A 56,009-nucleotide genomic window follows, 5' to 3' on the forward strand; every position below is an offset into this window, starting at 1 on the left:
TTCAACGGTATCACCTCATTAGCTGACTTCAGCTTCACAAGAACCATTTCATGGTTTTCCGTCACGGCATCATTATGGACTTTGAAAATCACCTCACCGGCAGTAACGCTTGTCTTGTCAAGCTTGAGAGCCATTGGGCTTCCGCCTTCTCCCGTCTCCGTCACCATAACTGTGCTGGCCGCAAATGCGGGTACTGCGAGGCCCGCGGCCAAGATAACAGCCGCGGCGAATGAAAGCTTCTTCGGCATTGGGTAATCCTTTCCCATTCGTTGCCCGATCTCGCTAGAAGTCAACCCTGACAGCCAACTGAAGGCCGCCGGAACTTAAAGAACGGCAAAACGTTGAGTCGACGAAAAACAACAACGTTAAGTCTAGGTGAGCGAGATGAAAAAGATCATGATCACGATGCTGTCTTTAGCGACGGCATTCTCGGGTTTTCCTGCATTTGCTGGGCCTATTTCAGCACCAAAAGCAGCAATTACATCCAGCGCTGAAACAAGCGGTGAAGCATTGGTGCAGAACATCGGTTGCAACAACTTGACCAACTGTCCGCAATTGAACCGCAGTTGGGGAAATCGTGGTGGATGGGAACGTCATGGCCGCTGGGAAGGTGATCGTCGCTATCACCGGGGTTGGGATCGTGATCGCCGCTATTATCGCGATGGTTACTACCACCGCCGCCATAACAATGCGGGTGCAGTGATCGGTGGCCTTGCTGCAGGAGCCATTATTGGCGGAGCGTTGGCGTCACAGTCAAACGCCCGTTCCTATGGCTCGCATGAAGATTACTGCCGTGCCAAGTATCGCTCTTACCGCGCCTATGACAACACCTACCAGCCTAACAATGGTCCTCGTCGCCAGTGCCGTTAATATGTAATGAGTGAATAAAAGCCCCCGTAGTGTTTTCTGCGGGGGCTTTTACGTTTAGTCCGTCAGCTTATTCTGCTGCTTCTGCGTAATCCTCCATAGGAGGGCAGGTGCAGACAAGATTTCTATCGCCATAAACGTTGTCGATGCGGTTCACCGGTGACCAATATTTGTCCACGCGGAAGGAACCGGGCGGGAAGCAGGCCTGCTCACGGCTGTAGGGCCGTGTCCACTCACCAACCAGATCTTCAACCGTGTGAGGCGCATTCTTGAGCGGGTTATTTTCCCGATCCATCTTGCCCTCTTCGATCTGCCTCGCTTCCTCGCGGATGGTCAGCATCGCGTCGCAGAAGCGGTCAATCTCGGCCTTGGTTTCCGACTCCGTCGGCTCAATCATCAGCGTTCCGGCCACTGGCCAGCTCATGGTCGGGGCATGAAAACCACAATCGATCAAACGCTTGGCGATGTCATCAACACTAACGCCCGCGGATGCGTTGAGTGGGCGGGTGTCGATGATGCACTCATGCGCAACCCGACCGGAGGCCGATTTGTAAAGAACATCGTAGGCACCAGAAAGGCGCGCGGCGATGTAGTTCGCATTGAGAATTGCTACCTTGGTGGCCTGTGTAAGCCCTTCACCCCCCATCATGAGGCAATAGGACCAGCTAATCGGCAGAATAGATGGCGAGCCGAAAGGAGCCGCCGAAACCGCACCTTCTCGGCCATCCCATTCCACATGGCCCGGCAGGTAAGGGGCAAGATGTGCCTTTACGCCAATTGGACCCATGCCTGGGCCACCGCCGCCGTGCGGAATGCAGAATGTCTTGTGAAGGTTGAGGTGGCTGACGTCCGAACCAATATCGCCGGGGCGAGATAGCCCGACCATGGCATTCATATTCGCGCCATCGAGATAAACCTGTCCACCATGCTGGTGCGTGATGTCGCAGATTTCCTTCACCGTCTCTTCAAACACGCCATGTGTCGAAGGATAAGTGATCATGCAAGCCGAGAGGTTTGCAGAATACTGCTCTGCCTTGGCCCGGAAATCATCCAGATCGACGTCGCCGTTATCCTTTGCCTTGACCGGGACAACCTTCATGCCGACCATTTGGGCGGAGGCGGGATTTGTACCATGCGCCGAGGTTGGAATAAGGCAGACATCGCGATGGGTATCGCCACGCGCAATGTGGTAGTTACGGATGGTCAAAAGCCCGGCGTATTCACCTTGCGCACCGGAATTGGGTTGCATTGAGAAGGCATCATAACCGGTGATCTGGCAAAGCTTTGCCGAGAGATCTTCGATCATTTCCTTGTAACCCGCCGCTTGATCCAGAGGCGCGAAGGGATGCATATCCGCAAATTCAGGCCAGGTGATCGGCAGCATTTCCGCGGTGGCATTAAGCTTCATGGTGCACGAACCGAGCGGTATCATTGCACGATCAAGAGCCAGGTCGCGATCCGAAAGGCGACGGATATAGCGGGTCATCTCGCTTTCCGCGCGGTTCATGTGGAAGATCGGATGCGACATATATTCCGATGTGCGCAGAAGATCCGTAGGCAACCTGTAATCGGCGTCAAAATCCGATACCTTGAAATTGCCACCGAAGGCGCGCCAGACAGCCTCAAGCGTCACTGGCCGTGTGCGCTCATCGAGTGACATTCCAATCTTCGTGGAGCCCACCTTACGGAGGTTCACACCCTCTGCCACGGCAGCACGCAGAATAAGACCCTGCATATGGCCGACTTCAACGGTGATCGTGTCAAAGAAGCTTTCCGGCTCAACTGTGTAGCCCAGCTTTTCCAGCCCCTTCGCCATCAACACCGCCTTGCGGTGAACCTGCTGGGCGATAGCCTTTAAACCTTCCGGGCCATGGAAAACGCCGTACATGGACGCCATGACAGCTAACAGAACCTGCGCGGTGCATATGTTGGACGTCGCTTTTTCTCGGCGGATATGCTGCTCACGCGTCTGAAGCGAAAGGCGATAGGCGCGGTTGCCACGCGCATCGACGGAAACCCCGACGAGACGGCCCGGCATTGAGCGCTTATGTGCATCCTTCACCGCCATGAACGCGGCGTGTGGCCCACCGTAGCCCATCGGCACGCCGAAGCGTTGGGATGAACCGATGGCAATATCCGCACCCATCTCCCCGGGAGACTTAAGCAACGTCAACGCCAGCAGATCGGAAGCAACCGCAGCGACTGCGCCGGTTTGGTGAAGGCGTGCAATCAGGCCGGAAAAATCGTGCGTATGGCCATGTGTGCCCGGATATTGGAATATCGCGCCAAATACATCCACCGGATCAAGATCTGTGAATGGATCGCCGACAACAACCGTCCAGCCAAGCGGTTCGGCACGAGTCTGGATCAGAGCAATGGTTTGCGGATGGCAATTCTCATCGACGAAGAAGGCCGTCGCTTTTGACTTGGCCTGCCGCTGGCAAAGCGCCATGGCTTCAGCGGCTGCCGTCGCTTCATCGAGAAGCGAGGCATTTGCCACGTCAAGACCCGTCAGATCGCAAATCATGGTTTGGAAGTTCAGCAGAGCTTCCAACCGGCCCTGAGAGATTTCCGGCTGATACGGTGTGTATGCGGTGTACCAAGCGGGATTTTCGAGAATATTGCGCTGAATGACCGGCGGCGTGACAGTGCCGTAATAGCCTTGGCCGATAAGCGAGGTGAGCGGCTGGTTCTTGTTCGCCGTTTCACGCAAACGGTCCAGTGCCTCCCGCTCCGTCAGTGCGGCACCCCAGGCCAGCGGCTCGCGCTGGCGAATGGAGGAGGGGACCGTCGCATCGATCAGGGCATCAAGCGAAGGATAGCCGATGACTTTCAGCATCTCCTTCATTTCGGAAGGAGATGGGCCGATATGACGCCGGTTAGCGAAGTCATAGGGCTGGTAATCTGTAAAATGGAAATCTTTCGTATCAGACATCAGCCAACTAGCTCCTTATAGGCTGCCTCATCCATGAGATCGTCAGCATCTGAAAGGTTGTTGAGCTTCAGTTTGAAGAACCAACCCTTGCCCTGCGGGTCGGAGTTTACCAGCGACGGATCTGAGGTGATCGCTTCGTTGACTTCCACAATTTCGCCAGCCAGTGGACAATAGACGTCAGAAGCTGCCTTAACGCTTTCAACGGTTGCCGCTTCTCCGTTCTTGTCGAAAGTAGCGCCAACTTCCGGCAGTTCGACGAAGACCAGATCGCCCAGTTGATCGGCTGCATGTTGGGTAATGCCAACAGTTGCGACATCGCCTTCAAGTTTCAGCCATTCGTGTTCAGCGGTGAATTTCAGCATGGTTCTCTCCGGAGGAATTAGCGTTTGTAGGTGGGTGTGATGAAGGGAAGCGAAGAAACGGTAAGTGGCAGATATTTGCCACGCACTTCGGCGAACACGACCTGTCCTGGAACTGCGAGTTCTGACGGCACGTAACCCATGGCGACAGGGCCTTCCACGGAAGGGCCGAATGTGCCGGATGTGACTTCGCCGATCTCCTGTTTCCCCTCGCCATCAACAAATAGCTTGGCGTGTGAACGCACAGGAGCCTTACCTTCCGGCTTTAGGCCAACGCGGCGGCGGCGCGTTCTATTGGCAAGTTCGTCCAGGATACGCTCAGCTCCCGGAAAGCCACCTTCACGCTCTCCGCCCGTGCGGCGAGCTTTCTGAATGGCCCATTCCAATGAGGCTTCGATGGGTGATGTGCTTGTATCGATGTCATTGCCATAGAGGCAAAGTCCCGCCTCAAGTCGGAGGGAATCACGCGCGCCGAGGCCGATGGCTTCACAATCGGGATGGTCAAGAAGCGCTCTGGCCAGTTCCTCGGCTTTGTCTGCAGGAACGGAAATCTCATAGCCATCTTCACCGGAATATCCCGAGCGCGACACGATACAGGCGGCATCCACCAGCATCACGTCTCGCACATCCATGAACTTCATCTCGGCAACCTCTGGGGCAAGAGACCCGAGCACCGCCTCTGCTTTTGGACCCTGCAACGCGATCAGGGCGCGGTCTTCCAGAAGCTCCACCGTGCAACCGTGGAGGTTGGCGCGCAGATGCGCCACATCCTGCGCCTTACATGCGGCGTTGACGACGACGAGAAGGTGATCGCCGCGATTGGTGATCATCAAGTCATCAAGAATGCCGCCGTTCTCGTCCGTAAAGAAGCCATAGCGCTGACGGCCCGACTTCAACCCTAGGATATCGACAGGCACAAGCTTTTCGAGGGCGAGCGCGGCATCGGCAAGCTGGCCAGATGTTGAGCTGACTATGACCTGCCCCATGTGAGAAACATCGAAGAGGCCCGCTTTGGCGCGGGTATGAAGATGTTCCTTCAAAACACCAGCCGGGTATTGCACTGGCATGTCGTAGCCCGCGAAGGGAACCATGCGAGCGCCAAGCGAAACATGTAGCGAATGAAGCGGTGTGGTGTGCAGTTGGCCGGTATCGGTCAAGGACGCCTCCAGGTGTTGCGCGGCATCGCCGCACGAGCTCAGTTCGTGGCACAGAAACGCGCCGTTCAAAGAGCCCCCTCTGTCCTTCGCGCCTGAGATTGTTATCCCTTCGGCGAGCCCTTCGCATAGAAAAGGCTTCTCTCCAGAGTCCTGTTATGCCTCGCTGGTCCTTTTGCCTGAGAGTTTCCGGGGCGGTTGCTCCTTCGGCGCCGCATCGAAGCGGTTTCTCCCAGCGAGATGCGCGTCATTATGAGAGTGAAGGGTGACTTGGCAAGTGGCAAATGTCGCGATCGACACGAAATTTGTCGTAGTTTATTCGACCTAGCAAATGAACGATGGCCAGCCAGAGAGGGTTTCAACTTTCCCCGCTGTTTTCGCGGTAAGCATCTTCGACATCCTTCCGCGCGATGGCAGGGTGTTGGCCCTGGTGAAAATCGAGATCGAGCGAAAGGGAAGAAGCGGGGATGAGGGCTGTTGTCTGATCGGCAGATCCGCCGTTCAATCGCTCTTCATTTCGTTCCGCATCGTTTTTCGCATCCTGAACCTGATCCTTGGTGCTGACGCGTCTGGACGGCTTCAAGGCCTCCATTGCGAAGGCCGCTGTGGTTGCGGACACCGATACTACCTGGCTCATGACACACTCCTGTCTATGACCGGTAAATATAGGTGACGTTTGCTTGGTTCCCCTTTAAGGTTCACTTTCCAATTTTAGTGAAATTAGGTTTGCAAGAGTTTGCCTACATGTTGAACATTTTTTTGGTTGGAGCGGGTGGTGCATTCGGTTCCATCTGCCGCTATCTGACAGGACTTTTGATGACGCGACTTTTCGGCGCGGCATTTCCCTGGGGTACCATAACCGTCAACATTCTTGGCTCATTCGCGATTGGTTTTCTAACCGAGTTGGTAGCGCGCAAATTCAACGCATCAATGGAAATGCGGCTACTACTGGTCGTCGGCATACTCGGTGGTTTCACAACGTTTTCATCGTTTTCACTTGATACGGTTGCGCTACTGGAAAAGGGGCACACAGTGCCAGCCATCATTTACGTCCTCGCCAGTGTTTCTGTGTCGCTGCTAGCAACTTTTGCCGGCTTTGCGCTGGGGAGAGCGCTGCTCTGATTGCGCTTCAGGCAATTTCGCCTTTCCATTTCAGCCTGAAATCATCTAAAGGCTGAGGAAAAGGCCGTTCTGGCGCTTCCAAGATAGAAAGTTTTTCGATGGCAGGCATCGAGCATATCCGCGTTGATGCGGACGAGGCTGGCATGCGTCTCGACCGTTGGTTCAAGATACATTACCCCGGCCTTGGTTTCGGAGCGCTGCAAAAGCTGCTGCGTTCCGGTCAGATCCGGGTAGAAGGCGGGCGCGTAAAATCGGACACTCGGTTGCAGCCGGGGCAGACCGTGCGTGTGCCGCCCATGGATGTGGACCCAAAGAGCCCCAAGGCCGGCCCGATTGGCGGCAAGGATTTGAAGCACGGTGATGATGCGGAATTGCTGGCTCGCATGCTGTTGCACGAGGACGACAAGGTATTCGTGTTGAACAAGCCGGCTGGGCTTGCCGTACAGGGCGGTTCTGGGGTGACCCGCCATATTGACAAGATGCTGGATGCATGGGTGAACCAGAAGGGCGAAAAGCCAAGACTGGTGCACCGGCTGGACCGCGATACATCTGGCGTGCTTGTAATTGCAAGAACCCGGGGGGCTGCACAAAAGCTGACGGCTGCCTTCCGTGAGCGTGACACCAAGAAAACCTACTGGTCTCTCGTCAAAGGCCAACCTCGAAAGCGCGAGGACAAAATTTCCACCTGGCTTGTCAAAGAGCAGACGCCGGATGGCGACCGTATGCGTGTGGCTAAGCATGGGGAAGAGGGGGCCGATCATGCCGTTTCTTTTTACCGCGTCATTGATACGGCTGCACAGCGGTTGAGTTGGCTTGAGATGGAACCTTATACAGGCAGGACACACCAGCTTCGGGTCCACGCGCTGCATATCGGACACCCGATTATCGGCGATCCTAAATACTTTATCGATGATCCCAACTGGGATTTTCCAGGAGGTGTACAGAAGCGCTTGCATCTTCATGCACGCCACATCGACATTCCGCACCCGTCCGGGGGGAGGTTGAAGGTTACGGCCCCCTTGCCGCCGCATATGGTGCAAAGCTGGAACCTGCTAGGCTTCGATCAGGCCGATGGTGCTCGCGACGATGAAGAGTGAGCTTCGTCTCGTCCTGTTTGATTGCGATGGCACATTGGTCGACAGCGCCAACCTCATCCATGAGGTGATGCGAAGAACCTTTGTTTATTTCGGTCATGCAGAACCCTCGCTAACACAGACGAAGGCCATCATTGGGCTTACGCTCGATATTGCGATTGCAAGGATGCAGGGCAAAACGCATGTCGATGACGAAGACCTTCGCATGACGGAACATTACAAGGCAATCTTCCGGCAGACACGCCAGGAAGCAGGGTTTGCGGAACCCCTGTTTGATGGTATTCGCCATGTTATGGACCGCCTTGCGCCACGGGATGATCTGCTTCTCGGGGCTGTCACGGGCAAATCCCGGCGCGGCTTGGCGATGGTCTCCGAGCATCACGGATTCGATAAGCTTTTTACCGTCAGCCGCACAGCGGATGACTGCCCATCCAAACCACATCCCGCAATGGTGACCGAATGTTGTGATGAGATGGGCGTGCGTCCGCAGGATACCCTTGTCATCGGTGACGCCATCTACGATATGCAAATGGCAAAAGCCGCGGGAGCCAAAGCCATCGGTGTTGCTTGGGGCTATGCCTCCGTGACAGAGCTTCGGACCGCCGGAGCAGACATGATCGCCGAACACCCGCATGATCTTTTAAGCCTGATTGGCTGAGGATAATCCATGAGAGAATTGTTCGACCTCCCAGAGGGACTGAGCCACCCCGACCCTACGCGCCGCGCGCAGATTCAAATGCAGAAACCGCTGCCAAAGCGTTTCTACAGTGAAGTGACGGTTGCCCAAGAGGCTTCAGGTTACGCTATTCACCTTGATGGCCGACCCGTTAAGACACCTGCGAAGAAAGCACTGGCCGTTCCGACAGCAAAACTGGCGGAAATCATTCGCGAGGAATGGGCGGCGCAGGTGGAAGTCATCGATCCGGTCACCATGCCTGTCACACGCATGGTGAACACTGCGCTTGATGGTGTGGCCAATGACCCGCAGGCTGTTTTTGACGATATTCTCCGTTACTCCACCAGTGACATGCTGTGCTACCGTGCGGAGGAGCCCGTTGAATTGGTTGCACGGCAGGCAGAGCGCTGGAACCCGGTCTTGGACTGGGCCGCCAACACACTCGGCGCACGCTTCGTCCTGATTGAAGGTGTTATGCCGCAGCAGCAACCGTCGCGGGCTGTTGAGGCCCTATCGGCCTCGCTGCGCCGTTTCGATACGCCGTTGGAATTAGCAGCACTTCACACGATAACGACGTTGACCGGCTCCGCTATTCTGACGATTGCTTTTGCGGAAGGTTTCGTTTCGGCCGATCAAGCTTGGGAATTGGCACATCTCGAAGAAGATTGGACGAATGAGTTATGGGGTGCCGACGCCGAGGCAGAACTGCGCCGCAAGAAACGCAAACAGGAATTACAGGCCGCAGTTGCAGTTTTTGCCTCTGTCCAAGCCGAGGTTTAACCGAAAACTAACGCTGTTTGGTGACTATTGGGGCAAACGCCCCGGTGACCCATGCACGCGTATTTGGCAAGGTTTTGTTGTTTTCTTTTAGCTTGGCTGATCCTCAGCAGCTTTCGCATTGGTCCCCATGCCAACAATGCGCAGGATATGCCGTTGCTTTACGACGTGCGCGGCGCGTTTGTCAGCGCTACGCCCACGATACCGGCTGGGATTGTTAAAGATGTCGACAAGCGCCTCGGCATAGCGATCCGAGCAACGTTTCGAAAGACGCTTCTTCCCCGCGCCATCCTGACGGTCCGTTTGGTCGAAATCCGTCGGGATAAAGTCCTTATTGGAGCAACTGCCTCTGCGCGTGTCGCGGTAGAGGCGACCGCTGTTGGCAATGGCGAAAAGATTGCCGTTGGAGACTTCACGGTTACCGCCTATAGCCTGCAACCACAATCCGCCGAGGCTTTGCTGGCAAAACGCATAGCAGATCGTGTCGCGTCAGAATTTCGGCTAGACGAATCAACGCCATCAACTCTTGCGACCGCTCTCTTCCCGTGAAGAAGAGTATCAGGCTGGTTGCACACTTCTTTGCGACTGTCTTTCCAACCGGAAAAGATATCGCAGCGCGGGGTCCCACGCTGTTGAACATTTAACCTCGACACGACATATCAAAGTCCCTCTTCACCATCATAGGGAAGGCTACATGAAATTTGGGACGAGCGGATTGCGTGGACTGGTTGCTGATCTTCAGGGTCACGCCTCTACTCTCTATGCAACGGCTTTTGCAGAACATCTTTTGCGAAACGGACAGTGCAAACCGGGCGACCCTATTTTCGTTGGTGAAGATTTCAGGCCTTCTAGCCCGGATATAGCCCAAAGCTGCATCGGTGCATTTCAGCGCGCAGGTCTCAGGCCCCTAAGCTGCGGTGCTTTGCCCACGCCCGCGCTCGCACTTTATGCGATGTCGACACGATGCGCTTCGGTCATGATCACTGGGTCGCATATCCCGGCTGACCGAAATGGCATAAAATTTTACCGTCCCGATGGGGAGATCGATAAATCTGACGAACACGCCATTACGCAGTTTGCTAAAGAAATTAACATATTCGATTTGACTCCGGGCTTTGCTCCCAGTGCAGCGCTTGAGGCAAACGCCATGTTTGAAGCGCGCATTCGCTCGATCCTGCCAGCCAATGCCCTTTTCGGTTTAAAAATAGGAGTATACCAGCACAGCACCGTGGCGAGGGATTTGCTCACGGACGCTCTTCGTCATTATGGCGCTCAGGTTTATGAATTGGGGCGATCCGAAACGTTTGTCCCGGTCGATACAGAAGCTGTTTCCGTAGATGACCTCGAACGCCTGAAGCATTGGGCTCGCGAGCATGGGTTCGATGCCATTGTTTCGGCGGATGGAGATGGCGACCGGCCATTAGTCACCGATGAGAGGGGCGAGCCTGTTCGAGGGGATCTTTTAGGATTACTCGTGGCGCAATTCCTCAAGGCTGATTGCGTCGTGACACCCGTCACCTCGAACTCGGGCATTGAGCGAGCGGGTTCGTTGAATACCATTCGAACCCGCATTGGGTCACCCTATGTCATTGCGGGCATGGAAACTGCTGCTTCTCATGGGGCCAAAGCCATCATCGGTTTTGAGGCGAATGGCGGCGTTTTAACAGGTTCTGATTTTTCTGTGGCCGGGGGCCTACTCACATCGCTGCCAACGCGAGATTGCTTTCTTCCGATCCTGGCTGTTCTCTACCGGAGAGCGTCAGAGAAACTTCCCTTATCAACACTCTGCGCCCGCAGTGATCTACCGTTTGCGGCCTCCGACAGAATCCCAGACTTTCCAACTGAGGCCAGTGGCGCGCTCATGGCCCACCTGACAGCGTGCGAGAAAAATCTAGTTGAATGGATGAAGCCTTTTGGGTCGATCCATAATCTAGACCGGATGGATGGCTTGCGGATACACCTCGATGGACATCGCATTCTGCATCTTCGGCCATCCGGGAACGCGCCAGAAATGCGCTGCTATGTGGAGGCGCCCGATAAGCATGTCGCTCATGCTTTGATGAGGCAGGGCTTGGACGCGATTAAAAACTGGGCTGCGGCGAACGGATATTGACACTGGTTAAAAGATTTCGCCGGGAGGGCGTATGACCCAAAAGATTATTCCTGTTATAATGGCAGGTGGCAAGGGCACCCGACTTTGGCCACTTTCACGCGCTGCTGCGCCAAAGCAGTTCATTCAGATTGTGAGTGACACGACCCTTTTTCAAAAAACGCTACATCGCGTTGCCGATCCCGCGGTCTATGAAGCTCCGCTCGTCATCACCAATCAGGATTTCCGTTTCGTTGTTGCCGAGCAGGCACGTGAGGCCGGGATTGATTTATCCGCGATTCTCCTTGAGCCCGTCGCACGTAATACGGCCGCAGCTATCGCCGCAGTGACGGTCTATCTCAAGGAAAGGTTTGGGCCACATGCAATCTTGCAATTGCTCGCATCTGACCATGAAATTGAAGCGGGGGCGGGGTATCGTGAAGCTATTCGTGTAGCCCGAGAAACCGCACGGAGCGGCAGGATCGTTACCTTTGGAATACCCCCCACAGAACCAGCGACCGGCTATGGTTACATCGAATGTGGCGAGCCTTTGGAAACAGGTGCCTTCACCCTAAAACGGTTTGTAGAAAAGCCTCAACTCCAAAAGGCACAGGAGATGATGGCGGCGGGTAATTTTTACTGGAACTCCGGAATTTTCATGGCCGAGGTGACGCTCTTATCTTCCGAACTGGAGACCAACGCGCCGTCAGTCTGGAATGCCGCACGTGCAGCTGTCGAAAAGGCGACCATTGATCTGGATTTTGTTCGCCTTGATCATGACAGTTTTGGCGCGAGCCCCGATATATCCATCGACTACGCGGTGATGGAGAAGACATCTAATGCTGCCGTGGTACCTGCATCATTCTCCTGGTCTGATCTTGGGAGCTGGGATGCCGTCTGGAAATTGGGTGAAAAGGATGACAACGGCAATGTCGTGATCGGGCATGCAAGCGTTATCAACACGGAAAACTCTCTCGTTCTTTCACGTCATAGTCATCTAGCGGTCCAAGGGATGAGGGATGTCGTGGTGGTTGCGGCGGAGGATGCTGTCTATGTGGGGCGGCTGGAAGATTCTCAACTGGTCGGCAAACTTGTGAAGGAGCTCGCCGCTTCGAAGGCGACCTCAAATTTGACGGAAACACATCCAACCGCTTACCGGCCATGGGGCGGTTATACGTCGCTACTTCATGGTGAGCGTTTCCAGGTCAAACGATTGTTTGTGCTGCCGGGAAAGAAGCTTTCGTTGCAGAAGCATTTTCACCGATCTGAGCACTGGGTCTGCGTGAAGGGTACCGCCGAGGTGACTGTGGGCGAGACTGTGACCTTTGTGCGCGAAAATGAATCCGTACACATTCCGCAAGGAGAGCTGCACCGGCTCTATAACCCCGGCAAAATTGTGCTTGAAATGATTGAGGTTCAAACGGGCTCCTACCTCGGAGAGGACGATATTGTGCGCGTGTCTGATGAGTTTGGCAGAGATAGAGCCTGAATTTCAATCTTCAGGATGAGCCAACGACGCTCCGTATCGCTCAAGAATTCGCCATCGGAACTAGCTAGGGCGCAGCCGCTAACAGAAATTTGCACAGCTTTGCAATCTTTCGCTTCTCTCTTCTCCCTCGACGTTCTAATACAGCAAATGAGGGAGAGCAGGGAGAGGCTGATACGCGCCAAGCGGAAGGTTTTCGCTGTCCTCTCTAAAAAATCAAAGGGAGGAAATACATGTCCTATCGTTCCATTCTGGCCGCATCCACCATGCTTCTGGCAGGTGCCACTCAGAGCTTTGCTGCAACAGAGCTGCAGTGGTGGCACGCCATGTCCGGCGCCAATAACGAAGTGGTGGACCAGCTTGCCAAGGAATTCAACGAAAGCCAAAGCGAATATAAAATCGTTCCGGTCTTCAAGGGAACTTATCCTGAAGCTTTGAACGCCGGGATTGCAGCTTTCCGTGCAAAGCAAGCGCCTGCAATCTTGCAGGTATTTGATGCAGGTAGTGGCGTCATGATGGGTGCGCAAGGCGCCGTTGTGCCGGTAGCGGATGTGTTGAAGAAGGGTGGCTTCACATTTGACAAGTCGCAATACCTCCCCGGCATCGTGTCTTATTATTCGAAGTCTGACGGCACCATGCTATCCTTCCCGTATAACTCTTCTTCTCCAATCCTTTATTACAACAAGGATACCTTCAAGAAGGCTGGTTTGAATCCGGACGAAGCGCCGAAGACTTGGCCGGAAATCTTTGAGGCCGCGAAGAAGATCAAAACCAGCGGTGCAAGTGCCTGCGGTATGACTTCCACTTGGCTGACCTGGATTCAGACGGAAAACTTCGCGGCGTGGAACAATGTTTCCTATGGCACGAACGAGAATGGCCTGGCTGGAACGAAGGTAGAGCTGAAGGTAAATTCGCCGCTCTACGTCCAGCACTTCCAGACACTTGCGGATCTCGCCAAGGATGGCACCTTCCGCTATGGCGGCCGTACTTCAGAGGCAAAACAGCTCTTCACGTCCGGTGAATGCGGTATTCTGACTGAATCCTCCGGCGGTCTGGGTGATATCGTCAAATCCGGTATGAATTACGGCATTGGCCAGTTGCCGTATTACCCAGGCGAAGGCCGTCCGCAGAATACGATTCCGGGCGGTGCGAGCCTTTGGGTTTTCGCGGGCAAGAGTGATGCAGAATACAAAGGCATTGCTCAGTTCTTCAACTTCCTGTCTCAGACGCCAATTCAGGCTCGCCTGCATCAGGTCTCCGGCTACCTGCCAGTGACTATGGCTGCTTATGAAGAGACTAAGAAATCTGGCTTCTATGATAAGAACCCTGCGCGCGAGACGCCCATTCTTCAGATGATGGGCAAGGCTCCTACCGAAAATTCCAAGGGTGTACGCCTCGTGAACCTGCCTCAGGTTCGGGATATCATGAACGAGGAATACGAGGCACTTCTGGCTGGCAAGCAGGATGCCAAGACGACGATGGAAAAGATTGTCCAGCGTGGTGATGCTGCTATCAAGCAGGCACAGCGCTAATAGCTCAGGAACCCGCAGCTTTCCGGCTGCGGGTTGCCTTCAATGAGACGGCATAGATTCAAGCTGCCTCTCTCTTGTTGATCCGGCGTATGGTTTTGAGGAGCCTCTGAGCTCCCAAATCACTGACGCAATCAAAGGACAGCCGCCGTGCAACGCGTTGTTTTTCCAAACAAGGTGCTTCCCTATTTCTTGGTCGCGCCGCAAATCATCCTGACTATCGTCTTCTTCTTCTGGCCTGCCAGTCAGGCACTCTATCAATCGACACAAAGAGAAGACCCGTTTGGTCTCGCCAGCGGTTTTGTTGGCCTCGATAATTTTCGCTTTGTTTTGTCGGATGAAAATTACATCCATTCGCTTCAGGTCACAGTGGTCTTCAGTCTCGCCACGGCTCTCCTTGCGATGGTCGCTGCGCTGGCATTGGCCACGGCTGCTGATAAAGTCGTGAAGGGTCAGGGCTTTTATCGCACACTACTGATTTGGCCTTATGCAGTAGCTCCAGCTGTCGCGGGCATGTTGTGGCTGTTCATGTTCAATCCGGCCATGGGCACGTTCGCTTATCTCTTGCGCCGCAATGGCATTGCGTGGGACCCGCTGTTGAATGGAGATCAGGCCATGGTCCTGGTCGTTGTTGCAGCGGCCTGGAAGCAGATCAGTTATAACTTCCTTTTCTTTGTCGCAGGCCTGCAGGCAATTCCGAAATCCTTGATCGAAGCCGCCTCTATCGATGGGGCGCGTGGCGCGCGGCGCTTCTGGACGATCGTATTCCCGCTGCTGGCTCCGACAACATTCTTCCTGCTGGTGGTGAACACGGTATATGCCTTCTTCGATACCTTTGGCATCATTCATGCTGTCACAGGCGGCGGCCCGGCGAAGGCAACGGAAACGCTGGTGTACAAGGTCTATAACGACGGCTTCGTGAACCTCGATCTTGGTTCATCCGCCGCTCAATCCGTCATCCTCATGCTGATCGTCATCGCGTTGACTGCTTTCCAGTTCCGCTTTGTCGAAAAGCGTGTTCATTACTCGTGAGGCGGACATGATCGAAAGACGTCCTATCGCCAATTTGTTCGGCCATCTGATGCTGATTATCGGCATCATTATCGTGGCCTTCCCGATTTACTACACATTCGTCGCCTCAAGCATGACAAGCGCCGAAATCCTGAGACCTCCGATTTCGCTTCTGCCTGGCTCGCATCTGGTGGAAAACTACACGTCCGCCATGACAGGCGGTGTCGAGCGCGTGGCCGGTGTCAGCTTGGAGCGGATGTTGTTTAACACTTTGGTGGTGGCACTTGCTATCGCCATCGGAAAGATCATCATCTCTTTCATCTCGGCCTATGCGATTGTTTTCTTTCGCTTCCCGTTCCGCATGGTCTTCTTCTGGATGATCTTCGTAACGCTGATGCTGCCAGTAGAGGTGCGGATCCTGCCGACTTACAAGGTCATTGTCGATCTGGGATTGATCGACAGCTATATGGGCCTCACACTGCCTTTGATGGCGTCGGCGACAGCCACTTTCCTTTTCCGCCAGTTTTTCCTGACAATCCCAGGCGAACTGGTCGAAGCGGCACGTATTGATAATGCTGGTCCCTTTCGCTTCATGAAGGATATTCTGCTGCCGCTGTCGCGTACGAATATCGCAGCCTTGTTCGTCATCCTCTTCATTTACGGATGGACGCAATATCTGTGGCCGCTTCTGGTGACCAATGATGCTCGTATGTCGACCATCATCATCGGCCTGCGCAAGATGGTCGATTTCGCTGATGCGGCAACCCCTTGGAATTATGTCATGGTCACCGCGATTCTAGCCATCATCCCGCCGATCCTTGTGGTTGTGCTGATGCAGCGCTGGTTCGTCAAAGGCCTTGTGGAGACTGAAAAGTAATGGCTCGTATTACCCTCAACAACGTTCGCAAGACCTATGCTGGTACGCTGGAAACCATCAAGGGCGTTTCGCTCGATATTGCGGATGGCGAATTGCTCGTGCTCGTCGGGCCTTCCGGCTGCGGCAAGTCCACACTCCTGCGCATGATTGCTGGCCTGGAATCCATTTCCGGCGGTGAGATTTCCATTGGGGAGCGGGTGGTCAACAATCTTGAGCCGTCAGAGCGCGACATCGCTATGGTGTTCCAGAACTATGCGCTTTATCCGCATATGACTGTTCGCCAAAACCTGGCCTATGGTTTGAAGAACCGCAACACCCCTGCTGCCGTCATCGATGAGCGTATCAAGAAGGCGGCCGCAACCCTGGAAATTGAGCAGTACCTTGAACGCAAGCCACGCCAGCTTTCAGGCGGTCAGCGTCAGCGCGTTGCCATGGGGCGTGCCATCGTGCGCGAACCGTCTGCATTCCTGTTCGATGAACCACTCTCTAATCTGGATGCCAAGCTCCGTGTCCAGATGCGCGTTGAGATCAAGCGTCTTCAACGGGCGCTTGGCACAACCAGTGTCTATGTCACCCACGATCAGATGGAAGCCATGACGCTAGCAGATAGACTTGTGGTGCTGAATGGCGGAAAGATAGAGCAGGTTGGCACTCCCATTGAGCTATATGAGCGTCCGGCGACGACGTTTGTTGCCACTTTCATTGGCTCGCCCAGCATGAACCTGTTGGATGTTGCGCGTGGCGGCTTCACCCTCAAGGAGGGTGCGCTGACATCGCGTCCCTCCACCATTGGCGTAAGACCGGAAGACCTCAAGATCGTTGAAGAGGGGCAGGGAGATCTCGCCTTCTCAGCCGATGTAAGTGTCGGTGCTGTGGAACTGGTGGGCGCTGAAAGCTATGTTTATGGCAACCTGTCATCAGGCACTGATCTGGTGTTCCGGGTATCTGGGCGCTCGCGCATTTCAACAGGCGACAAATTGACTGTTGGCGCGCAAGCAAAGGATCTCCATTCCTTTGACACAAATGGGGTGCGTATCGACTGACCTAGGGGAGGAGTGAGGATCAAGGCTTCGGCTCTCATTCCAAGGCAAGCCCTAAGTCGCGTGATGCCACGCTAACGTAACCTTCAGTAGTTTGGCCGATCCTGCGGAACAGGATCGGAGTCCACAACAGGTTAAGCCGGAAAGAGATGGAGAAATGGGTTCAACGGCCGTCATGATCGACCTTTTCGGAGCAGTAGCACTGCTCCTGTTCGGACTCGCTCAAGTCAAGGACGGTGTTACCCGCGCGTTTGGAGCCAAGCTTCGAACAGGCTTGGCGACAGGTACCCGTACAGGCCTCCTTTCATTCATTTCCGGCTTTTTCGCAACGATAGGATTGCAAAGCTCGACGGCAACAGCGCTGATGACGGCGTCCTTTGTCGAGAAGGAGCTTATCAAGCCACGCATGGCTCAGATCGTTCTGCTGGGCGCCAATGTCGGCACGGCAATCACGGCCTGGATTGTAGGCTTTGGCATTGGTTGGCTATCACCACTGCTGATCTTTATTGGTATTATTCTCTATCGTAGGCGCGCAACTAACCAACAGGGTCTTGGCGCTGCTTTGATCGGTATCGGCCTTATGCTGCTTTCGCTGCATCTCATGACGGCAGCGACAGAGCCACTCAGGCATTCGGAGGCGTTGATAGCGTTTATCGGTCTGCTGGATGATGCCTGGATCGTGGCCTTTGCCTTTTCGGCCTTCATCGCCTTCGTATCGTCATCCAGCCTGGCAGCGGTCATCCTTATTCTATCAGTCGCTTCCGCGGGCAATATACCACTAGGCTTGATCGTCGTTCTTGTACTGGGCGCGAATTTTGGCGGAGCAATACCACCATTCATCGCGTCGTTAGGGACGACGGCTCCCGCTCGCCGGGTTACGCTTGGTAATCTCGTTGTTCGCGGGGTTGGCTGCGCCGTAGCACTGCCACTGGCAGGCTACATAGGCACATGGGTTTCGATGTTACCAACAGCTAATTCCATGATGCCAGTGGATGTGCACCTGACATTTAACGTCGCTCTTGCCGTGTTGGCTTGGCCATTCTCATCATTGGTATCGTCAACAATGGTGCGCATCATTCCGCAGGAAATTGAAGCCGATACTCAGCCGCGCTTCCTCGATCATGCTGAACTTTCAACACCCGTCGTGGCACTTGCGAGCGCAACGCGTGAGGTGCTGGGTGTAGGTGATTTGATTGAACGTATGCTGTTGAAGACCACGGAAGCATTCCAGAGAGGCGACCTTTCTCAGCTTGCAGAGATTCCACCTTTGGAAAAACGGGTCGATAGCCTGCAGCAGGAGGTGAAGGTTTACCTCTCGAAACTGGGTCGAGTCGGGTTGGACGAAGACAACAGCCGTCGCTCAATTCACATCATAGACTACGCCATCAATCTTGAGCATATCGGGGACATCATCGAGAAAGGACTCGTTCCGCAACTCGGCAAGAAAATCTCGCTGGGGCTGAAATTTTCAGAAGATGGTTATGCCGAACTAAACCACCTGATGAACCTGACGGTGGATAATCTCCGAGTAGCCCAGACGATTTTTGTTACCCGTGATTTCGGTCTCGCGAAGCGAATGATGGAAATCAAGGTTGAGGTTCGTCATATGGAAAAGCAGTCTGCTGAGAAACACCTCAAGCGTCTGCAGGAAGGCAACACCGAAAGCTTGCAAACCAGTTCACTTCATCTGGATCTGCTGCGGGATTTGAAACGAATAAACGCTCACATCGTTTCTGTTGCGCACCCAATTCTCGATGAGAGCGGACTACTGGTTGAGAGCCGCCTGAAGGCAGCTGAATAGGATTTTCATGACTATCTTAAGCTGAGATCTCTGTGCATGATGATGTAATCAACACCGCTTTTCTGAAACACCTCACCCTGCGGACTGAAGCCAAGGCGGGTGTAGAAACCCGATGCACTTAACCGAGCATCGCACCAGATACGCTTTTGATTTGAGTCCCGAGACCAGTTGATGCAATGCTGAAGCAGAGCACTGCCGATGCCTTGCCCTTGAAGCGAAGGTTCTGTAGCAAACTTCCGAAATCGGGCCCCAGAAGGCGTCAGAAACAGCGAGATGACACTGACAAGTCGGTGATCCGCGAAAGCGCCGAAATGTGTTCCATCCATGTCTTCCGCCAGTATAAGCTCTCGCTGAGAAAGGCTAGGCCAAAGAACCGATTGTCTAAGAGAAAGCGTCTCCTCGGCATAGATTTCACGGATTAAAACTGCTCTTTGGTTCAGGATCATCTCAGTTCGCAACTCATCGGAACGCTACGCTGCGTAGCGTGTAACCGCTAGATCTCTGGTCTCGATATCCGCCTTTTTGCCGCCGACGATATCCGCCAACACCTTTGCTGAACCGCAGCTCATGGTCCAGCCAAGGGTTCCATGGCCTGTATTGAGGAAGAGATTCCGGATCTTGGTAGCCCCAATTACCGGTGTTCCATCCGGCGTCATGGGACGAAGGCCAGACCAGAAATTGGCTTTCGAGATATCGCCACCCGGAAACAGATCGGTGACAGAGTGCTCCAGCGTGCGGCGGCGCGCCTGGCCCAGATCGTTGGTATAGCCTGAGATTTCCGCCATCCCGCCAACGCGGATACGATCACCAAGTCGCGTGATGGCGATCTTATAGGTTTCGTCCATCACGGTGGATTCCGGTGCACGGCTTTCATCCACAATCGGGATCGTCAAGGAATAGCCTTTGACGGGGTAGACGGGCAGTTGAATGTCATGCGGCTTCAGCAACAGTGGGGAATAGCTGCCGAGCGCCACGACAACCGCATCCGAATTGATGAGGCCGCGATCCGTAAAGACGCCGCGTATCTCGCCACCTTCGACATCCAGAGCCTTGATGTTGACGCCCCATTCGAAACGGACACCCATTGAAGTGGATTTATCTGCCAGAATGTTGGTGAATTTGAAGCAATCACCCGTTTCGTCTTTCGGCGTCAGCAGGCCGCCGACGATCTTCTCACGCACATGCGCCAAAGCTGGCTCTATGCGAATGCAGCCTGCAGGATCAAGCACTTCGAAAGGAATGCCATCGGCCGCCAGCGCTTTCACATCCTTGGCAGATGCATCCAATTGTGCCTGCGTGCGGAAAAGCTGTAGAGTGCCCTGCATGCGCTGGTCGTAATCCACGTTGGTTTCGGTGCGCACCTCCGCCAGGGCAAGCCGGCTGTAGTCTGCAAGCCGCAACATGCGGCTCTTGTTCAAGGCGTAGCGTTCAGACGTGCAGTTGCGCAGCATCTTCAACATCCAACCCAGCATCGCCATGTCCATCTTTGGTCGCAGGATCAGGGGCGCATGCTCCATGAAGATCCACTTCAGGGCCTTCTGTGGGATTCCGGGCGCGGCCCAAGGCGAGCAGTATCCGAAGGAAACCTCACCCGCATTGGCAAAGCTGGTTTCCAAAGCGGGGCCTTCTTGACGGTCCAGAACAGTTACCTCATGTCCTGCCTTGGCAAGATAATATGCGGAGGTAACACCAATCACGCCTGCGCCGAGAATTGTAATTTTCATGGAGGTGATCCGTAATGTCTGTGATGTTAGATATAGTGACGATGATAGCGATGACCGATGCTCGTCAGAACTTCCCAGGAGATGGTGCCTGCCTCTTCGGCGACTTGTTCCAGTGACTGGCTGTCTCCAATGAATTCAACCATCGTGCCAAGCTTGATGTCGCCGTCCGGCACATCCGTAATGTCGATAATCGTGCTATCCATGGAGACGCGTCCGAGGATCGGCAAGCGGTAACCCTTATGGAAAAATGCGCCACGGCTGCTGAGGGACCGGAGAATGCCATCAGCGTAACCGAGTGAAACCATGGCCGTGCGCCGTTCGTCAGGCGCCGTATAGGTTGCGGAATATCCTACATCCGTGCCAGCGGCGATAAGGCGCGTCTGGATAACAGCGCCCTCAATTTTAATAACAGGTTCCATGGGACGCTCGAGTACATCCGTAGAACGACCACCGTAGAGGGCAATGCCTGGACGAACCAAATCGCCATGAAATCTCTCACCGAGGAATGACCCTCCAGAATTGCCGAATGAAACCGGCACGCCGGGGAAAATATCCGAGAAGCGCTCCATCTGTCGCGCCTGCCGCGCATTGTGTGGATCTTCCGCTTCATCGGCGCAGGCAAGATGGCTCATGATGTAGCGGAGCTCGATGCCCCCTAACAGCGAAGCATCAGATGCCAAAGCTTCCGCCTCATCCCGAGACATGCCAAGGCGTGACATACCAGTATCGAACTGCAGGATAGCCGGTAGTGCCCGGCCATGCATATGGGCGGTCACCCGCCAACGGCTCACTTGCTCCAAGCAATTTAAAACAGGGACAATGCCACGCGATGCGCAATCTATCTCGACGCCGGGCTGCAGCCCGTTCAGAACGTAGATATCTGCATCCCGTGGGAGAAGGGGGCGCAATTCAACCGCTTCCCCATAATGAGCGACGAAGAAATCGCGACATCCTTCCTCATAAAGGGCCTGACTGATACGTGCAGCACCAAGGCCGTAGGCATCAGCCTTGACAACGCTTGCAGCGCGCGCTGGCGAAACCGTCTGAACCACGCGTCTGTAGTTTCGCTTGAGAGCGGCAAGATCAACCGTCAGCAAGCCCGATGCGCCAGCTCTCTGTCTCTCACTTGACGAAATCATATCCATGGCTTGCCCTCACCACCCTTGTGCTTTTGAGGATAGCTTCATAATCATGCGCAGAATTCGCGTTTATTGATTGTTTCAGGCGGATATGCGAGAATCGAGCGCGAAAACAGAGTATTTGTGACGGAAACGAGAATATGGCCTCCGCTCTTGATGCAATCGACCGAAACATCATCCGTCTGCTGCGACTGGACGCCCGGATCAGCAGCGCCAAGATGGCGGAAGAAGTTGGCCTTTCACCGTCTGCCTGCCTGCGGCGCATTAAAATTCTGGAAGAGACCGGTGTTATTCGCGGATACACCGCTTTGATTGGCTCCGGCGAAGAAGGAAGCACATTGGCGGTCATGATCAATATCACACTGGATCGCCAAACCGAAGATTCCCTGAACCGCTTTGAAGATGCCGTGCGCAAGCGCCCGGAAATCCGCGAATGCTATCTCATGACAGGTGATTGGGATTATTTCCTGCGGGTGGAAGTAGCCAGCCCGCGTGAGTTCGAAGCCATCCACACGGATATTCTCTCGAAGCTACCTGGCGTTACCCGCATTCATTCAAGTTTTTCCATCCGCAATGCGTTGAGTGCGCGTGGTCGCAGACGCTGACCTGAAGCGTATCAGGCCATGGCAGCGTGAGCCTGAACAGCCTCCAAAACTATCGATTTTAGCGCCTTCACTGTTGCTGCATCCGTTTTTAACATCTCCTTGGCCGCAAAGCTTAAGTCTAGAAGCTGCTTATTTTCTTCACTGAAACGGATGGAGCACGATGCGTGAATCTCACTCACTGAAAGGTCAGCCAAAAGCTCAGCAGCATTGGCCGGGCGCACGCCCGAACCCGGCATGATGGTGACGCGGCCAGCAGCTTGTGCCACCAACATGGACAATATTTGCTTTCCTTGCAGGGCGGTTGGCATACCGCCAGACGTCAGAATTCGGGAGAAGCCGAGGTCGATAGCCGTTTCCAACGCGTCTATCTGATCCTCCACAACATCGAACGCTCGATGTAAAGTGAGGTCCAGCCCATCTGCATGGCGGCAAAGAAGATTAAGGCTTTCTCGGTCCAAGCGGCTATCCAGTGTTGTCGCACCCAGAACGACACCTGCAAGACCAGCTGCACGGGCGGCATCGATATCCGCCTTCATAAGCTCCACCTCTTCCGTAGAGAATATGAAATTACCCCCGCGCGGACGGATCATAGCCAATACCGGAACCGCCTGCCTGCCAGCCAATTCCATGAAGCCATATGAAGGGGTGAGCCCACCAACCGATAATGCAGAACATAACTCTATGCGGTCTGCCCCGCCTTCGATTGCGGCAAAAAGGCCTTCCGCATTATCAACGCAGATTTCTAAAACCGGTGCGGCTGGTTTGCTGTCAGCCTGATGCATTCCGTTTATCCCTTCCGGCCTCGAGAGCCACGAGCAGTATGATCCCACAGCCGCCGACAATGGCACCCAGGATCGATGCGAACGAATAGTCACCGATTCTGGTTCCAAGGGCAAACACACCAGCACTTAGACCCGCGCTCAGAAAGATGTTCACTGCGATCAAGGAACTGCCCAGGCCGGGTCTATCCGCAATGAGATCCTGCAAATACGTAATGGGCAGGCTGATAATGGCGGCCGCAGCAACCCCGCTGATGACGGTTTGCGCATAAACGTGCCAGCGCTCTGTGGCCAGCCCCTGAAGCACCAAATAAATTGCATAAAGTGCTGCGCCGATGGCTAAGGCTCTTACCGGCTTCAACCATCTTTCCGCCTTCCCCCAAGCCAGAATGAACACAATCTCAAGTGCTGCGACTATGCCGACAATAATCCCGAGGTCTGCGACGCTGCCCCTTGCTTTGCCGGTCACAATGAGCGGTCTCACCGCGTCGTTGATATGCAACATGGAGCAAATCAAAGCGATGGCGGAAATGCGAAGTGCCACGCGGGGCTCCAAAACCTCCTTGAGAGAAGAGAGGAAGCGATAGCGGGCTTCATTACGGTCTCTCGGAACCGCCTCAGATCTTGGCAGGTAAAATGCACCGAGCACGAAGCACCCGGCTGCCGCAAGGGTAGCAACCAGATAAGCAAACAGCATGGAACTGGCGCCGGCGAGCAAAATGCCGACAACCCCAGGCATGAGCACCCAAGACAATGAGATCGTGGCACGGATGGTGGAGTTAATACCAGCGAGCTGCCCGGATGAGAATTTTCTGGAACTTGCGCGCACATTTGCAAAAATCAGCGAATTGAGCGCGCCGAATATTGGCAATAGCAGAAGCTTGGATATGACAAATGCCGGGGCAGAGGCTGCGAAATAAACGACGGCATAACCCGCGACGCCAAATAGCGACACGTAAAGAATGGAGCTGCGATAGTCACCCATCCGATCTGCGATAATACCCATCACCACGGCCGCCGTGACATTGATAATGGCTGCCGCAAACATGAGCGAAGCGTAGTTGGAATCAGAAAGACCAAGCTCTTGAATGCCAATGATGGATTGATAGGGCGATGTTGCAGCGCCTGTCGTTCCGAAGAAGAAAATTGCCAGCGCAGAAGCCCTGAGCGTGGGATCAGCCCAAGTGGTGCGCAATGCAGTTGTCACGGCATCTTCACCCATCTAGCGGAAAGTTTGGCTGTTGCCTGGAAGTCGAACTCCTTCTGGAATGGATATGTCGGCTGGACGCGCCGCTTGTTCACAAGCATCTCGATATCTTGATTGATGACACCATCCGTCAAGGCCATCAGGTTGGGGTTGGCGATGGGTGCAAGCTCTGGCGAAAGATAACCAGACTTCACGACAAGCAGCCTCACCGATCTCGGGTCAATGCCGTGCCGTTCGAAATCCGAGAGATTGTGGTAAGGCCTTCTGCGGGCCGCAAGAATGAGGGTGATGCCACCGATCTCGATAACAGCTTGTCGCTCGGACGCATCTCCGGGATCATCCAGGCCCGTCACCTTGATCTGTGTCTCAACGCTTGGACTTGCAGGGTCCAGAGAGCCGCCTATCTTGAGCGTCAGCGTCGCGCCTAGACCTGCTGCAAAGCAGGCATCCACAGCCGGTTTATCGGTAATTCCGCCGATCACTGCGCCCTGAAAATCGCGTTCAATGAGCGCCTTGAGTACATCTGCCCTATCACCCACGCCCCCGCCAGTGGGGTTGTCTCCAGAGTCCGCAAGAATGACGGGACGTGTTTGCGCATTTTCAGCGAGGTCCAGAACATCGGCTAATCGGGCGGTGACTGGACCGAAGCAAAATTCTTCGCGTGCATCCCAGTAGGATTGCGCGATTGCTTCTGCGGCCTTCACCGCGGCTGGCTGATCGATGCCCGTAACGACAGCACAGGCCGTTGCGCGCGGCTCATCTGCCCAGACATAGCCAACCATCAGATTTGCGTCCCAGACACCGGCCATGGTGTCGTGCTGGTCCAAGGCAGCATAGAGACTGTTGGCCGGTTCATCCTCGGTCGAGGTTCGCTCTCCGGGCAGGAGAACAGGTACTGGTGCCCATGCGATACCTGGCTTTACACCCGTGCGCAGCGACTTAACGAGCATGGACCACGCGCGCACCATAGTTTCACGAACGTCGATATGCGGCGCGGTTCGATAGGCCGCAAAGATATCCAGCTGATCGATGATCTTCTGCGTCACGTTACCATGAAGGTCGTAACTGGCAGCGATTGGTAGATTTGGGCCCACAATCTCACGGACAGACGAAATCCAATCCCCTTCCGCATCATCCATGCCTTCAACGTTCATCGCGCCATGCATGGCAAGATAAAGTCCGTCCAAGGGGAGACTTGCCTTGAGAAGGGCCAGAAACTCCGCCTTGAATGCTTCATAGGTATGCCGCGCAACAGGACCGCCCGGCACAGCACGGGCATGCAAAAGCGGCATGTGGACCACACCATCCGCGTCCAGAAAGTTAAAATAATCCGCCTTCAACAATTCCTCTGCGCGAAGCACCCTAAAATCATCCGGCTGCATCAATACGGGTGATGAAGTGGAGCATTCTGTGTGAATGCCGCCAACGGCAATTCTAAAAGTCATGACAGATTTCCCTCAAAGCTTCGGCATCAGTGGGCTGAGCGCGCAAAAACGCATCCAGTCCTTGTTCGCGGGCAGTGTCCACGCAGCTTCGGCAACGGCACCCAGACGGGGGAAAACGAGATGGTTGAAATAGTCGCGGTTGAGAAAATGCTCCGACCAGATGCAGGCCTGTACACCGCGCATGCGCTCCTTGAGTTCGTCGGGAAATTCGCCGACTGCCTCATAGGTGTAGGTATGCTTTGGCGGAACGGTACCAGCCCAGCTGCCGCCCGGCTCTTGGAAAGCCTCGTCCTGCACCATGTCGAGGTAATAGGCCTGCCCTGGTGTCATGACGACATCATAGCCTTGCTTTGCCAGTTCAACACCCACTTCCGGTTTTTGCCAAGCCATCAGCAGCGTGCCTTCAGGATGCACGCCGCCACCGTGGGAGACTTCATCCCAACCCGCCAATCGTTTACCGCGCTCGTTCAGCATGACTTGAACACGCTTCATGAAATAGCTTTGCAGACCAAAGGTGCCTTCGATACCCTCTCGCTCCATCAAATTGCGCGCAAGCGGGGAGGCCATCCAGGTATTTGCCGCAACCTCATCGCCACCAATATGGATGAGTTTGGATGGGAACAGCTCAACCATCTCATCAAAAACCTTACCCAAGAATTCGTAGGTAAGATCAATGGCCGGATTGAGGGCGTTGTTGGGATAGCCTTGAACCGAACGATAGCTGTCCGGCGCTTCCTGGCCATCAACCAATTCTGGAAGGGCGACGAGTGTTGCGGTGCTGTGACCCGGAATATCTATTTCCGGCACTACTTCAACGTTGAGGTTAGCCGCATGCCCAACGATAAGGCGCACATCCTCCTGCGAGTAGAAACCACCGACCGGCTCTGCACCGTTACCAAGCTGCGGTAGCATAGGCTCGTCAGGTCCTCGCAAAACGCCACGGGTCGTCAGTTGTGGGTAGGCCTTGATTTCAAGCCGCCAAGCCTCGTCATCGCTAAGGTGCCAATGGAAGATATTGAGCCGCATCCAGGCCATGATATCGATGAGGCGGAGAACATCCGCCACGGGATAAAACTGGCGGGACACATCCAGATGGCAGCCGCGCCAGCCGTAACGCGGGGCGTCTTGGATGGTCCCAGAAGCGGGGAAGCGGAAGCTTTGCGGCTTTACCCTTGCCCCGTGGAGAAGCTGGGCAAGGGCCGTCAAGCCATATTGCCGTCCTGCATGATTGCCATAAGTCAGCTTGATCTCATCCTCGAACGACAGACGAAATGCTTCGTCTGGCAATCCATCATCCTGCTTGAAATGGATGGAGCGGCCTTGGTGCACTGCAGTTTGAGCAAACGGCTGGTGGCCAATCTGGAAAAGGCGCCGGTAAAGGGTTCCCACCTCCATCATGGCTCTACGATCAGCAAGACTTGCACTATCCGCCGGATAAAGCGCTACCGGTACAGCGTCTCCGGCGTCAAGCGCTGAAGCTGCGGGCCATGGCAGCAAAAAGAAGGGTTCGCTTAATTCGCCAGCTGGCATAAGTTCAGGCGCAGGCTCAGCTGGCCGACCTGAAAGCAAGGTGTCATCCACGCTCACGTCAACGTGGCTTCCATCGCTCAAAGTGAGATAGGCGGATTTCGCGCCGTCCGTGCGGTGGCGTGCTGGACGCCACAGGGGGGCGACGGTGAAGCGCCAGGATTTCCCCGGATGCAGCACCAATCCCTCATGGGGAGCAAACTGATGAAAGTTTGCATTACGACGCAAGAAGACGGCATTTTCGCAAAACGGCGTCTCGGAATCCTTGATGCGCGTCAGGGAAGTATAGGCGAGCTGGAAGTCGCTGATCGGCTTATCCGATAGATTGGTCAGGGTAAAGACAAAGCGGCCACAAGGATCACTCTCGACAGGCTCCCAGGAATTTTCGAGACGAAGGCTGATATTGGCCATGATGTTCCCTTTTTCTGCTTGCCTTCAACGCTGCCTCCCAAGGCGGTACGAGAGGCAAATTTAGTAGTGTTCCGATTGCGAGAATGTGCGGGCGAGTTCGGCCTGACCGGCGGTCAATCCGCAGTCCACAGGCAGGCATACACCGGTAATTGCTGCGGCCTGTTCGCTTGCAAGAAAGAAAACCGCATTGGCGACATCCTGCGCCGTAGCAATGCGACGAAGCGCATACCAGCGCTTTGCCTCATCAAAGACCTGCGGATTTGCTTGGGCCCGTGCTTCCCACGCCTGGGTGCGGACCGTGCCGGGCGCAACCGCATTGGCTCGAATGCCGAATTTCCCGTATTCGACGGCAATGAGCTTGGTGAGATGAATAAGGCCTGCTTTCGCGGCGCTATAGGCCGGATGTCCGAAAACAGCCATTCCATTGACGGAGGCTATATTCACAACAGATCCAGAGCGCCGCTTCAGCGGCTCCTCCAGCGCGCGGAACGTCAAAAACGCAGCTTCCAGGTTGAGGGCCGCATCCTGCCGCCAGATTCTGGCGTCCGTATCATGCAGAGAAACCGCTCTGGCTGCCCCTGCGTTGTTGATGAGTGTTGTCGCTTCCCCAAAGGATGCAACGGTCGCAGCCATTTGCGAGACACTTGTTTCATCCGTTACATCGCATGTGATCGGTACGAAGCGATGGTCCAGACCAAGAATTTTAGTGGCGCCTTCAAGCGCTGCTCCGTCAATATCGACAAGCGCAACGATGTCATGGCTTTCCGTCAGTCGCTTTGCGATGGCGCGGCCAATATCGCCCGCAGCGCCCGTAACAATTGCGACGGAAACTGACATGGCTAATCTCCCAGGATTTGTCGGTCGTCGCCATCCCGGTGTTCGACCAGTTGCTGCTTGATATGGCGAAGAGTGACCGTGGAGAGCTTGCGGTTCCGATAAGCGACCAGGCTCGCAAGAATGTCCACGACTGCCAGAAAGGCAAAACGAGTGGAGGTTGGGCGATAGATGTTATCGCCTTCGGGTAGGTCGATGCCGATCACCGTTTCCGCCGCTTCCGCCACGGGGCTGCCACTTTGGGTGAGGGCGATGGTGCTGATGCCGTTCTCATGCGCGAGCTTGAAGCAACGCACTAATTCCATGTTTCGGCCAGAAAAGGATGAGCCAATCAAAACATCATTGCTGTGGGCGGCTGCAGCCAACATCAATTGCATATTGTGGTCATTGCTGGCGGTAACACGAGAGCCAAGGCGAAACAGGCGGTTCTGCAGCTCTCTTGCGATCATCGAGGAATTGCCGCCAGAGCCGAAGGCATAGACCATATCGGCACGAGACAATCTGTCTGCCGCCTTTTCCAGCATCACTGGATCTAGAGAACGGTGGATCAAATAAAGGGCGTTTTGCGCTTTGGTAATGATATCTTCCGCGACATCGGCAGGTTCTGTGCTTTTTGCCTCTGGATTTAGATATCGAACACCGACAAATGCGGTCTTCGCCAGCCTTACCTTGAAATCCGAGAAGTTTTGGCAGCCAAGCCGACGGCAAAAGCGGGTGACCGTGGGGGGAGAGACTTCGGCCTTCTCGGCCAATTCGATGATGGATGCGTTGACGGCAAAATCGACGTCCCCAAGCAGAATGTCGGCAATCCTCTGCTCGGATGTCGAAAACTGACTGCGTTCTTCCTGAATGGTCGCGAAAATATCCATCGAAGTATAGCCCTAATCAAACCTTGGGCTTGTACGCTATGCAGTCGATTTCAACCTTGCAATCCACCATCATGCTGGCTTGGACACAGGCGCGAGCGGGCGGATGCTCGCCAAAATAGCCTTGGTAGATCTTGTTGAAGCTCCAAAAATCTCTTGGATCATCCAGCCAGACCCCACAGCGCACGACATGCTCAACGCCATACCCAGCTTCATGAAGAATGGCGATCAGGTTTTCAATCGCCTTGTGCGACTGCTCAACGATACCTCCGTTGATGATTTCGCCATCCTGCATGGCAACCTGTCCCGACACGTGCAGCCACCCATCAGCTTCCACTGCACGTGCGAAAGGGAGTCGCTGGCCGCCAGCCCCTGCTTTTTCCGCTCCATAACGAATGATTGACATAGTGCCTCATGGAAATTGTTTTCTTCAATTGTTGACACTGGACCATATTCACGAGAATTTGGCTAGAGAATTTCGGTTTTTGTGAAAATAATTTAGATCAGGTGTGTCATGCGCGATCCCTTCAGCAACCCTTTCCCTAAATCTGACGAAGCTCGCCACGCGATTTGGCACATGTTGGTTCCGCGGGATATCGATGCATTTCTTTCGGCTGATTGGTCGATGGTGGCGAATGACTTTATAGAAGAGGGCTTCATCGGCATTTCCGGCAATGGGGACCCTAATCCAGATCGTTGGAAGCTGGCTTTTCCCAGTCTTGCTGCCTACCGTGACGAATGGCTGCAACAGGCGCGCGATTTCGCCTCCGAACGCTATGGGGAAGATCCGCGAACCGCAATTTTTACGACCACAACTCTAGAAGAGATCGAGATCGAAGGCGAAACCGCACTTGTGCGGAAAAAATTCGATGGCGGTATCCGCAAGGCGGATGGCAGTTTTGATGTGATGAAATGGCAGACACTTTATTACTGCCGCCTTCATCAGGGGCACTGGAAGATTTCCGGCTTCACTGGCTACCTGCCAAACCCGATGGGTTGATCGCCTTAACCACCTCTATGAAAGCATGAGCCGTGCGTATATTTACAGCTGCCTTGGCCACGGAAACCAACACTTTCGCACCGATTTGCATTGATCGCCGTGCGTTTGAGGAATCGCTTTATGCGCCGCCAGGGCAGCATCCTGCGACGCCCACACTTTGCACAGCACCAATAACCGTTGGTCGCAAAGTCTGCGCGGACAAAGGCTGGACCTTGATTGAAGGAACCGCTGCCTGGGCAGACCCCGCCGGGCTTATCAATCGTGTAGCCTTTGAAAGTTTACGCGATGAAATTTTGGATCAGCTGAAAGCTGCGCTTCCGGTGGATGGCGTTGTGCTGGGGTTACATGGTGCCATGGTTGCGGATGGTTATCTCGACCCTGAGGGTGATCTGCTGGCACGCATTCGGCAGATCATCGGCCCGGATGTCTTGCTATGCGCGGAATTGGACCCGCATAGCCATCTGACGGCGAAACGGTTGGATGCAGCCGATTTTTTCGTGGTCTTCAAGGAGTTTCCTCACACAGACTTTGTCGATCGAGCGGATGATCTATGGCGCCTTGCTGTGGACACGCTGGAGGGGCGTATTGCGCCCGTCATGTCGGTATTCGATTGCCGCATGATCGATGTTTTTCCGACATCCAAAGAACCGATGCGCTCCTTCGTGGACAAGATGAAAGAGATCGAGGGGAACGATAAGGACATCCTCTCCCTTTCGGTCATCCATGGCTTCATGGCTGGCGATGTACCGGAGATGGGCACCAAGGTCATTGCCGTCACGAACGGCAAGCCGGATAAGGGGGAGGCGCTGGCTAGAAGCCTTGGACTTGAGCTTTTTGCCAAGCGCGGCACGTTTATGATGCCATCGATGGACGAGAAAGAAGCAATTTCTCAGGCGCTGCGGGCTTCACCGGGTCCGGTTGTCATTGCTGATATGTGGGATAATCCGGGCGGTGGAACAGCTGGCGATGCAACTGTTATCCTTGCTGAGCTTCTCTCTCGGGGCCTCTCAAATGTTGCCGTCGGGATGATATGGGATCCTGTTGCTGTACAGATCTGCATGGCGGCAGGCGAGGGGGCTGAAATCCCTCTACGGTTCGGTGCGAAATCGGCTCCCGGCACGGGGCATCCGGTGGATGGTCGGGTCAGGGTCGTTAAACTTCAGCCAAATGCAGAGATGCGATTCGGTGATAGCATCGCGCCTTTTGGCGATGCGGCGCATATTCGACTTGAAGGCATCGATATTATTCTCAGTTCGGTACGGGTACAGAGCTATGATCCCTCCCTCTTCACTGCTCTGGGCATCGATCCGTTAACCAAGGATATATTGGTCATCAAATCGACCAACCATTTCTATGCCGCATTCTCCAAGATTGCTTCGCATATCCTTTACTGCTCGGCTGGCACGCCCTATCCCAACAATCCTGCTGTGACGCCCTACAGGTATGCGCGGCGGGATATCTGGCCCATCATGGCCGATCCGCATGGAACAGAGGCTGCAGAAGCATGACTATCACAACGCGTTTCCCCGCCGAATTGCCGCAGCCTAAGCCGGGAGATGCGCTTTCCAGCCTTTCGACACCGATACCAGTCATCGATGAGGATCGGCTCGCAGCGAATATCGAGCGGGTTCAGAGCTATATGAACGCACATCATCTGGCGTTCCGTCCGCATATCAAGACCCATAAGATTCCAGCAGTGGCCCGTCAGCAGGTGGATGCTGGCGCACGCGGCATCAATTGCCAGAAAATTACGGAGGCTGAGATCTTCGCGGCTCAAGGCTTTCAGGACATCCTAATTACGTTCAATATTTTAGGCGAGGGAAAGCTAGAGCGACTGGCTGCCCTCAACGAGCAGATTTCGGACCTCAAGGTCGTAGCCGATAGCATCGTGACCGTTACCAGTCTCGCGGCTTATTTCACCGGAAGAAAGCCGCTGACGGTTCTTGTCGAGTGCGACACAGGTGGCGGGCGCTGCGGGGTGCAGACGGCGGATGAGGCGGCTGCCTTGGCACGTGGCATCGTCGCCAGCAAAAGCCTCGTTTTTGGTGGTATCATGACCTATCCAAAGGCAAATACGGAAGAAGCGGTCGAGCATTTCTTCATCGCGACAATGGCCTATCTCGCTGTTGATGGCATCGAATGCCGCATTCGCTCCAACGGTGGCACCCCAAGCTTGTTTCGCGCACATCTTGTGCCGTCTGCCACCGAACATCGGGCAGGGACCTATATCTATAATGACCGCGCCATGGCACGGGCCGGGCATTGCACGCTGGATGATTGCGCCATGCATATATTGGCCACAGTCGTTTCACGCCCGACGCCAGATCGCGTTATTCTCGACGCAGGCTCCAAAGCTTTGACGTCCGACCTTTTGGGATTTTCCGACTACGGCCACATCCTTGAGTTCCCGGAGGCTATTATCACAGGCCTTTCAGAGGAACATGCGACTGTCGATATATCTGGCGTCGATGGTATAAGGCCGGAAATTGGGGAGCGTGTTCGCATCGTTCCAAATCATACCTGCGTCGTGTCAAACCTGTTCGACAAGATGACTTTCCATAAGGCTGGCATCGTGACGCGTATAGAAGATGTCGCAGCGAGGGGTTTGGTGTGGTGACCAACCGATAATGATCAAAGCACCCGCTAAACTTAGTCGGCGGGTGCTTTGTCTTTAGGGGTCAAGCCGCAGAAACCTCGGGCATTTCCAATTTCCGCCAGTCAACGTGTCTTTCGAGTGCCTGCCCCTTATCATCGAAGAGATGGCAATCTGCGGCCCGAATTCCCGCGGTCACCTGCTCATCCACGCGCAAGGCGGCGGAACCCGGAAGCAAAGCACAGAAGGCTTCTCCGGTGCTGAGCGAAGCGTAGGAAACCGTGTTGACACCAAGCCTTTCTATGACGGATGGGACCATTCCAATTTTGAGATCTCCGCCGTTCAGCAATAGGTGTTCCGGGCGAATACCAAGTGTCAAAGGCTCGCCCACAAGGTCTCCCCGCGGTGTTACCGGCACAGTGATGGTCTGTTCGCCAAAGCGAACAGTGACACCTGCTTCACTGATACTCTCGCATGTCACCGGCACAAAATTCATCTTGGGATTGCCAATAAAGCTCGCCACAAACAGGTTTTGCGGCTTGTGGTAAAGCTCCAGAGGGGCGCCCACCTGAGCAATGTCGCCAGCATTCAGGACAACAATCCGGTCAGCCATTGTCATGGCTTCAACCTGATCGTGCGTAACATAGATCATCGTTGCCTTGAGATCGCGGTGCAACTTGGAAAGCTCGATGCGCATGTCGGCACGTAGGGCGGCATCTAGGTTAGAAAGCGGTTCATCGAACAGGAATATCTTAGGCTCCCGCACAATCGCACGACCAATCGCAACACGCTGACGCTGGCCGCCGGACAGCATTCCTGGTTTCTGTTGCAGGCGCTTATCCAGTTGCAGGATTTTTGCGACACCTTCCACCTTTTGGCGGATCTTATCTTCAGACAAACCCTCAACACGTAAAGGAAAGGCTATGTTTTCAAACACAGTCATATGTGGATAAAGCGCGTAGGACTGAAACACCATAGCGATACCGCGCTGTACAGGCGGCTTGTCGTTGACCCGCACACCGTCAATCACGATGTCACCGGCGCTGGTGGAATCAAGGCCTGCAATCATGCGTAACAGCGTGGATTTTCCACACCCGGACGGACCGACAAAGACGACGAATTCGCCATCCTTGACTTCCAGGCCGATGTTTTTCAGCACCTCGAAGTCCCCGTAGAACTTCTGCACTTTATCGAGATAGAGCTGTCCCAAATTCTTCTCCCGTTCTTCGCCGGAACGAGCGGCTTGCAGGGCTGAGATGGGCAAGGAAGATGCGGGCGAGGGGTGGCGACCGCATCTTCCCGCCTGGTTCTTACTTGTACTGTTCCAGATCAGCAGCCGCCTTTTTCAGCGCAGCTTCCGGCTCAGCCTTACCTGTCACAACCGATTGAACCATCTCGATTACAACGTTCTGGAAGCCCTTGTAATCCTTGAAGAGGGGTTCTGGGCCACCATAGGTGATGCCATCGATCAACGGCTTCCAGAAGGGGTCCTTTTTAACGAATTCATCGACTTTGGCCGATGGGCGAAGTGGTGTCAGACCAGCATCGCCCTGCAGCTCATATTCACCCTGTGGGCCGGGAGAGGTGATAAACTTTGCGAACTCGATCGCCTTATCCTCTACGCCTGAGCCCTTAAAGATAGCAAGGCTATCTGTGATGAGGAGTGTGCCCGGACCCTTGGCAGAAGGCCCCAGTGGCAGAGTGGCGATGCCCCAGTTGATGTTTGTTTTCTGCAGTCGTGTGGCAGCGCCAGAACCTGCTTGGATCATACCGACTTTGCCGTCTAGGAAGATGGCGCGAATTTCGTTTTGCTCGTATGCGGTAGCACCTTCAACCGAGTAGGGCGTGATATCCTTATAGGCCTTCAGGGCTGCAAGGACTTCTGGACTATCGGCAACAACCTTATCGCCATCAATCAGCTTGCCATTGTTGGTATAAACCCAATGCATGAACTGGTGCATGGTATTGTCGAAAGTCTTGGCTGGCAGACCATAGCCGGCAACCCCGGTTTTTTCCTTGATCTGTTTTGCGAAAGCGATCTCTTCAGCCCAGGTCTTTGGTGGAGTTTCTGGATCAAGACCTGCCCTCTTGAAAAGATCCTTGTTCCAATAGAGTGCCTTTGTGGAGAACGCGATTGGCACACCCCACTGCTCGCCGTCCACAGTCACTGTATCGACGATATGCGGATAATAACTCTTCTTTTCCTCATCCGTCATCGGAACGGGAACGATCATGTCGTTCTCGGAAAACTGTTTCAGTGTGCGGGAGCCGACATAAGCCATTGCAGCTGGTGAGCCGGAAGCAGCGAGCGTTGTGGCCTTGTCCTGGCATTGTTCCCAGCCAACAACTTCAGGCTTGACCTTCCAGCCCGAATTTTTGCCTTCCCATTCCTTGATGTATTTCTCATGGATTGGGTCGATCTTGTCGCCGCAATAAATCCAAGAAATTTCCTTGTCGGCGGCATGTGCGCCGAGCGTTCCAAGTGCCGTGGAAGCGGCAAGGGCAATTACGTAAAGCCCAGTCTTTACAGTCATTGTCACGGTCAGTCTCCCATTCTCTGGTGGTTGTTGTTTATTGTTTCACCGCGCCCGCGGTCAGGCCGCTGACGAGATATCGTTGCAGGAAGAAAATCACGATCATCGCGGGTGCGATGCCGACAAAACTTGCCGCCATCAACTCGTTCCAGACCACTTCCTGGCGACCGAAATATGCAAACAAGCCAACGGGCAGCGGCATATATTCGCTCTTGGAATTGAAGGTCAGCGCGTAGATGAATTGTTGTGCATACGAGCCAATGAAAGTCGTGATGGCCACGACAACAATGCCGGGCATTGCGATTGGCACGATTACGCGGCGTAAAATGTAGAAATAGCTCGCGCCATCAACATAGGCCGCTTCATCCAGTTCGCGCGGGATACGCATCATGTAGGTTCGCAGGAGCCAGATGGCCGACGGAATAAGAAATGCGACGCCCGGGACGATCATGGCGAAATAGGTGTTCAGAAGACCCATAGTGCGCATCAGACGGAAAAGCGGGATCAGCAAAACGGCGCCGGAAAACATGTTGACGGCAAGGAACGCTCCCAGCAGCGGCCCGCTTCCGCGAAAGTTGAAGCGCGCAAACGCGTAGGCTGCTGGCACGACGAGCGCCAATACCACGAGTGTCACAATTCCTGAGATCAGGAACGAATTGAAGATATAGCGCGCAAACCCTGGAACGCTGACCCACATCGTTCGGTAGGCTTCAAAGGACCCATTTTCCGGCCAGAAGCGGTAGGGCGATGAGAATAGCTGGCTTAACGGCTTCAGCGAAACCAGGAAGCCTTCCACGAACGGAGACAGGACGAAGATAAGGAAGGCAGCAATTCCGCAGTAAATGCCAAGGATCTCATACCACTTGTATCGATTGATCAGGGCCGGAGGGGTTCTCATCTCTGTTCTCCCGTCGAAAGCTTGCTGACAATGCGGAAGTACGCAACGCAGAAGATGGATAGGAATATGCAGATCAGCACAGCGCGGGCGGCGCCTTCACCATATTTGTAAGAACCGATAGCCGTCCGGTAGGTATCGATGATCATCGTTGTCGTCTCCCCATTCGGACCGCCGCGCGTGAGAATCCAGATGATGTCGAACGAGTTGAAGGTCGAAATCAGCGAGAGCATCGACATAGTGATCATGGACGGAACGAGCAGAGGCAGGGTGATACGGCGGAAGCGGTAGAAGCGACCTGCGCCATCCGTCCAAGCCGCTTCGTAAAGGTCTTGCGGGATAGCTTGCATGGCAGCCAATAGGTAAAGCGTCACCATCGGCACGCCGATCCATACATCGGTGATAACCGTTGCCCAGAAGGCAGTTGAGCCTTGCGCTAGAAATGCGATGGGTCCGTCCGTGATGCCAAACCTTTGCAAGAGACCCGAAATCATGCCGAACTGACCATTATACATCCAGCCCCACATGAAGATGCCAATGGCCATCGGTACGATCCATGGCGGCATGGTCAGTACCCGAAACATCGCACGGCCCGGTACTGCGGCGTTCAGCATAGAGGCGCCGAAGGTGCCAATAATCATCTTGATTGACACGGAAAAGAAGGTCCAGATGAAGGTGCGCAGGATGACTTCCGCAAAAGTTGCGTTGAAGATCTTATTGTAGTTTTCCCAGCCAACCCAGTTGGTCGTCTTCTTAAGCGATGCATCCGTGAAGGAGAGGATGAAGGTATCGACCAGCGGATAAGCCACGATCAGAAGAACGTAAAACAATGCCGGCGCAAGCAGTATCCAGGCAAAGATGACGGCGCTTTTCTTGGCGTCCATCTTGTCTCTCCTCAGGCCGATTTCGCCTGGGAGGCGGCGTTTCCGTGAAGGCAGGCATCGTAACTTTCCCAGACCGGCCCCAGATCAATAACCTTACGGCTCTGGCGTGCTTCGTCCATGGCAAGCGCTAGAATGCCCGCTTCAATTGCGTCCAAAGCAGAGACAGGAAGCGCTGCGCCGGTGTTGATATGAGCCAAGACGTCTGCAGCCATTTGTTCGTCGGCACCATAATGGTGCGAGGTAGCTGACGGCGTTTTGTAGCGATTTGAGATGCGTTTCTCACTGGAATGCGCATCATGCACATCCATGAAACCACGCACGAAATCTCCTTCCGCCATTCCTTTCGATCCCATCACGCAGAAACGACGGAATTCATCCGGGACGTTGAGATTGGTGTGGAAGGTCAGCGAGGCGCCGCCCTCATATTCGACGATAGCGGTCTGATAATCGATAATGTCGCCATCGCTATCGAACACCTTGTCGGAGCCTTCCCAGCCGCTGGGCTTGCGATGGTAGAGCTCAAGATCGTTAATACCGGCATTACTTGGCGTATTATCTGGTATGAAGCTTTTGCGACCGCCAAAGCTTGCAACGTAACGAGGGCGAGCGCCAACGACCCCATTATAGAGATCGAGATCGTGGCAGCACTTTTCCAGCATGAAACTTCCTGCGTAGCGGCTGTAACGCCGCCAATCGCGCATGAAGAAAGCTCCGTGATAGGGAGCGATATGTTCTGAAGCCTCAATGGAAACGACGTCACCCAAGAGACCGTCGTTCTGAGCTTTGCGCAGATCACGATAAAGCGGCGAGTACCGAAGAACGAGCCCGACCAGAAGCCTGTCGTGACCAAATCTGTTCAACAGCGAAGCCAGCGCATAGCTCTCCTCAATCGAAATCACTATCGGCTTTTCGGTAAAGACCGTAAGCCCCGCTTCGAGACCGATGCGAATGTGATCCAGATGCAGATGATTGGGGGAACCAATCATCAGAAGATCGAACTTCTCGCCTGCGATCAGCGCTTCGGGAGTATCATAGGCGCGACCAGCCGCTATGCCAGCCTCTTCAAGGCGCGCCATGCCTGCCGGCGCAGGATCGACATAGCCAACAATTTCGAAATCTGGGTCGATCTGCTTGAAGATCTGACCGAGATAGCCAAGTCGAAAACCCAATCCGATAATAGCGACCTTCATGTCGTCGTTCCCCATTTTCGTAATTATTTTTCATAGACTGTTGCAGATGTCAGTTTTCGTCAACAGGCAAACCGACTTTTCCGTCAGCTTATGAAATTAATTTTCAAAGGCTCGCTAAGCCCTTTGAAACTGCGCGATGGCCTTTCTCGCGAGGCCGTGTAACCTTTTCGATGACGACAATACCAAAACTAGTCCAATCGTCTAGCAATAAATTAGTAAGAATATGGACTTTCCGATTATGCTCGGTATTTCAGTTGCCTAACGCCGAAAGTTAGCATCTCGATTGAGCTGAAGATGGAGATGACATCTTTTTGGCACTTAATTGGTATTGTTTCGCGCTGTTGTTGATGGTAACTCCTGTTCCCTCGTCACACTTGGGTCTTGGAAAGGTGCAGCGCGATGCATGAAGCTCTGCCTCTCGATCAACTTCCGAAAATGGGAGGGGGCCCGCTTTACGTCCGTTTGCAAAAGTTAATTGAACAGGCGATGAGTGAGGGGCGGCTGAAGCATGGCGATGCCTTGCCGCCTGAACGAGACATTGCAGATGCTGCAGCCATTTCACGCGTTACAGTTCGCAAAGCAGTCGATAGCCTTGTCGACCAAGGTTTGCTGGTCCGAAGGCGCGGCTCTGGCACCTTTGTGGTCAAGCAGGTGCCTCGCATGCAACAGCCCCTCACGCGTTTGACCTCTTTTTCGGAAGATATGCGGCGACGCGGTATGAACGCTGGTTCCAAATGGTTGACCCGCGGGCTTTTTCACCCGACTCCCGAGGAGACCATGACGCTGGGATTATCAGGAGAGGCCCGTGTAGCTCGGTTGCTGCGTCTTCGAACCGCTAACGACATGCCTATCGCACTGGAAACCACAAGCCTGCCAGATGATATTCTGCCAGATCCAAATCTGGTGGAGAACTCCCTCTATCAAGCTCTCGCTGCCATCAACATCCAGCCGGTTCGTGCAAACCAACGCATCTCAGCTGTCCTTTTGAAGGAAGGAGAGACCGAACTTCTTGGTGTGCCACCAGGAAGCGCCGCCTTGCGCGTTCAGCGCATCGCCTATCTGGAATCAGGTCGCGTCATGGAAGTTTCGACCGCCCTCTATCGAAGCGACGCCTATGATCTCGTTGCGGAACTGAGTGTTGGTAGCTGAGCCGTATCTTCGGAAAGGAAAAATAATGTCATCGATCATGAGACAGGAGATCGATCAGATTCCTCATGTCGCAGCGAATCTTCTTGAGCGGAAGGTTGTGGAATTTGAAGAGGCTGGCAACTTGTTGCGCAAGCGTGATCCCGCGGTTGTCGTTTCCATCGCGCGCGGATCTTCCGATCATGCCGCGCACTTTCTCAAATATGCCATTGAGCTGGAAATGGGCATTCCGGTTGCCTCGCTCGGCCCGTCGCTTGCATCGATTTATCAAGGCCAACTCAAGCTTGCTCGCGGCGCTGCGATTGCTGTTTCTCAGTCTGGAGCAAGCCCCGACATCGTCGCGCTGGCGAAAGCCGCTGTCGCCGGGGAAGGAAGTGTGATTGCGCTTGCCAATACCGTGCCTTCTCCATTGAGCGAAGCAGCATCTATGGCAATTGATATCGATGCAGGAAAGGAGGTGGCTGTCGCAGCCACCAAATCTTTCGTCAATTCGATCATTGCAGGCTTGGCTGTCCTGGCTGCGTGGAAACAGGATGCTCATCTGCACGCCGCGGTGCAGGAATTGCCGCGACATCTTGAGGCAGCATTGAAGCTCGACTGGAGTGCTATGATAGAGCCTCTTGCGACAGCAGAGTCCCTGTACATGCTAGGCCGCGGCCCGGCTTTGGCGATTGCCTCCGAGGCGGCGTTGAAATGCAAGGAAACCTGCGAGCTGCACGCCGAGGCATATTCCTCAGCGGAGGTGCTTCATGGGCCTGTCTCGCTCGTGGGTAAAGCCTTTCCGGTCATCGTTTTTGCCGCACGCGACAAAGCAGAAGCTTCGATTGTAGAAACATCTTCGAAATTGCAGGCGAAAGCCGCCAAAATCTACGTCACATCCGAGAAAGCAACACCAAGAGAACGTCTGCCCTTCGTCGAAACCGGCAATGCCCTCACAGACGCGCTGTGCCTCATTGTTCCTTATTATGGAATGGTTGAGGAACTTTCGCGTAAGCGTGGCTTCAACCCCGATAAACCGGCAGCCCTTCAAAAGGTAACGACGACGCAATGACCAAGCAATTTGCATTAGCCAGCCAGCGTATTTTCGATGGCGAGGTTCTTTGGCAGGAACACGCTGTGTTGGTTCGCAACGGTGAGGTTCGTGAAATCGTCCCGCAAGCCGAGGTGCCGGAGCAATATATTGTGAAACAGGCGGGGGATTGCCTGCTTGCGCCCGGTTTTGTTGATCTTCAGGTCAATGGTGGTGGCGGTGTGCTGTTTAACAATCAGCCGGATCGTGCGGCAATCGAAACTATCTGCCGCGCTCATGCAGGCTATGGTACCACAAGCCTGATGATTACTCTTATTTCCGATAGTGTGGAGGTCCGCACGGCAGCGCTCGCGGCGGCGCAATCATCGCTGGATCTTCCAGGTTATCTCGGCCTTCATCTTGAGGGGCCGCATCTGTCGCTTGCTCGCAAAGGCACACACGATCCTGCAAAGATTCGTCCAATGACTGAGGAGGATCTGGTTGCGCTAAAGAATGCAGCGGGCAAATTCGGCAAGCAGATCATAACCATCGCACCGGAAAATGTCACGCCGATGCAGGTTCGGGAACTTGTCACGGCGGGATATGTAGTCAGTCTTGGTCATACAGAGGCGAGTGGAAAATCTGCGGTTGCCTATGCCGATGCAGGCGCAACAATGGTAACGCATCTTTTCAATGCCATGAGCCAACTCGGCAATCGGGAGCCGGGGCTGGTTGGAGCTGCACTTGAAGATGGCCGCTTTTCTTGCGGGCTCATCGCAGATGGCTTTCATGTCGATCCGACGACCATGAATATCGCGCTGAGGGCCAAGAATGGCCCAGGGCGTATCTTCCTCGTCACGGATGCCATGTCTACCATCGGCACGGACGATGCTGGGCTAAACTTGAATGGCCGTCCGATCTACCGCAACGGGGGACGGTTAACGCTTGAGGATGGGACCCTTGCTGGGGCCGATATCGACATGCTTTCCTGCGTTCGCTTCACCCATACATCCTTGGGCCTGCCATTGGTAGAAGCTCTTCGCATGGCATCGCGCTATCCGGCAGAAGCAATTGGCGCAGAGAAAAAGGGGCAGTTAAAGCCCGGTTTCGACGCGGATTTCGTGTTGTTGGATATGAATCTAGGCTGGCACTCCACCTGGATCAGCGGAAACATGGTGGCCGGATCGGCCGCGGCTTCAGACCTGGTGTCCTCATGATCGTATGCTTCGATATCGGCGGAACGGCGATCAAAGGTGCGCTTGCATATTCACAGGATGACATTCGTCCTGTACCGCGCCAGCCAACACCGATCCACGATTTTTCAGCCTTCGTTGGCATTTTAAAGTCGGTCATCAGTTTAGCGGAGCAAAGGCCAGACTGTGTTTCCATTTCCATTGCAGGCGTAATCGATCCGGACAACGGTCAAGCAGTCGTCGCCAACGTTCCTTGCATTCATGGACGCAAGCTTGCGCCAGATCTTGAATATGAGCTTGGGCTGCCAGTTCTTATTGCAAATGATGCCGATTGCTTTGTTTTAGCAGAGGCCGGGATTGGCGCGGGGCGTGGGCATCGCGTTACCTTCGGCGTTATTCTTGGCACCGGTGTTGGCGGCGGGCTGGTGATTGACGGGAAATTGATCAATCAGCAAGGCGGCTTTGCCGGAGAGTGGGGCCATGGGCCTGTAGCAGCAACGCAAGCGGGACATCCGCCTGTGCAACTTCCGCGTTTTCAGTGCGGCTGCGGCCTTGCAGGATGCATTGATGCAGTTTGCAGTGCGCGGGGCATGGAGAAACTCCACCAGCATCTGCACAGTCAGACCTTATCCAGTGAAGAAATCATCGCCGCATGGGAAAGCGGGAATGATGAGGCAGCGCATACGATTGACGTTTATGTTGATGTTTTGACGGGCCCGCTTGCACTTGTCGCCAACATTACCGGCACCACGGTTATTCCGGTTGGTGGCGGATTGTCTAATGCCGCACGTCTCATCGACGAGATCGATGTGGCCGTGCGGCGAAAGATTCTGCGCAAATTCGACCGTCCGTTGGTGGTAAAGGCGCAATGCCAGATAGAGCCTGGCCTGATTGGAGCTGCCGTTCTAGGTTTGAACAGGACTTTGCTCTAAGCACCCCAACACCCGCAGCCTAGCGCGTCGTCACGATTTCCGTTTCCAGCGTACCGCTGCGGCAATTAACAGTCTGGTCAAGCTCACACCCTCTGTGTAGCCATTACGCTTATGCATCCATGGCTGACTCGCGCGCAGCTGGAGCAAGATTCAGGAGCGAGGCTTGACGTTTCGATAGCATATCGACGGCCAGAGCCTCGACAGGGTTGTGGGGGGTGGAAATGAGAATAGGAACTCCGAAGGAAGTCTATGCCGGTGAAAACCGGGTCGCGATGACGCCGGACAGTGCGCTTCAACTTCAAAAGCTTGGACATTCTTGCCTTATAGAAGCAGGTGCTGGTCAATCCGCAGGCTTCGCTGATGAGACCTATCGTGCTGCAGGTGTCACTGTCGTGGAAGATGCGACGGCGCTGTTTGAGCAAGCTGACGTGATTGCCAAGGTACGCGCGCCGGAGCCGGCAGAAGTCGCACGCCTAAGCAAAGGCAAAACCCTCATCTCCTTTTTCTATCCTGGTCAGAACAAAGATCTGCTGGATCAAGCCAGTGCCACCGGCGCGAATGTCATCGCGATGGATATGGTGCCGCGAATCTCACGCGCTCAAAAAATGGACGCGCTCTCTTCCATGGCCAATATCGCTGGCTATCGCGCCGTCATCGAAGCGGGCAATAATTTCGGGCGCTTCTTCACGGGGCAGGTCACCGCAGCGGGCAAAATTCCGCCAGCCAAGGTTCTCGTGATCGGCGCCGGTGTTGCGGGCTTGGCAGCAGTCGGCACCAGCGTTTCGCTCGGAGCCATTACCTACGCTTTCGACGTTCGCCCAGAAGTGGCGGAGCAAATCGAAAGCATGGGGGCTGAATTCGTTTTCCTTGATTTCGCTGGTCAACAGCAGGATGGCGCGGCAACAGGTGGATACGCGGCCCCATCTTCGCCGGAGTTTCGCGAAGCGCAACTGAAGAAGTTTCGCGAGCTTGCACCAGATATCGACATTGTCATCAGTACAGCCCTTATCCCGGGACGCGATGCTCCAAAGCTATGGCTTGAAGACATGGTTTTAGCCATGAAGCCGGGCTCTGTGATTGTCGATCTCGCAGCAGAGCGCGGCGGCAACTGCGATCTGACGGTGGCCGATCAAAAAGTAGTATCATCAAATGGCGTGACGATTATCGGCTACACCGATTTTCCAAGCCGCATGGCCGCACAATCTTCCACGCTTTACTCCACCAACATTCGTCACATGATGACGGACCTGACACCTGCCAAAGATGGTGTTCTGGTTCACAACATGGAAGATGATGTGATCCGTGGTGCGACGGTCGCGTTCGAAGGCGGCATCACCTATCCCCCGCCACCGCCAAAGATACAGGCAATTGCCGCAGCCAAACCGAAGGAAAAGGTGAAAGAGCCAACACCTGAGGAAAAGAAGGCACGGGAGTTGGCCGCCTTCAAAGCGCAGACGCGTAACCAGATTGGATTGCTAGCCGCTGGCGGTGCGCTGATCCTGCTCGCGGGCCTTTACGCACCTGCCAGCTTTATGAGCCATTTCATTGTCTTCGTACTGTCTTGCTATGTAGGCTTTCAAGTTATCTGGAATGTCTCGCATTCCTTGCATACCCCATTGATGGCGATCACCAACGCCATCTCATCCATCATCATCCTCGGTGCGCTGATGCAGATCGGTTCCGGTAGCTATCTCGTGATCCTGCTGGCAGCCCTCTCCGTTTTCATGGCGGGTATCAACATCTTCGGCGGGTTCATGGTCACACGGCGCATGCTGGCCATGTTCCAGAAGTCTTGAAGAGAGGGGAAGATCAATGGAATACGGATTTACAACTGCGGCTTACGTTGTTTCAGCAGTGTTGATTATTCAATCTCTCGGCGGCCTATCAGGACAAGAAAGCGCAAAGCGCGCCGTTTGGTACGGAATTGTGGGTATGGCGCTTGCCGTACTCGCCACACTTTATGGGCCAGGTGCAGGCAACTGGTTCGTCTCTCTGGTGATGATCGCCGCCGGTGGCGCAATTGGTTGGGTCGTTGCACAACGTGTGCAAATGACCGAGATGCCGCAACTTGTTGCAGCCATGCACTCACTCGTCGGCCTTGCAGCCGTCTTCATCGGTTTCAATGCGCATATAGAGTTGGGACGCGTTCTGGCGATGGACGAAGCGACCCGAGCCACCCTTCATGGATTTGCGGCGATTCTTGCTCACAAAACGCCTGTTGAACAGGTTATTCTGAAGGTGGAAGTCTTCCTTGGTGTCTTTATCGGTGCTGTCACCTTTACCGGCTCCGTCGTTGCCTTCGGCAAATTGGCAGGAAAGGTGGATGGCAAGGCGACAAAGTTGCCAGGCGGTCATATCTTAAATGCAAGCGCAGCTATTCTCTCGCTCATTCTGCTGTTCATGTATGTCAACGGTTCTGGCGCGTGGACGCTGGTTCTGATGACACTGCTTGCGTTCTTCATCGGCTATCATCTGATCATGGGAATCGGCGGTGCGGACATGCCGGTGGTCGTTTCCATGCTCAACAGTTATTCTGGTTGGGCGGCTGCGGCCATCGGCTTCTCGCTATCGAATGACCTGCTGATTGTCGTCGGCGCTTTGGTCGGCTCCTCCGGCGCAATCTTGTCTTACATCATGTGCAAGGCCATGAACCGTTCGTTCATTTCCGTCATTCTTGGCGGCTTTGGCGGCACCACAGGGCCTGCCATGGAAATTACTGGCGAGCAGATTGCCATAGATGCCGATGGCGTTGCCAATGCACTTAATGATGCCGATAGCGTCATTATCGTGCCTGGCTACGGCATGGCGGTAGCGCAGGCTCAGGGGGCTGTTTCTGAACTCACGCGCAAGCTGCGGGCCAGCGGCAAGGACGTTCGCTTCGCCATTCACCCGGTGGCCGGACGTCTGCCGGGCCACATGAATGTTCTCTTGGCGGAGGCAAAAGTTCCTTACGACATCGTTCTTGAAATGGACGAAATCAACGATGATTTCCCGAATACGGACGTGGTGATCATCATCGGATCGAACGACATTGTGAATCCGGCAGCGCAGGAAGATCCGAACTCGCCCATTGCTGGCATGCCAGTGCTGGAAGTTTGGAAGGCCAAGCAGGTATTCGTGTCGAAGCGTGGGCAGGGCACAGGCTATTCCGGCATAGAAAACCCGCTTTTCTTCAGGGAAAACACGCGCATGTTCTATGGAGATGCGAAGAAGTCCGTTAACGAGCTACTGCCCTTGATCAAGTGATTGAAACTGCTCCAGCCCGCTTGCCGGGCTGGAGTTTCTGAACAAGCGTGTGCCAACGCTTGAAACGCGCTAAGACACTGATGCAGTGATTCCAAGGAGGCGTTGGCCATGCAACCGGTTTGGTCGGTGGGTCTTATGACTGGCACCGTTCTCGATGGAAACATCGATGTCGCCCTTTTGAAAACAGATGGCGAGCGGATTGCAGAATTTGGACGCTACACGCTGCATCCCTACGATACATCGGTGCGCGAAATGCTGGAGGAAGCCCTCTCACAGGCTCGGCTGTGGAACTTTGAGGGGCCGGAGCCGGCTCTATTTGCGACGGCAGAGGCAGCCCTTACGCGTGCGCAGACAATAGCTGTTCAAGAACTGGTGCAAGACGCGGGATTGTCCATGCGTGACATCGCAATCGTCGGCTTTCACGGACAAACAGTACTCCATCGTGCGCCGAAGGAAGGCAAGATAGGAGCGACGCGCCAGCTTGGAGATGGTGCACTGATGGCGAACCTTCTTGGAACGAAGGTGGCTTATGATTTTCGCAGCCGAGATGTGCAAGCAGGCGGCCAAGGCGCGCCTCTGGCAGCCATCTATCACGCTGCTTTGCTCGGAGACCTAGCTAAAGATGGCTCGTCTGCAGTTCTCAATCTTGGTGGCGTGGGCAATGTAACCTGGACCGATGGCAATGGTGCGCTTGTTGCATTTGATACAGGCCCTGCTAACGCGCCGATCAATGACTGGATCAAGCAGTATGGCCTGGGGGAGATGGACCGCGACGGCGCAATCGCTGCAAGTGGGAAAGTGGACGAGGAGAGGTTGGCGAATCTCTTGCACCATCCCTACTTCACTGCTCCCTATCCAAAATCGCTTGACCGCTTTTCTTTTGGATCAGGCATGGCTGAAGGGTTGGATGTGAAAGATGGCGCAGCCACTTTGACAGCCTTCACCGCAGCTGCTGTCGGGAAGGCCCTTGATCTTCTGCCGCAAAGGCCATCGCAGATCTATGTGAGCGGGGGAGGGCGGCACAATCCCACCCTGATGCAAATGTTGGCAGAGCGCGCGAAAATCCAGGTAAAACCCGCCGAAACCCTTGGTTGGCGTGGCGATGCTGTGGAAGCCGAATGTTTTGCCTTTTTGGCCGTGCGTGTTCTGCGGAATTTGCCAATCAGCTTTCCAACCACGACCGGCGCACCCTATCCAATGACTGGGGGCCAGTTGGCGGGTAGTTAAGCGGCTACAAACCACGCAGAGTGCCGGACGGTGCCTTGCCAAATCTCTCACGATACTCTGCTGCAAAGCGCCCAAGATGCGTGAATCCCCATCGACGGGTTACTTCGCTGACGGATACGCCCGGTTGCGCCCATTCCAATTCACGATGCACGGCCTGCATACGAAGTTCTTTGAGATAGGCCATCGGCGTTAAATCTTTATACTGTTTAAAGCTCTGTTGGAGCGTCCGTGGGCTGACATTTGCAGCAGCCGCAATATCTTCAACCGTCAGAGGTTGGGCAAGGTTACCTCGCATGTAGGCGATGGCACGTTCTACATGCTTCGGCACAGCAGCATGGCCATTCCGATCCATCGCATCGCTATAATTATGCCAAACCTGCTCAAGGAGCAGATAATACAGGCTTTCGGTTAGGCTAGAGTAAGCCCTCGGCGAGCTTTGCAACTGCGTGGTTTCCAAAAGACCTTCACTCAGCAGTTTCACCAGAAGCGACAGTGCCCTCCCAGCGCTGCTATCCATGGGCAGCGTAATCTGGAAATTAATAGGATCGTGAATCGGCCGTTCTAGCGTTTCAGCGAGCCGTTTACGAATATCGGGAAAGACAACTTCTACTACGACATGTTCACGCACCGCGTGAGTAACAATGCCCGATAGGACCCGCGAGGGGGTTATAACAATAGTCTGCGGACCGGCGACAATTTCCTGATCTCGAACCTTAAATAGCGCACCGCCTTCTATCGGTATGACAATGAGAAGGCGATTTCGAACGTCGTTGATGAGACATCTGAGTTCTCCCTCGGTCCGGTACTTGGTAATCGAAAGGGAAGGGACCCGAACGCATTTTATATCAAATGCAAATTCACCGGTTTGTGCTTGTGCCTCAACCTCGTAACCAGTCGTCTGCAGGCATTGGCTCAACCTCAACCGATCAGTGCCACGTTCTGAGAATGTCTGGAAGTCAAGCGCATCGTGGTGATCGTTCAGCACGAGAATTTCCTTTTGCCGTGATTCCCTCCGCAACGACCAAGGTTCGTTACTCGCTTTACCTTAGCCGCGTTATTTGTATGAAGCGCTGATGCAAAGTATAAAATTTTAACAAATAGGTTTATCTTCAGTATAATAACATTCTAAAATACTATCTATAGCAGAGACATCGTGGTTTAGTAAAATATAATAAGAGAGATATACTACGGAATTAACTATGTAGTAACATTAACAAATTGACAACGCCTCAGTTACTCAAGTATCAAAATGACATAAGCACACTGTTGGAGATTTCGTGATGAGTGTCAGTGGAGTGAGTTCAAGCATGCCATCCACCGCTCCGGCGGCGACTACACATGAAGGCGGTGAAACGCCTGCAGGCAACAGCGGATCATCGACCGAAAAGGTTAATCCAGACGGTGAGTTTGCATCCCTGCTCGCCAAGTCCTACTTCGACAATCAGAAGCTTTTTAAGCAGATCTTCGATCCGGTGAAGGATGCTACTGACGAAGGAAGCGAATAAAACCAAGTATTTACGCGCAGTTTTTTGTATAGAGTAGACTGCCATGAGCGAAACAATATTACTAAAAGAAATTTCATCCATAGCGATACAGTCTGGTCCCAACGTGGGCTTGGCCAGCATAAGGGACGAGATGATGACGCGAATGCAGGGTGGGGCAGCGACCCAAGCGCCCGCAACCATGTCAGCAATTGATCCCGCATCGACAAAGATTGTGCCTACTGAGGCGGTGAACCGGAAGGTAGATATGGGCGGCGCGTTTACGCTAACGAGCACCGAAAAACCTTCCAACACTGGTTCGCTGCTGGACCAGCTGCCGTCTTTCCTGATGGGGAGACAAGACCAAAACTCTCAAGGTCTGCTGGTCGATATTCGTGAAGCCGTAGCGGAAAGCCGAAGCGCGGAAAGCAAACATTTTGATAGCGCCATTGAAGATTACCGAAATGCGCAGAAGGAATCGACAAGTTATGCGCTCGTTTCCGCTCTTGTCCAATCGGCAATGTCTTCATTCAAACGTCTGACTCAGGGTCAGTGAGGTAGTGACATGCGTTCTTTTATTTCACGTATTCTGTTTGTCGGGTCGCTGACGTTACTGGCATCCTGCTCCCAGGAAATAATTGGCGGCCTCAGTCAGAAAGACATGATGGACGCTCAGATGCTGCTCGATAGAGCTGGTATTTCGGTAGCCTTCAAGAAGGCCGAAGATGGTCGCTTCGCGATAGTCGGAGATTCGTCGGAGCAGAGCAGGGCGCTTGCGCTTCTGTCCGAAAATGGACTTCCACGTAACCAGCACCCCTCCATTGCCGAGGTTTTTCCTGGCACCGGCTTTGTTGTCACACCCTTTGAACAAAAGGCTCGATTGAGTTACGCGCTTGAGCAGCAACTCTCCCAGACCCTTTCTGATTTGGATGGTGTGGCAGAGGCCCGCGTGCATGTGGTGCTGCCTGAAGATAACGGTCGCGGCCTCGTCCGAGAGCAATCCCGTGCGTCTATCTTGATCAAATACCGTGACGATGCCGATGTCGCTGCTATTGAAAACAAGAGCCGTGCCTTGGTGGTCAATAGTATACGCGGGCTTTCCTTCGAAGATGTGTCAGTGGTGTCCTCGCCACTCATTGGCTCGCCCGCTGAACCGCCAGCACAAGAAACCTCGTCTGCCGCTCCGAATACGGCATCCGGCAATGCCTGGTTATCACTTCCGCAATTGAATTTCCCCTCGTTGTTAATTGCAGTTGCGGCCCTCATGGCAGCAGGAGCCGCCTTGATCCTCGTTCTTCCGCAACGGAAAGAGAGCTGACATGGGAACTGGCTCCGCTGCTCGCCGAGACATACCGGAAGTCGTTCAGGTAGGCCGAACGATGGTCTCCATCGTGCGTGCTGCGGAACTCGGCAATCACCCGGAATATGCCGGACTTGATCCGGTTTTACTCAGGGACATGCGACGATGCGCTCGCCTCGTCGGAAAGCTTTACCGGGAACTGGTGGAGGCATTTGGCGAGCCTTCCAAGTCCAGCTCGACCGTTCAGGCCTTTTTGACGCTGGATGCCCCGAGTTTGAGAGCGGCGGCCATCTGTGTAGGCCTTGCTTTTCACCTGCCATCCTTCGGAGAGGTGTTGGACCGTCGACAGTTGGAAGCCATCGTGAACGCCTTTGGTCAACCGGCCGTATTCCGCGCATTGAGCTATACCGCTCTCGTTCCTGGGCGACGTGTTGCGCTTGGCACATTGGAAGATTGCCTTGCCATGGTCGAGCCCGACGGATGGGTTCTGCTTCGCCAGTGGGCAGAGCATGCCGGAGTAGATCCACGCTGGCGCATTCTACAGGAATTCACGGCCACAGCGAACCTTCGCAGAGATGTCACCGTAGTGGCTGCGCCACTGGTTAGCAGAGCGCTCGCCGATGTCGCCCAAGAGGATAGCAAACGATGACCTTGTCCCGTGTGATACCCTCCGAAGAAATGGATGTGCTACAAGACGCATCGGATATTTTGCAGAATATTTATCGCCGCGCAGCGGACTTGGAAGACATCATCCAGGATAGCATGCGCGACGCACAAGAGCGGGGTTATGAAGCAGGTCGCGCCGAAGCTTTGCGTGAAATGGAAGAAAAGCTCGCCGAGCAGATACAGCGCGTCGAAACCAAGCTTCTGGATCTGGATGAGCGCATCGTAAAGATCGTAGTTCGCTCCGTCGCCCTCATTCTTGGCGATGTGCCAGCCGATGAACGTGTCCGCCGCATCGTGCGGACTGCGTTGACGCAAGCTGCAGCCGCCACCTCGGTTACAGTTCGGGTTGCACCAGAAGAGATGGAATTTGTTTCGTCATCGCTCCGTCAGTCGGAAATTCGCATCAGGATCGCGCCTGATAGCCACATCGCGCCGGGCGAGCTAGTTCTGGAGGCTGACGGTCAAAGGCAACAAATCGGCCTGGCAGATCAACTGGCTAATCTCATAGAGGCGATACGCCGTGGCTGACCTCCTCACCAAACTCGAGAATATTCTTGATAATACGGAGACCCGCCGGTTCGCTGGCCGTATCCGCAGTATTTCGGGCTTGGTGGTTCGGGCAGAAATGCCTCTAGTCAGGATTGGTGAACTCTGCGAATTGCGCGAGCCGGGGCGGGGGGTTATCGGTCTGGCAGAGGTTGTCGGCATCGAAAATGATACCGCTGTCTTGTCATTGCACGGAGAAACCCTGGGTCTTTCCTTACGCACGGAAGTCATTCCATCGGGCAAGCCGCCTGGGCTGATGGTGGGAGACTTCCTCATCGGCGCAATCATCGATGCACATGGCAATGTTATCAGAAAGCCGTTCGTTCCCGTCGGTTCGCAGGAGGTCCGGTTCCAGCCGCTCCATTGCCAGCCAGTTGATCCTCTGTCGCGCCGGCCCATTCAGCAGCCATTTGAAACGGGGGTAACGGCACTCGATACGATGCTGACATGCGGTGAGGGGCAGCGTATTGGCATATTCGGGCCGCCCGGTGCAGGCAAATCCACCCTGATTTCCCGCATCCTCGAGACCGGCTCATTCGACGTTGCCGTTTGCGCTCTCATTGGTGAGCGTGGCCGCGAAGTTGCAGAATTCGTTGAGCATAACATGCCGGCCAACCAACAGTCGCGCATGGTGTTGGTATCATCAACCTCTGACCGCCCATCGCTTGAGCGCTATAAGGCCGTACTTACGGCAACCTCGATTGCCGAATATTTTCGCGATCAAGGAAAGAAGGTTTTGCTCGTTATCGACAGCATGACGCGCGTTGCCCGCGCACTGCGCGAAATAGGTCTCGCTGCTGGTGAGCCACCGGTTCGTCGCGGCTTCCCACCATCCGTCTTTGCGGCACTTCCGCAAATTTTTGAAAGAACAGGCAACGCCGCCCAAGGTTCCATCACATCCTTTTATTCGGTTCTTTCAGAAGGTAACGACAACGACGATCCTATTGCTGAAGAAACCCGCTCGCTTCTTGATGGCCACATCATTCTGTCCGATCGCATCGCCCGGAGCGGCCGTTATCCTGCGATAGATGTATTGCAGAGCAAGAGCCGAACCATGAATGCTGTGGTGACGGACGACCATATCCATGCGGCAAACCGCATTCGCTCATTGATGTCTACATATGCAGATGTCGAATTGCTCATAAGGGTGGGGGAGTACAAGCCCGGTAACGATCCCGAAGTGGATGAAGCCGTTGCCAAGCGCGATGCCATCAATTCCCTACTATACGACGGACGCGGCGGCACACGAAGCTATGAGGAAACAGTTCAGGCGCTCATGGAGCTTGCGTGATGGACTCCAAATTTGCAGAGTCACTTTTATCCTCCGATCGCCCACCGCAGCCGCTGGACCGGCCATTAGCGCCAAGGCAGCCGGATGTGATTAACCTTCCAGAGGGCCATATGCGGGTTCGGCCTTTGCGAGCCGGCCAACGAACGCCGCATACCTCGCCTGCAATCATTATTCGTCTCCAAGCGGGAGATGAGACTGCGCGGCTTCTTATTGAACAAAGGGTACTTCATCTGCTTTGCCAGCAAAAGCAGCCTGGGATTGATCTTGATAGCCTTTCAGACAAGGCACGCATTAACGTTCTGGAATATTTGTTTGACGACCTACTGAATATGCTTGAGCATCTCACAGCTCAAACGATTTCCATCATCGCGCTAGAACGCTTTGGATCGAGCATCTTCACGGAAAATTTCGCATTTGAGATTGAATATGCGGGCACGAATTTCGGAGTAGGTGGCGAGTTCGGTCGACAGCAGGTGTACAGGCTCTGGTCTTGGGCAACGGACTTGCCGCGCGAACCGCTTCCCGAACTTCCAATGGATATTGCATTGCGTTGCGGGACGGCATCACTCACCGCAGCACAAATTCTAAATTTACGCGTAGGCGATGGCATTGTCATCGCCGCAGCAAGCGATGACGAGTGGTATGCCGTAACAGGCGAGCGCTATGTCGCAACGTTGAGACGCAACGAGCATCAACTTATTCTGGAAGCGCCTCTGCTGACAGAACCCACAGGACCCATGAGGCAACTGATGGATGATTTTAACGAAGACGCACGGGAGGACGGCCCGGCTCATCAGGGTTCCGTGGAAGACATTCCCATCAAGGTTGTTTTTAATGCAGGGCGGGTGACAATGCCTCTTTCCCAGTTGGAGGCGGTGGAAGTAGGCCATGTTTTTCAACTTGAACAGCGGCCACGCACAGCAGTCGAAATTGTTGCTCAAGGCACAGTCATCGGTCGCGGGGAAATTATTTCCGTTGAAGGCCTGACTGCCGTTCGAATTACAGCGCTGAATGCACGCACATGAACGATCCAGTCCTTCTGCAAAGTCTAGCGGCGCTTTTCGTCGTCTCTATGGTGCCTCTGATGGCGGTAATCGCCAGCTCATTCACCAAGATTTCCGTTGTTTTGCTTATCGTTCGCAACGCCATAGGCATTCAACAAACACCGCCGAACCTGCTCATTTTCGTCATTGCAATCGTACTGACCGTGTTCATCATGAATCCGGTTGTGCAGGCTACTTGGCAGCAATATCTGATCCATAGTTCCGAGTTTTCCAGCATCGCGACCATGCCGACCGGCATTTCCAACGTGGCGGGCCCGATGAAAGAATTCATGATGAAATATTCCGAGCCCGAGATTCGGCAATTTTTCGTCGACGCAGCCAAACGCATCTGGGCGAACAGTAATTTAATTGCCTTTGCCGAGGACGATCTCACTATTCTTTCACCCGCATTCCTCGTTTCGGAACTCACGCGCGCCTTTGAAATTGGCTTTTTGATCTATCTGCCGTTCTTGATGATCGACTTTGCAATTTCCGCAATTCTGGTTGCGCTCGGAATGTCGATGATGTCTCCAACAGTCGTTTCTACCCCAGTCAAGCTACTCCTATTTGTGGCGATTGATGGCTGGCGGCGTTTGCTGGAAGGATTGATCCTGACCTATGCGAACTAGCGCAAAAATGACAGGTCCTAGACGCACCGGCCTTGGCAGAAGTAGTTTGCTCCACAGAGGTATTTCACCATGACGCCGGATCAGATGTTGGCAGAGATCAACGGTTCGGCTATGGCCACCTTCGCACTTGTAGGGCCTTTGCTGATTGGCGCAGCCGTAATCGGCTTGCTGATTGCCATCTTCCAGGCTGCGACACAGATTCAAGAACAAACGATTTCGCAAATCCTGAAAATCATCCTGTTATCTGCGGGGCTGATTGGCTTCGGCAATGTGCTCGTCTCTCCATTAGTCGAATATTCAGAGCATATCATGAACGACTTCCCAGAAATGGTTCGTTAGCAATGGCAGCAACGATCATTTCAGCCGGTGTTGAGCCCAGCACGTTGATGGCAACGGCGCTTATGCTTGGCGGAAGCCGGTCGCTTGGAGTGATCCTCATGTTTCCGGTGTTCACGCTTTTCAACATCACCGGGATTTTGCGTATAGGCTTGGCCATAGGTATCTCCGTACCGGTAGTTGCGGCAACTTATGCCGAGTTGCGCGGCATCTCCCTGAGTTATGCCACCATTTCTGTGCTTGCATTAAAGGAATTCGCCTTCGGCGTGCTGCTTGGTGCAGGTTTGGGCCTTCCATTCTGGGCAGCTCAGGCTGCGGGAGATTTGACAGATCTCTACCGCGGTGCGAGCCAACCCAACATATTCGATCAAGTGAATGCACTCGAGACAACCACGATGGGGCAGTTGTTGCTATCCATCGCATTGATGCTGTTTATCAGCGCCGGCGGCTTGCTGGATTTGTTCTCGATCTTCTACACGTCATATACCTTCTGGCCGGTGCTGACTGCCTGGCCGGAAATTCGGTATGAGCCGTTGGCTGCAATTGTGCAAATATTTGTGCTTTTGTTCAAAGCTGGCGCGGTCTTGGCATCACCGTTCATGATGGTTGCGTTCGCGGTAGAACTATCATTCAGTTACATGGGACGTGCTGCAAGGCAGTTGCCGTTGAATGACACGCTTCCCGTCTTTAAGAATCTGGCAGTCTTCAGCATTCTACTGATCTACATTTCCTTCATAGGCAGTTACGTTCACGAAACCTGGACCAAAGGCTTCGAGCAAGTCGGCCAAATGATGGAGGTTTCTTATGAGCGGCGATGATGACACCGAAGAAAAATCGCTGCCCCCAAGTGATATCAAGCTGGCGCGCTTACGCAGGGAAGGGCAGGTACCCCATTCTGCAGATTTGCCTGTGGCCGTTTCGGTGCTGATCCTTACTGGTATTTTGGTCGGGGGATATACTTGGGTGTTTCAATCCGTTGCCGCTTTCTTCGAACCTGCATTGACCCTGCTGCCGGTGCATCATGAGCAGATGCCGGGCGCTTATCTTTCAAGCGTGATTTACGCCGCTGGACAGCAACTGATCGTCTTCCTGGCGCCGCTTCTCATTATCGGCGTTGCGGCAGTTTTGCTCTCGGGCATCCTAGATGCGCAAGGACTTATCATCTCCATGAAAAACCTGCGGTTCGATGCTACCCGATTCAATCCTGTCCAAGGATTCAAAAGGATCCTCTCGCTTAGTAGCCTTGCAGAATTGCTGAAAAGCCTTGTCAAATGCATCGTCCTGTTCCTGGTGGGTGCAGCGGTTCTTCTCTATTTTCTAAATTCACTGTTTTGGGCACCGCTCTGCGGAACCGAGCAGTGTGCGCTTATCGTCGGCTCTTATATGACTTACTCTCTTGCGGTCATCATCGCGCTCATTCTGATTGTAACAGCGGCGGTGGATATAAAGATTTCGCGAGCCTTGTTCCGCCATGAGAATCGCATGACGAAGACGGAAGCAAAACGCGAACAGAA

General features: G+C 54.2%; 56 protein-coding genes and 1 riboswitch (2 of these 57 running past the window's edge). Of the genes, 35 read left to right on the forward strand and 21 right to left on the reverse strand.

Features of this window, described 5'->3' with window-relative positions:
- Window positions 1-248 carry the 5' portion of a plastocyanin/azurin family copper-binding protein gene (locus AC0JZ1_RS02325; protein ID WP_471880827.1) on the reverse strand. Its footprint begins 184 nt before the window's first position, so only the first 248 of its 432 coding nucleotides appear in the window; the start codon lies at window positions 246-248; the stop codon falls past the left edge of the window.
- A 136-nt stretch (window positions 249-384) separates the two neighbouring features.
- Between AC0JZ1_RS02325 and AC0JZ1_RS02330 the strand changes: the two genes are divergently transcribed.
- Window positions 385-870, forward strand: coding sequence for a BA14K family protein (locus tag AC0JZ1_RS02330; RefSeq protein ID WP_471880828.1), 486 nt, complete (start codon window positions 385-387; stop codon window positions 868-870).
- Between the two features lie 67 nt (window positions 871-937).
- Here AC0JZ1_RS02330 and gcvP read toward each other — a convergent pair whose 3' ends face one another.
- The 4 genes from gcvP to AC0JZ1_RS02350 all read right to left on the reverse strand — a co-directional run bounded on the left by gcvP (window position 938) and on the right by AC0JZ1_RS02350 (window position 5,952).
- A complete protein-coding gene (gene gcvP / locus AC0JZ1_RS02335) occupies window positions 938-3,802 on the reverse strand; it encodes an aminomethyl-transferring glycine dehydrogenase (protein ID WP_471880829.1) in 2,865 nt (954 codons plus the stop codon).
- Complete coding sequence (gene gcvH, locus AC0JZ1_RS02340; protein ID WP_471880830.1) at window positions 3,802-4,164, reverse strand: glycine cleavage system protein GcvH; 363 nt, start codon at window positions 4,162-4,164, stop codon at window positions 3,802-3,804. Before gcvH ends, gcvP begins: the two co-directional genes overlap by 1 nt.
- Before the next feature lie 17 nt (window positions 4,165-4,181).
- Window positions 4,182-5,318 carry a glycine cleavage system aminomethyltransferase GcvT gene (gene gcvT, locus AC0JZ1_RS02345; RefSeq protein ID WP_471880831.1) on the reverse strand — a complete coding sequence of 379 codons (1,137 nt, stop codon included), beginning with the start codon at window positions 5,316-5,318 and terminating at the stop codon, window positions 4,182-4,184.
- Window positions 5,319-5,472: 154 nt separating this feature from the next.
- Window positions 5,473-5,560, reverse strand: a riboswitch (glycine riboswitch).
- A 113-nt stretch (window positions 5,561-5,673) separates the two neighbouring features.
- Window positions 5,674-5,952, reverse strand: coding sequence for a hypothetical protein (locus AC0JZ1_RS02350; RefSeq protein WP_471880832.1), 279 nt, complete (start codon window positions 5,950-5,952; stop codon window positions 5,674-5,676).
- A 107-nt stretch (window positions 5,953-6,059) separates the two neighbouring features.
- Here AC0JZ1_RS02350 and crcB point away from each other — a divergent pair, with 107 nt between their 5' ends.
- The 12 genes from crcB (at window position 6,060) to AC0JZ1_RS02410 (ending at window position 18,817) form a co-directional block, all read left to right on the forward strand.
- Window positions 6,060-6,437, forward strand: coding sequence for a fluoride efflux transporter CrcB (gene crcB, locus AC0JZ1_RS02355; RefSeq protein ID WP_471880910.1), 378 nt, complete (start codon window positions 6,060-6,062; stop codon window positions 6,435-6,437).
- A 98-nt stretch (window positions 6,438-6,535) separates the two neighbouring features.
- A complete protein-coding gene (locus tag AC0JZ1_RS02360; RefSeq protein WP_471880833.1) occupies window positions 6,536-7,534 on the forward strand; it encodes an RluA family pseudouridine synthase in 999 nt (332 codons plus the stop codon).
- A complete protein-coding gene (locus tag AC0JZ1_RS02365) occupies window positions 7,524-8,189 on the forward strand; it encodes an HAD-IA family hydrolase (protein WP_471880834.1) in 666 nt (221 codons plus the stop codon). The genes AC0JZ1_RS02360 and AC0JZ1_RS02365 overlap by 11 nt, the downstream gene beginning before the upstream one ends.
- Window positions 8,190-8,198: 9 nt before the next feature.
- A complete protein-coding gene (locus AC0JZ1_RS02370) occupies window positions 8,199-8,987 on the forward strand; it encodes an ATP12 family chaperone protein (protein ID WP_471880835.1) in 789 nt (262 codons plus the stop codon).
- 153 nt (window positions 8,988-9,140) lie between these two features.
- Window positions 9,141-9,533 carry a hypothetical protein gene (locus AC0JZ1_RS02375; protein WP_471880836.1) on the forward strand — a complete coding sequence of 131 codons (393 nt, stop codon included), beginning with the start codon at window positions 9,141-9,143 and terminating at the stop codon, window positions 9,531-9,533.
- Between the two features lie 145 nt (window positions 9,534-9,678).
- Window positions 9,679-11,097, forward strand: coding sequence for a phosphomannomutase (locus AC0JZ1_RS02380; RefSeq protein WP_471880837.1), 1,419 nt, complete (start codon window positions 9,679-9,681; stop codon window positions 11,095-11,097).
- Between the two features lie 31 nt (window positions 11,098-11,128).
- Window positions 11,129-12,562 (forward strand): mannose-1-phosphate guanylyltransferase/mannose-6-phosphate isomerase, encoded by a 1,434-nt coding sequence (locus AC0JZ1_RS02385; protein ID WP_471880838.1) that lies wholly within the window; start codon window positions 11,129-11,131, stop codon window positions 12,560-12,562.
- 230 nt (window positions 12,563-12,792) lie between these two features.
- On the forward strand, window positions 12,793-14,091 hold the full coding sequence (ugpB, locus tag AC0JZ1_RS02390; RefSeq protein WP_471880839.1) for a sn-glycerol-3-phosphate ABC transporter substrate-binding protein UgpB: 1,299 nt from the start codon (window positions 12,793-12,795) through the stop codon (window positions 14,089-14,091).
- 147 nt (window positions 14,092-14,238) lie between these two features.
- The gene (ugpA, locus tag AC0JZ1_RS02395; RefSeq protein ID WP_471880840.1) at window positions 14,239-15,120 is read left to right on the forward strand and encodes a sn-glycerol-3-phosphate ABC transporter permease UgpA; all 882 of its coding nucleotides are present in this window, start codon (window positions 14,239-14,241) and stop codon (window positions 15,118-15,120) included.
- 7 nt (window positions 15,121-15,127) lie between these two features.
- Window positions 15,128-15,976, forward strand: a complete 849-nt coding sequence (gene ugpE / locus AC0JZ1_RS02400; RefSeq protein WP_471880841.1) for a sn-glycerol-3-phosphate ABC transporter permease UgpE — start codon at window positions 15,128-15,130, stop codon at window positions 15,974-15,976.
- Window positions 15,976-17,019, forward strand: coding sequence for a sn-glycerol-3-phosphate import ATP-binding protein UgpC (locus AC0JZ1_RS02405; protein ID WP_471880842.1), 1,044 nt, complete (start codon window positions 15,976-15,978; stop codon window positions 17,017-17,019). Before ugpE ends, AC0JZ1_RS02405 begins: the two co-directional genes overlap by 1 nt.
- Window positions 17,020-17,173: 154 nt before the next feature.
- The gene (locus tag AC0JZ1_RS02410; protein WP_471880843.1) at window positions 17,174-18,817 is read left to right on the forward strand and encodes a Na/Pi cotransporter family protein; all 1,644 of its coding nucleotides are present in this window, start codon (window positions 17,174-17,176) and stop codon (window positions 18,815-18,817) included.
- A gap of 11 nt (window positions 18,818-18,828) precedes the next feature.
- Here AC0JZ1_RS02410 and AC0JZ1_RS02415 read toward each other — a convergent pair whose 3' ends face one another.
- The 3 genes from AC0JZ1_RS02415 to alr are packed head-to-tail and all read right to left on the reverse strand — an operon-like array spanning window position 18,829 to window position 21,686.
- Window positions 18,829-19,263: a GNAT family N-acetyltransferase gene (locus tag AC0JZ1_RS02415; RefSeq protein WP_471880844.1), complete on the reverse strand. Its 435-nt coding sequence runs from the start codon at window positions 19,261-19,263 to the stop codon at window positions 18,829-18,831.
- Window positions 19,264-19,287: 24 nt separating this feature from the next.
- Window positions 19,288-20,541: a D-amino acid dehydrogenase gene (locus tag AC0JZ1_RS02420; RefSeq protein WP_471880845.1), complete on the reverse strand. Its 1,254-nt coding sequence runs from the start codon at window positions 20,539-20,541 to the stop codon at window positions 19,288-19,290.
- A gap of 26 nt (window positions 20,542-20,567) precedes the next feature.
- A complete protein-coding gene (gene alr / locus AC0JZ1_RS02425) occupies window positions 20,568-21,686 on the reverse strand; it encodes an alanine racemase (RefSeq protein WP_471880846.1) in 1,119 nt (372 codons plus the stop codon).
- Window positions 21,687-21,820: 134 nt separating this feature from the next.
- Between alr and AC0JZ1_RS02430 the strand changes: the two genes are divergently transcribed.
- Complete coding sequence (locus AC0JZ1_RS02430) at window positions 21,821-22,285, forward strand: Lrp/AsnC family transcriptional regulator (protein WP_471880847.1); 465 nt, start codon at window positions 21,821-21,823, stop codon at window positions 22,283-22,285.
- An 11-nt stretch (window positions 22,286-22,296) separates the two neighbouring features.
- Here AC0JZ1_RS02430 and AC0JZ1_RS02435 read toward each other — a convergent pair whose 3' ends face one another.
- Genes AC0JZ1_RS02435 through AC0JZ1_RS02465 form a run of 7 tightly spaced genes read right to left on the reverse strand, consistent with a single transcriptional unit; the run spans window position 22,297 to window position 29,760 of the window.
- Window positions 22,297-23,067 carry a copper homeostasis protein CutC gene (locus AC0JZ1_RS02435; RefSeq protein WP_471880848.1) on the reverse strand — a complete coding sequence of 257 codons (771 nt, stop codon included), beginning with the start codon at window positions 23,065-23,067 and terminating at the stop codon, window positions 22,297-22,299.
- A complete protein-coding gene (locus AC0JZ1_RS02440; RefSeq protein WP_471880849.1) occupies window positions 23,054-24,271 on the reverse strand; it encodes an MFS transporter in 1,218 nt (405 codons plus the stop codon). The genes AC0JZ1_RS02435 and AC0JZ1_RS02440 overlap by 14 nt, the downstream gene beginning before the upstream one ends.
- A complete protein-coding gene (locus AC0JZ1_RS02445; protein ID WP_471880850.1) occupies window positions 24,268-25,716 on the reverse strand; it encodes a M81 family metallopeptidase in 1,449 nt (482 codons plus the stop codon). The genes AC0JZ1_RS02440 and AC0JZ1_RS02445 overlap by 4 nt, the downstream gene beginning before the upstream one ends.
- Before the next feature lie 12 nt (window positions 25,717-25,728).
- The gene (locus AC0JZ1_RS02450) at window positions 25,729-27,654 is read right to left on the reverse strand and encodes a beta-N-acetylhexosaminidase (protein ID WP_471880851.1); all 1,926 of its coding nucleotides are present in this window, start codon (window positions 27,652-27,654) and stop codon (window positions 25,729-25,731) included.
- A gap of 60 nt (window positions 27,655-27,714) precedes the next feature.
- Entirely contained in the window at window positions 27,715-28,491 is a 777-nt protein-coding gene (locus tag AC0JZ1_RS02455) for an SDR family oxidoreductase (protein ID WP_471880852.1), read from the reverse strand.
- Between the two features lie 2 nt (window positions 28,492-28,493).
- On the reverse strand, window positions 28,494-29,357 hold the full coding sequence (locus tag AC0JZ1_RS02460; RefSeq protein ID WP_471880853.1) for a MurR/RpiR family transcriptional regulator: 864 nt from the start codon (window positions 29,355-29,357) through the stop codon (window positions 28,494-28,496).
- 16 nt (window positions 29,358-29,373) lie between these two features.
- Window positions 29,374-29,760 (reverse strand): RidA family protein, encoded by a 387-nt coding sequence (locus AC0JZ1_RS02465; protein WP_471880854.1) that lies wholly within the window; start codon window positions 29,758-29,760, stop codon window positions 29,374-29,376.
- 108 nt (window positions 29,761-29,868) lie between these two features.
- On the opposite strand from AC0JZ1_RS02465, the gene AC0JZ1_RS02470 reads away from it, so the two are divergent.
- The 3 genes from AC0JZ1_RS02470 to AC0JZ1_RS02480 are packed head-to-tail and all read left to right on the forward strand — an operon-like array spanning window position 29,869 to window position 32,971.
- On the forward strand, window positions 29,869-30,354 hold the full coding sequence (locus tag AC0JZ1_RS02470; RefSeq protein ID WP_471880855.1) for a hypothetical protein: 486 nt from the start codon (window positions 29,869-29,871) through the stop codon (window positions 30,352-30,354).
- 32 nt (window positions 30,355-30,386) lie between these two features.
- Entirely contained in the window at window positions 30,387-31,862 is a 1,476-nt protein-coding gene (locus tag AC0JZ1_RS02475) for a M81 family metallopeptidase (protein WP_471880856.1), read from the forward strand.
- Window positions 31,859-32,971 carry a D-TA family PLP-dependent enzyme gene (locus AC0JZ1_RS02480; RefSeq protein ID WP_471880857.1) on the forward strand — a complete coding sequence of 371 codons (1,113 nt, stop codon included), beginning with the start codon at window positions 31,859-31,861 and terminating at the stop codon, window positions 32,969-32,971. Before AC0JZ1_RS02475 ends, AC0JZ1_RS02480 begins: the two co-directional genes overlap by 4 nt.
- 61 nt (window positions 32,972-33,032) lie before the next feature.
- Here AC0JZ1_RS02480 and AC0JZ1_RS02485 read toward each other — a convergent pair whose 3' ends face one another.
- From AC0JZ1_RS02485 to AC0JZ1_RS02505, 5 genes are all read right to left on the reverse strand, one after another.
- Entirely contained in the window at window positions 33,033-34,157 is a 1,125-nt protein-coding gene (locus AC0JZ1_RS02485) for an ABC transporter ATP-binding protein (RefSeq protein WP_471880858.1), read from the reverse strand.
- A 100-nt stretch (window positions 34,158-34,257) separates the two neighbouring features.
- Window positions 34,258-35,481: an ABC transporter substrate-binding protein gene (locus AC0JZ1_RS02490; RefSeq protein ID WP_471880911.1), complete on the reverse strand. Its 1,224-nt coding sequence runs from the start codon at window positions 35,479-35,481 to the stop codon at window positions 34,258-34,260.
- 37 nt (window positions 35,482-35,518) lie between these two features.
- A complete protein-coding gene (locus tag AC0JZ1_RS02495; protein WP_471880859.1) occupies window positions 35,519-36,379 on the reverse strand; it encodes a carbohydrate ABC transporter permease in 861 nt (286 codons plus the stop codon).
- Window positions 36,376-37,260, reverse strand: a complete 885-nt coding sequence (locus AC0JZ1_RS02500; RefSeq protein ID WP_471880860.1) for a carbohydrate ABC transporter permease — start codon at window positions 37,258-37,260, stop codon at window positions 36,376-36,378. Before AC0JZ1_RS02500 ends, AC0JZ1_RS02495 begins: the two co-directional genes overlap by 4 nt.
- Before the next feature lie 11 nt (window positions 37,261-37,271).
- On the reverse strand, window positions 37,272-38,450 hold the full coding sequence (locus AC0JZ1_RS02505) for a Gfo/Idh/MocA family protein (RefSeq protein ID WP_471880861.1): 1,179 nt from the start codon (window positions 38,448-38,450) through the stop codon (window positions 37,272-37,274).
- Between the two features lie 399 nt (window positions 38,451-38,849).
- On the opposite strand from AC0JZ1_RS02505, the gene AC0JZ1_RS02510 reads away from it, so the two are divergent.
- The 7 genes from AC0JZ1_RS02510 (at window position 38,850) to AC0JZ1_RS02540 (ending at window position 47,203) form a co-directional block, all read left to right on the forward strand.
- Window positions 38,850-39,599 (forward strand): GntR family transcriptional regulator, encoded by a 750-nt coding sequence (locus AC0JZ1_RS02510; protein ID WP_471880862.1) that lies wholly within the window; start codon window positions 38,850-38,852, stop codon window positions 39,597-39,599.
- Between the two features lie 25 nt (window positions 39,600-39,624).
- A complete protein-coding gene (locus AC0JZ1_RS02515; protein ID WP_471880863.1) occupies window positions 39,625-40,647 on the forward strand; it encodes an SIS domain-containing protein in 1,023 nt (340 codons plus the stop codon).
- Window positions 40,644-41,822 (forward strand): N-acetylglucosamine-6-phosphate deacetylase, encoded by a 1,179-nt coding sequence (gene nagA, locus AC0JZ1_RS02520; protein ID WP_471880864.1) that lies wholly within the window; start codon window positions 40,644-40,646, stop codon window positions 41,820-41,822. Before AC0JZ1_RS02515 ends, nagA begins: the two co-directional genes overlap by 4 nt.
- The gene (locus AC0JZ1_RS02525; RefSeq protein WP_471880865.1) at window positions 41,819-42,730 is read left to right on the forward strand and encodes an ROK family protein; all 912 of its coding nucleotides are present in this window, start codon (window positions 41,819-41,821) and stop codon (window positions 42,728-42,730) included. The genes nagA and AC0JZ1_RS02525 overlap by 4 nt, the downstream gene beginning before the upstream one ends.
- Window positions 42,731-42,951: 221 nt before the next feature.
- Window positions 42,952-44,526, forward strand: coding sequence for a Re/Si-specific NAD(P)(+) transhydrogenase subunit alpha (locus AC0JZ1_RS02530; RefSeq protein ID WP_471880866.1), 1,575 nt, complete (start codon window positions 42,952-42,954; stop codon window positions 44,524-44,526).
- 16 nt (window positions 44,527-44,542) lie between these two features.
- Window positions 44,543-45,976, forward strand: coding sequence for an NAD(P)(+) transhydrogenase (Re/Si-specific) subunit beta (locus tag AC0JZ1_RS02535; protein ID WP_471880867.1), 1,434 nt, complete (start codon window positions 44,543-44,545; stop codon window positions 45,974-45,976).
- A gap of 108 nt (window positions 45,977-46,084) precedes the next feature.
- A complete protein-coding gene (locus tag AC0JZ1_RS02540) occupies window positions 46,085-47,203 on the forward strand; it encodes an anhydro-N-acetylmuramic acid kinase (protein ID WP_471880868.1) in 1,119 nt (372 codons plus the stop codon).
- A 4-nt stretch (window positions 47,204-47,207) separates the two neighbouring features.
- On the opposite strand, the gene AC0JZ1_RS02545 is transcribed toward AC0JZ1_RS02540, so the two are convergent.
- Window positions 47,208-48,188 carry an AraC family transcriptional regulator gene (locus AC0JZ1_RS02545; RefSeq protein ID WP_471880869.1) on the reverse strand — a complete coding sequence of 327 codons (981 nt, stop codon included), beginning with the start codon at window positions 48,186-48,188 and terminating at the stop codon, window positions 47,208-47,210.
- A 292-nt stretch (window positions 48,189-48,480) separates the two neighbouring features.
- On the opposite strand from AC0JZ1_RS02545, the gene AC0JZ1_RS02550 reads away from it, so the two are divergent.
- The 11 genes from AC0JZ1_RS02550 to AC0JZ1_RS02600 all read left to right on the forward strand — a co-directional run.
- On the forward strand, window positions 48,481-48,708 hold the full coding sequence (locus AC0JZ1_RS02550; RefSeq protein WP_471880870.1) for a hypothetical protein: 228 nt from the start codon (window positions 48,481-48,483) through the stop codon (window positions 48,706-48,708).
- A gap of 43 nt (window positions 48,709-48,751) precedes the next feature.
- Window positions 48,752-49,240, forward strand: a complete 489-nt coding sequence (locus AC0JZ1_RS02555) for a hypothetical protein (RefSeq protein WP_471880871.1) — start codon at window positions 48,752-48,754, stop codon at window positions 49,238-49,240.
- 9 nt (window positions 49,241-49,249) lie between these two features.
- A complete protein-coding gene (gene sctJ, locus AC0JZ1_RS02560; protein ID WP_471880872.1) occupies window positions 49,250-50,002 on the forward strand; it encodes a type III secretion system inner membrane ring lipoprotein SctJ in 753 nt (250 codons plus the stop codon).
- A gap of 1 nt (window position 50,003) precedes the next feature.
- The gene (locus tag AC0JZ1_RS02565; protein ID WP_471880873.1) at window positions 50,004-50,633 is read left to right on the forward strand and encodes a hypothetical protein; all 630 of its coding nucleotides are present in this window, start codon (window positions 50,004-50,006) and stop codon (window positions 50,631-50,633) included.
- Complete coding sequence (sctL, locus tag AC0JZ1_RS02570; protein WP_471880874.1) at window positions 50,630-51,178, forward strand: type III secretion system stator protein SctL; 549 nt, start codon at window positions 50,630-50,632, stop codon at window positions 51,176-51,178. The genes AC0JZ1_RS02565 and sctL overlap by 4 nt, the downstream gene beginning before the upstream one ends.
- Window positions 51,171-52,487 (forward strand): FliI/YscN family ATPase, encoded by a 1,317-nt coding sequence (locus tag AC0JZ1_RS02575; RefSeq protein ID WP_471880875.1) that lies wholly within the window; start codon window positions 51,171-51,173, stop codon window positions 52,485-52,487. The genes sctL and AC0JZ1_RS02575 overlap by 8 nt, the downstream gene beginning before the upstream one ends.
- The gene (locus AC0JZ1_RS02580; RefSeq protein WP_471880876.1) at window positions 52,487-53,512 is read left to right on the forward strand and encodes a FliM/FliN family flagellar motor switch protein; all 1,026 of its coding nucleotides are present in this window, start codon (window positions 52,487-52,489) and stop codon (window positions 53,510-53,512) included. Before AC0JZ1_RS02575 ends, AC0JZ1_RS02580 begins: the two co-directional genes overlap by 1 nt.
- Window positions 53,509-54,159 (forward strand): type III secretion system export apparatus subunit SctR, encoded by a 651-nt coding sequence (gene sctR, locus AC0JZ1_RS02585; RefSeq protein ID WP_471880877.1) that lies wholly within the window; start codon window positions 53,509-53,511, stop codon window positions 54,157-54,159. Before AC0JZ1_RS02580 ends, sctR begins: the two co-directional genes overlap by 4 nt.
- A 69-nt stretch (window positions 54,160-54,228) precedes the next feature.
- Window positions 54,229-54,498: a flagellar biosynthetic protein FliQ gene (locus AC0JZ1_RS02590; protein WP_471880878.1), complete on the forward strand. Its 270-nt coding sequence runs from the start codon at window positions 54,229-54,231 to the stop codon at window positions 54,496-54,498.
- 2 nt (window positions 54,499-54,500) lie between these two features.
- On the forward strand, window positions 54,501-55,313 hold the full coding sequence (locus AC0JZ1_RS02595) for an EscT/YscT/HrcT family type III secretion system export apparatus protein (RefSeq protein ID WP_471880879.1): 813 nt from the start codon (window positions 54,501-54,503) through the stop codon (window positions 55,311-55,313).
- Window positions 55,300-56,009, forward strand: partial view of an EscU/YscU/HrcU family type III secretion system export apparatus switch protein gene (locus tag AC0JZ1_RS02600; RefSeq protein WP_471880880.1) — the 5' portion only. 67 nt of this gene lie beyond the right edge of the window; the window shows 710 of its 777 coding nt (coding positions 1-710); it begins with the start codon at window positions 55,300-55,302; its stop codon lies beyond the right edge, outside the window. The genes AC0JZ1_RS02595 and AC0JZ1_RS02600 overlap by 14 nt, the downstream gene beginning before the upstream one ends.

Source organism: Affinirhizobium capsici (assembly GCF_977018625.1).

What these genes read in the sequence shown, in the direction of transcription:
- AC0JZ1_RS02445 (WP_471880850.1), bottom strand. Translation starts at nt 25,716, where the DNA reads ATGACTTTTAGAATTGCCGTTGGCGGCATTCACACAGAATGCTCCACT.
- sctL (WP_471880874.1), top strand. Translation starts at nt 50,630, where the DNA reads ATGACCTTGTCCCGTGTGATACCCTCCGAAGAAATGGATGTGCTACAA.
- AC0JZ1_RS02595 (WP_471880879.1), top strand. Translation starts at nt 54,501, where the DNA reads ATGGCAGCAACGATCATTTCAGCCGGTGTTGAGCCCAGCACGTTGATG.
- AC0JZ1_RS02360 (WP_471880833.1), top strand. Translation starts at nt 6,536, where the DNA reads ATGGCAGGCATCGAGCATATCCGCGTTGATGCGGACGAGGCTGGCATG.
- ugpB (WP_471880839.1), top strand. Translation starts at nt 12,793, where the DNA reads ATGTCCTATCGTTCCATTCTGGCCGCATCCACCATGCTTCTGGCAGGT.
- AC0JZ1_RS02405 (WP_471880842.1), top strand. Translation starts at nt 15,976, where the DNA reads ATGGCTCGTATTACCCTCAACAACGTTCGCAAGACCTATGCTGGTACG.
- AC0JZ1_RS02365 (WP_471880834.1), top strand. Translation starts at nt 7,524, where the DNA reads ATGAAGAGTGAGCTTCGTCTCGTCCTGTTTGATTGCGATGGCACATTG.
- alr (WP_471880846.1), bottom strand. Translation starts at nt 21,686, where the DNA reads ATGGATATGATTTCGTCAAGTGAGAGACAGAGAGCTGGCGCATCGGGC.
- AC0JZ1_RS02330 (WP_471880828.1), top strand. Translation starts at nt 385, where the DNA reads ATGAAAAAGATCATGATCACGATGCTGTCTTTAGCGACGGCATTCTCG.
- gcvP (WP_471880829.1), bottom strand. Translation starts at nt 3,802, where the DNA reads ATGTCTGATACGAAAGATTTCCATTTTACAGATTACCAGCCCTATGAC.
- sctJ (WP_471880872.1), top strand. Translation starts at nt 49,250, where the DNA reads ATGCGTTCTTTTATTTCACGTATTCTGTTTGTCGGGTCGCTGACGTTA.
- AC0JZ1_RS02450 (WP_471880851.1), bottom strand. Translation starts at nt 27,654, where the DNA reads ATGGCCAATATCAGCCTTCGTCTCGAAAATTCCTGGGAGCCTGTCGAG.
- AC0JZ1_RS02525 (WP_471880865.1), top strand. Translation starts at nt 41,819, where the DNA reads ATGATCGTATGCTTCGATATCGGCGGAACGGCGATCAAAGGTGCGCTT.
- ugpE (WP_471880841.1), top strand. Translation starts at nt 15,128, where the DNA reads ATGATCGAAAGACGTCCTATCGCCAATTTGTTCGGCCATCTGATGCTG.
- AC0JZ1_RS02385 (WP_471880838.1), top strand. Translation starts at nt 11,129, where the DNA reads ATGACCCAAAAGATTATTCCTGTTATAATGGCAGGTGGCAAGGGCACC.
- AC0JZ1_RS02495 (WP_471880859.1), bottom strand. Translation starts at nt 36,379, where the DNA reads ATGAGAACCCCTCCGGCCCTGATCAATCGATACAAGTGGTATGAGATC.
- AC0JZ1_RS02455 (WP_471880852.1), bottom strand. Translation starts at nt 28,491, where the DNA reads ATGTCAGTTTCCGTCGCAATTGTTACGGGCGCTGCGGGCGATATTGGC.
- AC0JZ1_RS02490 (WP_471880911.1), bottom strand. Translation starts at nt 35,481, where the DNA reads ATGACTGTAAAGACTGGGCTTTACGTAATTGCCCTTGCCGCTTCCACG.
- crcB (WP_471880910.1), top strand. Translation starts at nt 6,060, where the DNA reads ATGTTGAACATTTTTTTGGTTGGAGCGGGTGGTGCATTCGGTTCCATC.
- AC0JZ1_RS02380 (WP_471880837.1), top strand. Translation starts at nt 9,679, where the DNA reads ATGAAATTTGGGACGAGCGGATTGCGTGGACTGGTTGCTGATCTTCAG.
- sctR (WP_471880877.1), top strand. Translation starts at nt 53,509, where the DNA reads ATGAACGATCCAGTCCTTCTGCAAAGTCTAGCGGCGCTTTTCGTCGTC.
- AC0JZ1_RS02530 (WP_471880866.1), top strand. Translation starts at nt 42,952, where the DNA reads ATGAGAATAGGAACTCCGAAGGAAGTCTATGCCGGTGAAAACCGGGTC.
- AC0JZ1_RS02480 (WP_471880857.1), top strand. Translation starts at nt 31,859, where the DNA reads ATGACTATCACAACGCGTTTCCCCGCCGAATTGCCGCAGCCTAAGCCG.
- AC0JZ1_RS02470 (WP_471880855.1), top strand. Translation starts at nt 29,869, where the DNA reads ATGCGCGATCCCTTCAGCAACCCTTTCCCTAAATCTGACGAAGCTCGC.
- AC0JZ1_RS02460 (WP_471880853.1), bottom strand. Translation starts at nt 29,357, where the DNA reads ATGGATATTTTCGCGACCATTCAGGAAGAACGCAGTCAGTTTTCGACA.
- AC0JZ1_RS02415 (WP_471880844.1), bottom strand. Translation starts at nt 19,263, where the DNA reads ATGATCCTGAACCAAAGAGCAGTTTTAATCCGTGAAATCTATGCCGAG.
- AC0JZ1_RS02555 (WP_471880871.1), top strand. Translation starts at nt 48,752, where the DNA reads ATGAGCGAAACAATATTACTAAAAGAAATTTCATCCATAGCGATACAG.
- AC0JZ1_RS02505 (WP_471880861.1), bottom strand. Translation starts at nt 38,450, where the DNA reads ATGAAGGTCGCTATTATCGGATTGGGTTTTCGACTTGGCTATCTCGGT.
- AC0JZ1_RS02565 (WP_471880873.1), top strand. Translation starts at nt 50,004, where the DNA reads ATGGGAACTGGCTCCGCTGCTCGCCGAGACATACCGGAAGTCGTTCAG.
- nagA (WP_471880864.1), top strand. Translation starts at nt 40,644, where the DNA reads ATGACCAAGCAATTTGCATTAGCCAGCCAGCGTATTTTCGATGGCGAG.
- AC0JZ1_RS02465 (WP_471880854.1), bottom strand. Translation starts at nt 29,760, where the DNA reads ATGTCAATCATTCGTTATGGAGCGGAAAAAGCAGGGGCTGGCGGCCAG.
- AC0JZ1_RS02590 (WP_471880878.1), top strand. Translation starts at nt 54,229, where the DNA reads ATGACGCCGGATCAGATGTTGGCAGAGATCAACGGTTCGGCTATGGCC.
- AC0JZ1_RS02540 (WP_471880868.1), top strand. Translation starts at nt 46,085, where the DNA reads ATGCAACCGGTTTGGTCGGTGGGTCTTATGACTGGCACCGTTCTCGAT.
- AC0JZ1_RS02410 (WP_471880843.1), top strand. Translation starts at nt 17,174, where the DNA reads ATGGGTTCAACGGCCGTCATGATCGACCTTTTCGGAGCAGTAGCACTG.
- AC0JZ1_RS02350 (WP_471880832.1), bottom strand. Translation starts at nt 5,952, where the DNA reads ATGAGCCAGGTAGTATCGGTGTCCGCAACCACAGCGGCCTTCGCAATG.
- AC0JZ1_RS02580 (WP_471880876.1), top strand. Translation starts at nt 52,487, where the DNA reads ATGGACTCCAAATTTGCAGAGTCACTTTTATCCTCCGATCGCCCACCG.
- AC0JZ1_RS02535 (WP_471880867.1), top strand. Translation starts at nt 44,543, where the DNA reads ATGGAATACGGATTTACAACTGCGGCTTACGTTGTTTCAGCAGTGTTG.
- AC0JZ1_RS02515 (WP_471880863.1), top strand. Translation starts at nt 39,625, where the DNA reads ATGTCATCGATCATGAGACAGGAGATCGATCAGATTCCTCATGTCGCA.
- AC0JZ1_RS02435 (WP_471880848.1), bottom strand. Translation starts at nt 23,067, where the DNA reads ATGCATCAGGCTGACAGCAAACCAGCCGCACCGGTTTTAGAAATCTGC.
- AC0JZ1_RS02420 (WP_471880845.1), bottom strand. Translation starts at nt 20,541, where the DNA reads ATGAAAATTACAATTCTCGGCGCAGGCGTGATTGGTGTTACCTCCGCA.
- AC0JZ1_RS02370 (WP_471880835.1), top strand. Translation starts at nt 8,199, where the DNA reads ATGAGAGAATTGTTCGACCTCCCAGAGGGACTGAGCCACCCCGACCCT.
- gcvH (WP_471880830.1), bottom strand. Translation starts at nt 4,164, where the DNA reads ATGCTGAAATTCACCGCTGAACACGAATGGCTGAAACTTGAAGGCGAT.
- AC0JZ1_RS02500 (WP_471880860.1), bottom strand. Translation starts at nt 37,260, where the DNA reads ATGGACGCCAAGAAAAGCGCCGTCATCTTTGCCTGGATACTGCTTGCG.
- AC0JZ1_RS02430 (WP_471880847.1), top strand. Translation starts at nt 21,821, where the DNA reads ATGGCCTCCGCTCTTGATGCAATCGACCGAAACATCATCCGTCTGCTG.
- AC0JZ1_RS02510 (WP_471880862.1), top strand. Translation starts at nt 38,850, where the DNA reads ATGCATGAAGCTCTGCCTCTCGATCAACTTCCGAAAATGGGAGGGGGC.